At 40.8% G+C, this 57671-nt stretch carries 38 protein-coding genes (1 of these 38 running past the window's edge); 23 read left to right on the top strand and 15 right to left on the bottom strand.

All coding sequences use genetic code 11. The features are described 5' to 3' along the window. A protein-coding gene (locus tag DS2_RS19990) for an Ig-like domain-containing protein (RefSeq protein ID WP_051479890.1) crosses the window boundary here: on the bottom strand, positions 1–1229 show its beginning. 1927 nt of this gene lie to the left of the window's left edge; the window shows 1229 of its 3156 coding nt (coding positions 1–1229); it begins with the start codon at positions 1227–1229; the stop codon falls past the left edge of the window. Positions 1230–1376: 147 nt separating this feature from the next. Beyond that, on the bottom strand, positions 1377–3656 hold the full coding sequence (locus tag DS2_RS13945) for a DUF5060 domain-containing protein (protein ID WP_235188614.1): 2280 nt from the start codon (positions 3654–3656) through the stop codon (positions 1377–1379). Between the two features lie 207 nt (positions 3657–3863). On the opposite strand from DS2_RS13945, the gene DS2_RS13940 reads away from it, so the two are divergent. Beyond that, a complete protein-coding gene (locus DS2_RS13940) occupies positions 3864–6230 on the top strand; it encodes a right-handed parallel beta-helix repeat-containing protein (protein WP_152537611.1) in 2367 nt (788 codons plus the stop codon). Positions 6231–6292: 62 nt separating this feature from the next. Next, entirely contained in the window at positions 6293–7897 is a 1605-nt protein-coding gene (locus tag DS2_RS13935) for a right-handed parallel beta-helix repeat-containing protein (RefSeq protein ID WP_035015434.1), read from the top strand. A gap of 5 nt (positions 7898–7902) precedes the next feature. Here the strand turns inward: DS2_RS13935 and DS2_RS13930 are convergent, their stop codons facing one another. Beyond that, entirely contained in the window at positions 7903–9057 is a 1155-nt protein-coding gene (locus DS2_RS13930; RefSeq protein WP_035015433.1) for a helix-turn-helix domain-containing protein, read from the bottom strand. A 108-nt stretch (positions 9058–9165) separates the two neighbouring features. On the opposite strand from DS2_RS13930, the gene DS2_RS13925 reads away from it, so the two are divergent. The 4 genes from DS2_RS13925 to DS2_RS13910 all read left to right on the top strand — a co-directional run bounded on the left by DS2_RS13925 (position 9166) and on the right by DS2_RS13910 (position 14263). After that, complete coding sequence (locus DS2_RS13925; RefSeq protein ID WP_035015445.1) at positions 9166–10071, top strand: hypothetical protein; 906 nt, start codon at positions 9166–9168, stop codon at positions 10069–10071. Between the two features lie 283 nt (positions 10072–10354). Continuing rightward, positions 10355–10921, top strand: coding sequence for a malectin domain-containing carbohydrate-binding protein (locus DS2_RS13920; protein ID WP_035015432.1), 567 nt, complete (start codon positions 10355–10357; stop codon positions 10919–10921). 256 nt (positions 10922–11177) lie between these two features. Next, positions 11178–12044 (top strand): family 16 glycosylhydrolase, encoded by an 867-nt coding sequence (locus DS2_RS13915; RefSeq protein WP_235188613.1) that lies wholly within the window; start codon positions 11178–11180, stop codon positions 12042–12044. 155 nt (positions 12045–12199) lie between these two features. After that, positions 12200–14263: a methyl-accepting chemotaxis protein gene (locus tag DS2_RS13910; protein ID WP_035015431.1), complete on the top strand. Its 2064-nt coding sequence runs from the start codon at positions 12200–12202 to the stop codon at positions 14261–14263. A gap of 40 nt (positions 14264–14303) precedes the next feature. On the opposite strand, the gene DS2_RS13905 is transcribed toward DS2_RS13910, so the two are convergent. After that, positions 14304–15086, bottom strand: coding sequence for a helix-turn-helix transcriptional regulator (locus DS2_RS13905; protein ID WP_081754279.1), 783 nt, complete (start codon positions 15084–15086; stop codon positions 14304–14306). A gap of 253 nt (positions 15087–15339) precedes the next feature. On the opposite strand from DS2_RS13905, the gene DS2_RS13900 reads away from it, so the two are divergent. Then, a complete protein-coding gene (locus tag DS2_RS13900) occupies positions 15340–16245 on the top strand; it encodes a PEP-CTERM sorting domain-containing protein (RefSeq protein WP_035015429.1) in 906 nt (301 codons plus the stop codon). Positions 16246–16266: 21 nt separating this feature from the next. On the opposite strand, the gene DS2_RS13895 is transcribed toward DS2_RS13900, so the two are convergent. The 5 genes from DS2_RS13895 to DS2_RS13875 all read right to left on the bottom strand — a co-directional run bounded on the left by DS2_RS13895 (position 16267) and on the right by DS2_RS13875 (position 24565). Beyond that, complete coding sequence (locus DS2_RS13895; RefSeq protein ID WP_035015428.1) at positions 16267–17703, bottom strand: DUF1501 domain-containing protein; 1437 nt, start codon at positions 17701–17703, stop codon at positions 16267–16269. Between the two features lie 18 nt (positions 17704–17721). Next, positions 17722–21021, bottom strand: coding sequence for a DUF1553 domain-containing protein (locus DS2_RS13890; protein ID WP_235188612.1), 3300 nt, complete (start codon positions 21019–21021; stop codon positions 17722–17724). Beyond that, positions 20951–22117, bottom strand: coding sequence for a peptidylglycine monooxygenase (locus tag DS2_RS13885; protein WP_051479889.1), 1167 nt, complete (start codon positions 22115–22117; stop codon positions 20951–20953). Before DS2_RS13885 ends, DS2_RS13890 begins: the two co-directional genes overlap by 71 nt. Position 22118: 1 nt before the next feature. Beyond that, positions 22119–23531 (bottom strand): c-type cytochrome domain-containing protein, encoded by a 1413-nt coding sequence (locus DS2_RS13880; protein WP_035015426.1) that lies wholly within the window; start codon positions 23529–23531, stop codon positions 22119–22121. A 332-nt stretch (positions 23532–23863) separates the two neighbouring features. Further along, positions 23864–24565: a hypothetical protein gene (locus DS2_RS13875; protein ID WP_035015425.1), complete on the bottom strand. Its 702-nt coding sequence runs from the start codon at positions 24563–24565 to the stop codon at positions 23864–23866. An 86-nt stretch (positions 24566–24651) separates the two neighbouring features. Here DS2_RS13875 and DS2_RS13870 point away from each other — a divergent pair, with 86 nt between their 5' ends. The 6 genes from DS2_RS13870 (at position 24652) to DS2_RS13840 (ending at position 36142) form a co-directional block, all read left to right on the top strand. Next, a complete protein-coding gene (locus tag DS2_RS13870) occupies positions 24652–25500 on the top strand; it encodes a hypothetical protein (RefSeq protein WP_051479888.1) in 849 nt (282 codons plus the stop codon). A 155-nt stretch (positions 25501–25655) separates the two neighbouring features. Beyond that, complete coding sequence (locus DS2_RS13865; protein ID WP_035015424.1) at positions 25656–27761, top strand: BNR-4 repeat-containing protein; 2106 nt, start codon at positions 25656–25658, stop codon at positions 27759–27761. A 796-nt stretch (positions 27762–28557) separates the two neighbouring features. Next, complete coding sequence (ltrA, locus tag DS2_RS13855) at positions 28558–29826, top strand: group II intron reverse transcriptase/maturase (protein WP_035015423.1); 1269 nt, start codon at positions 28558–28560, stop codon at positions 29824–29826. A 314-nt stretch (positions 29827–30140) separates the two neighbouring features. Next, positions 30141–33200, top strand: a complete 3060-nt coding sequence (locus DS2_RS13850; RefSeq protein ID WP_035015422.1) for a BNR-4 repeat-containing protein — start codon at positions 30141–30143, stop codon at positions 33198–33200. A gap of 62 nt (positions 33201–33262) precedes the next feature. Next, a complete protein-coding gene (locus DS2_RS13845; RefSeq protein WP_035015421.1) occupies positions 33263–33796 on the top strand; it encodes a PEP-CTERM sorting domain-containing protein in 534 nt (177 codons plus the stop codon). Between the two features lie 129 nt (positions 33797–33925). After that, positions 33926–36142, top strand: a complete 2217-nt coding sequence (locus tag DS2_RS13840) for a BNR-4 repeat-containing protein (protein WP_035015420.1) — start codon at positions 33926–33928, stop codon at positions 36140–36142. 72 nt (positions 36143–36214) lie between these two features. On the opposite strand, the gene DS2_RS13835 is transcribed toward DS2_RS13840, so the two are convergent. Both DS2_RS13835 and kdgT read right to left on the bottom strand, forming a co-directional pair. Continuing rightward, positions 36215–37681: a sulfatase gene (locus DS2_RS13835; protein ID WP_235188611.1), complete on the bottom strand. Its 1467-nt coding sequence runs from the start codon at positions 37679–37681 to the stop codon at positions 36215–36217. A 224-nt stretch (positions 37682–37905) separates the two neighbouring features. Beyond that, a complete protein-coding gene (kdgT, locus tag DS2_RS13830) occupies positions 37906–38913 on the bottom strand; it encodes a 2-keto-3-deoxygluconate transporter (RefSeq protein WP_200870153.1) in 1008 nt (335 codons plus the stop codon). Between the two features lie 293 nt (positions 38914–39206). Here kdgT and DS2_RS20450 point away from each other — a divergent pair, with 293 nt between their 5' ends. The 4 genes from DS2_RS20450 (at position 39207) to DS2_RS13805 (ending at position 45279) form a co-directional block, all read left to right on the top strand. Continuing rightward, complete coding sequence (locus tag DS2_RS20450) at positions 39207–41378, top strand: hypothetical protein (RefSeq protein ID WP_152537610.1); 2172 nt, start codon at positions 39207–39209, stop codon at positions 41376–41378. A gap of 217 nt (positions 41379–41595) precedes the next feature. Further along, positions 41596–42744, top strand: a complete 1149-nt coding sequence (locus tag DS2_RS13815) for a Gfo/Idh/MocA family protein (RefSeq protein ID WP_035015418.1) — start codon at positions 41596–41598, stop codon at positions 42742–42744. Between the two features lie 46 nt (positions 42745–42790). After that, positions 42791–44182, top strand: coding sequence for a divalent metal cation transporter (locus tag DS2_RS13810; RefSeq protein WP_035015417.1), 1392 nt, complete (start codon positions 42791–42793; stop codon positions 44180–44182). Then, the gene (locus DS2_RS13805) at positions 44182–45279 is read left to right on the top strand and encodes a Gfo/Idh/MocA family protein (protein ID WP_081754278.1); all 1098 of its coding nucleotides are present in this window, start codon (positions 44182–44184) and stop codon (positions 45277–45279) included. Before DS2_RS13810 ends, DS2_RS13805 begins: the two co-directional genes overlap by 1 nt. Before the next feature lie 25 nt (positions 45280–45304). Here the strand turns inward: DS2_RS13805 and DS2_RS13800 are convergent, their stop codons facing one another. Together DS2_RS13800 and DS2_RS13795 are read right to left on the bottom strand one after the other, a co-directional pair. After that, on the bottom strand, positions 45305–46177 hold the full coding sequence (locus DS2_RS13800) for a sugar phosphate isomerase/epimerase family protein (protein WP_035015416.1): 873 nt from the start codon (positions 46175–46177) through the stop codon (positions 45305–45307). A 3-nt stretch (positions 46178–46180) separates the two neighbouring features. Then, entirely contained in the window at positions 46181–47044 is an 864-nt protein-coding gene (locus DS2_RS13795) for an ABC transporter substrate-binding protein (RefSeq protein ID WP_035015415.1), read from the bottom strand. Between the two features lie 575 nt (positions 47045–47619). Here DS2_RS13795 and DS2_RS13790 point away from each other — a divergent pair. Both DS2_RS13790 and DS2_RS13785 read left to right on the top strand, forming a co-directional pair. Beyond that, the gene (locus tag DS2_RS13790) at positions 47620–50733 is read left to right on the top strand and encodes a TonB-dependent receptor (RefSeq protein ID WP_051479887.1); all 3114 of its coding nucleotides are present in this window, start codon (positions 47620–47622) and stop codon (positions 50731–50733) included. A gap of 108 nt (positions 50734–50841) precedes the next feature. Beyond that, complete coding sequence (locus tag DS2_RS13785; RefSeq protein WP_051479886.1) at positions 50842–52197, top strand: alginate lyase family protein; 1356 nt, start codon at positions 50842–50844, stop codon at positions 52195–52197. Between the two features lie 38 nt (positions 52198–52235). On the opposite strand, the gene DS2_RS13780 is transcribed toward DS2_RS13785, so the two are convergent. Beyond that, entirely contained in the window at positions 52236–52805 is a 570-nt protein-coding gene (locus DS2_RS13780) for a TetR/AcrR family transcriptional regulator (protein WP_035015414.1), read from the bottom strand. Positions 52806–52969: 164 nt separating this feature from the next. On the opposite strand from DS2_RS13780, the gene DS2_RS13775 reads away from it, so the two are divergent. The 3 genes from DS2_RS13775 (at position 52970) to DS2_RS19985 (ending at position 55960) form a co-directional block, all read left to right on the top strand. Next, positions 52970–53623, top strand: a complete 654-nt coding sequence (locus tag DS2_RS13775) for a peroxiredoxin-like family protein (RefSeq protein ID WP_035015413.1) — start codon at positions 52970–52972, stop codon at positions 53621–53623. A 105-nt stretch (positions 53624–53728) separates the two neighbouring features. Continuing rightward, on the top strand, positions 53729–55060 hold the full coding sequence (gene argA / locus DS2_RS13770) for an amino-acid N-acetyltransferase (RefSeq protein WP_035015412.1): 1332 nt from the start codon (positions 53729–53731) through the stop codon (positions 55058–55060). Between the two features lie 111 nt (positions 55061–55171). Then, entirely contained in the window at positions 55172–55960 is a 789-nt protein-coding gene (locus DS2_RS19985; RefSeq protein ID WP_160168572.1) for an acyl-homoserine-lactone synthase, read from the top strand. Here the strand turns inward: DS2_RS19985 and coaD are convergent. Then, positions 55869–56354, bottom strand: a complete 486-nt coding sequence (coaD, locus tag DS2_RS20320; RefSeq protein WP_035015411.1) for a pantetheine-phosphate adenylyltransferase — start codon at positions 56352–56354, stop codon at positions 55869–55871. The two genes, DS2_RS19985 and coaD, sit on opposite strands and share 92 nt — an antisense overlap. A gap of 148 nt (positions 56355–56502) precedes the next feature. Here coaD and nagA point away from each other — a divergent pair, with 148 nt between their 5' ends. Further along, the gene (gene nagA / locus DS2_RS13755) at positions 56503–57630 is read left to right on the top strand and encodes an N-acetylglucosamine-6-phosphate deacetylase (RefSeq protein ID WP_035015410.1); all 1128 of its coding nucleotides are present in this window, start codon (positions 56503–56505) and stop codon (positions 57628–57630) included. Positions 57631–57671: the final 41 nt, after the last annotated feature.

The raw sequence follows: 57671 nt of genomic DNA, 5'->3' as shown, positions 1-57671 counted from the left end.
TCGCTTTGATTGTCTGGAACACTGTCATCAATAATGTTTATGCCATCATACAGATGCACTGCAAAGCCATCCATATAAGGACCTGCGTTGTCCATAAACATTTTTTGTCTGCTTTCCCAGTGAGCAAAATATTCACCTGTGTTAAATGGTAATTCTAGTGATGGCCAAGCAGATGAAAAACCGACAACATTTAAGTTTTTAAGAGCAGGGCGCTCGTCAACCGCTTTACCTATTTCTTTGAACCACTTGGTCATATGACGACGTGTGTCGTCATCACTATTGTTGTACTGGGCTTTGTATTCCCAAGCGTGGACAAAAGGTTCGTTCATTGGCTCATAAATTAGCGGCCTTGAAACATCATCATAATAATGTTCAAAGTAGTCGGCAGCCCAGCGAGCACCTTCAACAGGGTCATTGCCAACACTCATGCTATTTTTTGGGTGTGATGTCACCACAATTCGGTTAGAGCCACCAGCATATTTGCTATGTGGATGAGCATGATATTTACTGACTTCACTTGGGCCCTGTTGCTCGGCAACACTGGTAGCAGGATATTTACTTTCACCTTCAATCTGTTTTGCAACATCAATAGGTGACCAAAACTGACGACCTTGGCCTAAACGAAAATCTTCAGTATACATTTTGATGACATTTTCCGGATAACTAGAAGAAAAGGTGTCATGCATGTTGATAAATTTCTCTCGCGCTAATACACCTGAATCCTCGTAATATTGGTGGGTATTCAGTGACGTTGTTATTTTAACTACGCTAGGTGGGGGCGAGGGGGTTACGATGGGCGAAATACCAGTAATAGTAACTTGCAGGCTTCTTGCTACGGTTGTGTGACCATCACTGACGTTAAAAGTATATTTAATGCTTTGGCTATCGCCGTCATTTAAACCATCAATAAAAGCTTTTGGCGAAATGGTAATTTTGTTGCCAGATATCTGAATTCCAATGTTGGGATTATTATTGTCGGCGGTCAAATGAGTCACAGTTAAGGTGTCGCCATCGCTATCGCTTGTTCCTGCTAACAAATCAACGGTAAAGTCCGCATCCGTTTCGGCAAACGTATGGATTATGTTGCCATCATGTTTGGGTGTACTGTTGTTTTTGGCTTGGTCTGGTTGTGTCTCGGCAGTTGTGTTGCTACCGCCGCCACAAGCGATTAAATTTAAGCTTGCAGCGATAGCCAGAGCAATCGACGCAAAGGATTGTTTTTTTAACATTACTTATTATCTGATCTAAATATAAATCTTCGTGTTCGTATGTGATTTATAATTGCACGGATAATACGTAATGTAAAGTAGTTGTTAATAAAGTGAGGTTTAGGGGGCGAGGGGCTTAAAGCGCTTTAAACCCCTAGCGTTTGTCGCTTAAGAGCCTAACAATAAGCGGCTCCAACGTCCACGAGCATAGGCTGTTTCGTCATTCTCTGGAATTTTTCCATTGGTTACAGCCATCGAGCCTATGGTTAGCACATCGCCTGGTTTAAGCTCGATAGGACCTATATTGAAATATATTTCCTGATAGTCCACTAGGGTTTCAGGATTGGTAAATTGTCCAATATTTTCGCCATTCAATTGTACTTGGTAGTTTGATTCACCGTCTATTTCGGCCAGAGTGACCAGAGTTAAGTTATATATACCTGCATGCTCTGAGGTGACTGTGTAGTCTGCAAAGGCATATTTATTACGGTATTCAACATTGCCTGCATTAATTGCTAGTGCATTTCTTCCCTGATGTTGGTAGTAAGGCACAGTTTGATTCTGTCTATTGGTAAAATGTTGGATAGCCGATAATTTATGTTCAATCTTTTGTCGTGTTACTACAATCACCCAATCTTGATTAGCATTATTTGGTGCTGTGCCTAGGTTGTGTTTGTCCGTTTGAAAGTAGTAGTTCAGCGGTTTATTAACACGAATGGTTTTTACGCTGCCGGCTTGCAACTGTCCGCCATTTCTTGGATCAAACCATCGCACTGAATATTCAGCTTCGCCAAAAGGCAATTTTATCGACAACGGCTTAGACGCATCTTTGGCGTACAGAATATAATATTCTGCTCGTTTACCAAGTACCCAAGCATTTTCCCCTACCTCATCCATATTGCGTGCATTTTGGTAATCTAGTTCAAGCAAGTTAAAGAAATCGAGCGCGTGTTTTGCTTGTGTCCAGAATTTGTCGCGAGTACGCCAGTCTTCAGCGGTTAAATCAGAGTGTTCGCGCTTGTAGCCAAAGTACCATTCAGTCCCCCAAGCGCCAGCGGTTAAAGCTCCCCACAAACCGTTCATTCGTGCATCATTATGGTTTGGGTTGTGTTGGTCTGGTTGCAGTGCAAATTGAGCATCGCCTGGTTCATCTACTGCCACAGCTAAAGGACGACCGTTACTCACTGGCCATTCTCGGATCTTTTTGACCATATAGTGCACAGAGCTAAAATCTGGTCTGCTTGTTTGTAAACTTGTGCCCGTGTAGAAGCTATCTTGACCTGTTAAGTCGTCGAAAAAGTTGCCGTTGTGAATAACAATGTGGTGATTGTATGGGTCATTTTGATGGAAGTATTTGGCCATAGCTAATCGCTGAATTGTCGACTGTGGCATGGTTTCGTGTTTTGGATACCAATTGCCATTTTCTTCACCCATATTCCAATTTAACGCGAGATGATGACCAAACCTTGCAATTAATTCACGGTAGTAAATTTGTCTGTGTAGGCCTAAACCCCCATTGTCGAGTAGCCCCTGGTTTTCTGCTTCTTGGGTTTTAAAATGTAAAAAAAGACCGAGCTTTTGAGCGTGGCTAAAGACAATGTTCCATTGCTCAAGCTTTGAAACGTCAAAACGGTCAAATGTATTGTAGTCGATATACGGAAATACATTTTGATCATCACCTACTATATTTAAGGTCAAAAATGAAATGGAGTTCATGCCTTTTGCCGAAATATAGTTAAGTGCACCAATTAAGCCTTTACCTTTGCCGTTTTGCCAAGTTGGATCGCCATTTTGCCAATCTCGTTCGTGTGCTTGCCAGCTCTTTATCAATTGATCCTTGTAACCATCGTTGTGAAACGTGCCGTCAAACTCTTTGTAAGATAACAAGTTTTCAGGGGAATCTGGACCTGCCTTTATGAAATACCCACCCGTTTCGGCAAAACGCAGGTACGGTTTATTTACATATTGCAGTCGACCGCGTTGACGAAAGTCAGGGTAGCGTTTATCGCTTTTTTCAACGTTAAATTTACCGAAGGAATGGTCAATTGGCGCAACCGAAAAACCACTAAAATCCAACTCAGATACTGCCATATAAGGCGCTTTTCGGAATGAAACCTTATAAGTCCATTCGCCAACTTCGTCAGGCGTAAATATTACACGCCACTTATTTCCAGACGTAGCACTAGAGTTTGCAGCATCACCATCTGCCGCAAAAAAGCCTGGGATCTTATATTGCTTCTGCGTTTTAGTATGGGTAAAAACAGTGTCGAAGCGATAGTGGGTGAATGGGTTTTCTGTTGCTTGTTCACTTGTTTGTGGACCATCAAATGTAAAGGTAATGCTGTGCCACTTTTTTTGCTCACCTTCGATATTGGGTATGACCTGAGCTTGTAACTTAGTCGCAAACATGACTAGCACACATAATGTAGTTAAGGCAGTTTTTAGCATAGCTATTTTTCACTCGTTATTAGTTAAATGTTTACTATAATCTTTTTTTGGATCAAAACGTTAATATAAATTTTAAGTTTTATCTACAAAAAACATTGAATTTATTTTTGTGATGAACTATTTTGTTGTGCATATATAAAAATATATATTTGTATTTAACTTGTTTGGGCGTTGTTTTAATAACATCAAACTAAAATGGACACACATATGTACTACAAAGCAACTATAAAAAAATACCACAATACATTGTTGGCGATTGCTTTATCGGCTTTTGCTTGCGACTTGGTGGCAAAAGATATTTATGTCACTAAAACCGGCAACGATAGTAACAACGGTAGCCAATCTTCCCCTTATTTAACATTGAGTAAAGCAGCAAGTGAGGCTGTAGCTGGTGATACTGTGTATATCGGCGGTGGGGTTTATCAAGAAACTTTAACACCTAGTCATTCAGGCAGTGAAAATAACCCTATAACTTTTACCGCAATTGAAGGTGAAAAAGTGGTGATCAGTGCAATGCAAGCCCTGAACAACTGGCGGTTAGACTCTGGCGACATTTATGTCACGGATGTTGATTGGGACTTAGGTCAGCAAAACTTTGTAATGCAGGGTGAAACTGCGATGGACTTGGCTCGTTGGCCAAACAATATAGACGGCGATCCATTCACGCAGAATTCGCTGCGTAACACAGGTGGTAGTGCGCCTGAGCAAATTAACAATGCTTATCTAGACTACAGCGCAGGCATCCCACAGGTAAACTGGCAAGAGGGTGGCTCACTGTATTTTTATGGTGATAAACCAGGCTCAGGTTGGACAACTTGGCGAGCTTTTATTACCGATAGCACTGCTACCCGAGTGTATTTTGATTTAGATAAAAACCCTGCTTGGATCCGAACCTTTCATGCACCTGGTGACAAAGGTGACTTTTTTCTACAAGGGGTAAAAGGTGCGCTAGATTACCAAAACGAATGGTACTTTGACTCAAAAAATAAACAGCTGTTTGTGCAGTTGCCAGGCGGCGCAAAACCAACTGATGGCCAAGTAAGCATGCGCAAGCGCACTAAAGCTATTAACTTGGCCGGACGAAACTACATTCATATTAAAAATTTAGCTGTGTTTGGTGGTTCAATTGAGTTAACCGATAATGCTTCAAACAACCTTATTTATGGTGTTAAGAGCTTATACGGCAATTATACCTTGGGTGTTGTGCGTGGCTTTAATTCAGGCAACCAAAGCATTATGGTTAAGGGCGCAAACAACCGCATAGAAAAAAGCGAAATTGGTTTTGGCTCCGGTTCAGGTATTTATGATTCGGGCACCAATACCCAAATTGTGAATAACTATATTCACGACTTTAACTACTTAGGTGATTATGACGCGATAATCAACGCACGTGGTGGTGATGGTACTCAAGTTATCGGCAATACCATTACGCGAGCAGGGCGAGATGCCATTCAATCAGTCAATAATAATACGCAATATGCCTACAATGATGTTTCGTATAGTAATTTAATTGCTGACGACTGTGGCTTGTTTTATACCTTGGGTGGCCCGCGCAATAGTACAATTCATCATAACTGGTTTCACGATGCCTATTCTAGTGGCAGTAAAAAGAAAGCAACGGGCATTTATTTAGACAATGACACCTCTGGCGTTGATGTACACCACAATGTTATTTGGAATACTGAGTGGTCGAATATTCAAATTAACTGGAACGGCAAAGATATAAACATATTCAACAACACCTTGTTAAACGGTGAAACAGTGATGGGCGCATGGCATAAAGAAGGCACCCAGTTTAGCAATGTAAAAGTATGGAACAACTTATCAGACAACAATGCGTGGGAACCGCAATCAGATAAACAAAACAATCTAACTTTAACGGCCAATCAACAACCTTTTGTTGATGCGGACAATGGTGATTTTCGTTTAAAAACAGGTTCAGCACCAGTTGATGCAGGTCGCGAAATCAACCTATTCACTACAGACGTGACAGATGGCAAACCCGATATCGGCGCGTATGAGCTAGGCGGTCTACAAGCCAATTGGCGCGCAGGTATTGATTGGGAAATTAAATTGGGGCCAACGGGCTTAGGCTGTTATGGGTTACCGGGTGAGGATTGTGTTAACCCTTCTAGTCTAGTACCTGAGGTCAAAATGTCGGCGCCGCAATCGGCTAATGAAGGAGAGGTGTTGCAAATCAACTTTGAGTTGAGTGATTACGCTAGTAATTACCCGGTTACGATCCCTTTAACACTATCGGGCAGCGCGACTGGCTCTGACTACGATTGGTCACTTGCCGACATTGTAATTTCCAAAGGTAAAACAACCAGCATAGATTTTGAGCTTTTGTCTGATGAGTTGGTTGAAGGTGATGAAACCTTAGTTATTAACCTAGGAAATGCGCTAAACGCGACTGTGGTTAGTCCAACTAGCCTTACTATCACCATAAAAGATATGACAGAAAACCTAGTTGAAGAACCTTCGAGTGAGTCAGCCAGTGGTGGCGGTATCGCATTTGGCTGGCTTTTATTTACCACGATTTTTTTAGTTGGTCGAAATCGACCTGCTAATTAAATTTCTACGTAAGTTAAAACATAAAACACATATAGCACACAACAAAATAGGTTGATTTTAAAATGAAACAACACTTAAAAAATATTGCAGCGACTTTGGTCGCAGCATCATGTATCACTCTGACTGCCCATGCTCAACCCTTTACAGCCACAGGTAATTGGTTTTGGGATTTGGCAGATCGCCACGATACCAATGGTTCTAACACAGCTGAAGACGGTTGGGTTAGAACATTGCCCGCTCCAAATATAGGTAGCGAAAATAAACGCAATACAGTACGTAATAACTTCACTGCAGCTGGCGTTCCATGGAATGAAATCAATGCGACCGAATACTTCTTGGGTAACAACTCAACTTTCGGTTACCAAATTGCTGAAATGGAAGCTGTTAGCACAACGGCCGCAGCGTTAGCCAATAGACCTGCTACCGGTCCAAATGAATGGAATCGAAGTGTTAACCCAATCGTTGTGCTTTGGGGACCTGTTCAATTGGATAATGCACGGGCTGATTTAGAAGACGACGTAGAGCGAACCTTTGTATTTAGAGGCAATTGGAATATTGACCAGCCGATTTTTATTGGCAGCAACAAAACCATTTGGATTGATGGTGAACTGACCTATACAGGGAATGATACAGCCCATGTTGGCGGTGCAGCATTTACACCAAAGGGCTCAAAAATGCATGGGGTATTTACTGTTAGACGCAAAGCAAGTGCTTGGGTAAATGACCGAGGTCAATTAGATGAAGATGATTGGACATCACTGGGACAAAATTTTGCAGTTCCTGAAAATATAGTTGAATTAAACAAACCTTTAATGGACTCATTTAAGAACCAACCAAGTGTTAGCAATGTGAAATTTTTTGGTACTCAGCGTGGCAAAATTAACGTATTAATGAGCTCAGCACAATCAAACCCTCAAGGCAATTGGGCGCGGTACGATCCTAATTTAAAACCTAGGCATGCAGATGGTACTTTAGGTTCGGGCGGCCAAGTTATCCCTCGTACAAATGGTATTCATTTTGACCATGCGTTGGATATTGTCGTTGATGGGGTAACAATTGTTGGTGCTGTCAATGCTATTTATGTTTCAGGTACCTTCCGTGTAGACATAAAGAATAACTTTATTGATAACTCATATTTTAGAGGCGTTCACTTACATGGCAGCGGCCATACAGCTGACAATGTCGCCTTTGTTCGTAACAATCTAATTACTCGCAATAAGCTAGACGGAATAGACATAGATTCACACTCTGCACGTTATTTAGTTGAAAAAAATGTTGTGATTGGTGCGGATAATCGATTTTTAATCTGGACTGAAATAGAAGCACACCACAATACTATTCGTAACAATGTTGGCATTATTAACTTGAAACAACACTCACCTATAGGTGCGGGTGGTTTCCAAGAAAATGGCACTGAAACGAATATAGGTGCGCAAGGTACGCGTTGGAATGTATGGCAAGACAACAACATCTTTAATGCTAGAGAAGAAAAACAAGGTTTCTTAATGCGTGGATTGGAGTCTAACCGTGTTGTACAACATGAAAATACCACATGGCTAAATAACTATGTATGGCAATTGAACAGAAGTATGGGCACCAGTAATCCAAAACTGGATGGTATAGTAGACGACGTTATGTATTTGTGGGTGAACAACGACGGCGAATAGTTTACTTAATGACTGCTTAACTCAGACGCCGATATCAACTCGGCGTCTAAATCTGCTCCATTCATGCTGAGTACCTTAAATAATAATTGGTAGTTATCTGCATTGGTTAAACCATCCGGTAAGGTAAAAGTTTGTCCTTTTTGGGCGATTTCTAATTGGTTCTGGGTTAAAAACCAACTTAACCATAACAGCGCAGAGTCGGTAAAACCCGCGAGTACAACTAAATTATTGTTTCTTGGCCCCTTCATTTTGGTAAATAAGCCATAATCGACGTATTGTTGTTCGGTATTGATTGGCGCTGGGTATGGTTTGGCGGCATGCTGTGTAAGTAAGTTGTTGTTTGCTGCTTGGTACACTATGCCTTTGCCAGCCAAAAAGCCATTTAATAAGCCCAAGTTTTCAAAGTGGCCAATATAAATAATGTTTTGCTGTTTTAGCTCTTTAGTGGTTAATTCGCTGGCTAACTTGATTGGTGTGTATCTAAAATGATCCGCCAGCGACAGGATATTTTTTAGTGCCAATATTTGATTTTTACTCGCTTGGTTTGGCTGAATGCCAAGCACAATCAGGCTGCTGGTTTGCGCAAAAGTAAAATCTTGCCAAATCTTATTGGTTGCAGATGTGTTCGCGTTCATGTTGTTTGTTGGTGATAATCGAATAAATGCATGAATCAGTATCGACAGCATCAGAGCACCAATACATAACCAAGCCATGCCACTAGTGCCAAGTTTGTTGGTTAGCTGAGTTTTCTTGCTATTGACGTTCTCTCTGTTTAGCACATTAATACGGTATTCACCAACGGGGATAGATAACTGAACTGGTTCGTTTGCGCCTTGATTTCGATAATAGTCATCTAGCTTTTTTCTAAGCCGTGAAATTTGTACACGCACCGATGCATCTTCAGCAACGTTAAAATCAGCCGACTTACCAAATACCTCAATGGCGACTTCAATTTCTTTTGGTGGAGAAAGTTTATCTGACCCTTGTTCAATTTTGTTGATTTCATTATTTACTAAAAACGCTAATAGCTTTGACTGATTAGACGAACGGCCTAATACATTGCTTTTATTAATATTTTTTAGTTGATTGAGCAAAACTTCTTTTGATACAGGCAAGGTCATTAATTTATCCATATTGCTGATTAAATCTGGACGTTTCATAAATAAATTAACAGTATCATACCTGATAATTCGCTTGGTTACCTAGACAGTTTGTTACTTGAATGGATAAATTTCCGTTAGTTATTTGTTAATTTGAGTATTACTGATATGTCAGTTAAAAAGTTTGTTTTTGCCTTACTAAGTTTTATTTTTAGCATTCATTTGGTTCATGCCAGCAACTGGCAATATAACAATAATCGCATTGCCATTAGCGCTGACGGAAATAACCAACCTGATGTACAACATTATTGGACAACGGCAGATCCAGACGATTGGGGCGCGACACCTGCAGCATTGGCCATAATTGCTAAGTTAAATTTACAAGACCGTTTAGTGCACTTTTCTTACAACAACTTTATTGACTCGCCAGCACACACCAGCGCTATCAATCAAATGGAAGTTGGGGTTCAAGGCGCAATTAATTATTGGCAATTTGATCAAACACGCTTTTTTGATGTAACCGAGCAGTATCAACAAGCATTATCCAGCTTAGTAAAACAAATTGCTATTTCTACTGAAAACAACCCACTTTATTACATTCATATGGGACCAAGTGAGTTTTTCTACCGTGTGGTTAAACAAGTGCTATTGCAAGGCAAAGCTGAAAGTTTAAACCATGTATATGTGCTTTCTCATAGCGGTTATAACGATAACCATCTGCGCCGCGGTGATCCCAAATTCGACAAAAAACCAGTCCCGCAGCACAAGGTTCATCACACACTTAGCCAAGCTATCGAGTTAAGTGGCAATAGGCTCAAATACAAAAGAATTAAAGACCAAAACGGCGAATGGGATGCCAATTTATTGTGGAATTCTAAGCATGATTGGTCAGTGTGGGATTGGATGAAAAACCACTCAGATCCAAGTGTTGCATGGATTTATAAGCGTATGCGACAACACCCAAAAGGCGTGGCAGATTGTTCAGATGCTGGCATGGTTTTCTATCTGTTATTGGGTGATGAAAATGGCAGTCCAGAAAAGTTTAAACAATTTATAGGCAATGGAATTCAATAATAGGCATTGGCTAAAAGTTTAAAAATTGAATACACAACAAAACAACAAGGAAATTACAATGCAGCTTAGTAAAATAGAATGTTTAAAATTAGCTAGTATGGCCGCAGCCCTGCTGGCACTGTCAGCTTGTGGTTCAGGCTCGGAAACTAATAGTGATTTAGAAAAAGTTGGCTAACAAATTGAAACGCCAGCACCAGAGCCAACTCCTGAGCCAGAACCCACGCCGACACCTGAGCCAACCCCAGATCCAAATGCAAAAAAGGTTTTTCAAGAAGTAGATGGATTGGCCGTAATTGAATTTGAATCGCTTGAGCTACCAACAGGTTGGGAAAAAGTAACTGACAGTGGCGCATCCGGCAATAGTTATATTCAATCAGGCACTGAAGATGATGTTTTATACCAGAAACAACAAACTAATGCTGGTTGGCTCGGTTTACAAAACGACAACTTTATTGGCGAAATTGCGCTTAATCCGGGCTCAACCTATCAAATTGATTACTACTTTGCTGAAATTGAACACAAAGCAGTTGGTAAACGTGCAATTGATATTCACAACCAAGATGAAAAAATTGCTACTGCATTAGATGTTTATGCAATAGCAGGTGCCAATACGGCTTATAAATTCTCGATTGTTTATACCGCACAAGAAGATGTTTATAAAACAGGCATGCAAACCAATGCAATTGCCAGTTTTGATACCTATCTGGCGTTGGCAGCATTTTCTATCCGATATTTGGATCTAGATGCTTGGGGTGATGAAGATCAAGACGGCGTTGCCAATTTTGATGACAAATGTGCAGCGACAATTTCTGGTAGCACGGTTGATGACAAAGGTTGTGCATTACCTTAGGTTTATCTTTATTTGTTATTAATATTTTTTTTAATTTGGCAGGTATTCCCTGCCAAATTTTTATCCAGCAATTTCTACCCCAAGTGTTATCCATATTTTCGGTTCATCTGAATTTGTCGAAACAGTTCCTCGTTAAAAAAAAGTTAATTTTTTAAATTTAAACTTTACAATTCAAATAAAATGTCGCATATTAACTATGGGGTTTATATCTAAACTCAAAGCTGGAAAAATACACAAACCACACAAAGGAAAGAAAATGAGTCACACAAAACTATTTAACAAGTTGGCTAGCTTAGCCGCAGTTGGATATATGTCGCTATGTTCAATGCAAGCTAGTGCTAATCCAACACCTTGGTTAGACGGCACAGGTAACTGGATTAAAAATCAACACAACTGGCAATTTAACTCGGCAGTGAGTGACGAGTTTAATCAGCCAGGCAATTGGCAAACGCCTGATCCAAGTAAATGGAATAGATTTCACCCAACGGGTTGGTTGGGCAACAATAGCTTTACCTACAATGGTAATTTTGCCTACACACATAATGGCAACTTAGTATTGGAAGCACGCCCTGGCAATCAAGTAGGTGACAAACACTCAACCGGTATTGCCTCGTCAAAAGACCGCACTTTTAAATATGGCTATTTTGAAGTAAGAGCAAAAGCCGCGACTAACAATATTGCCAGTAGTTTTTGGTTTTTTAACCGTAATCCAGCCAATGGTGAGCAGTTTGAAATAGATGTATATGAGCATTTTCCATATCAACCATGGAATAGCCATAAAAAATTCAAAAGTAATATTCACCATTTTGTATGGACACCAGAAGACGGTAATCAAGACCAGATTAACTATTACGAATCGCCTGTTGATATGCCAAACAATGGGGTCGTAACTGATTGGCACACATATGGTGTTTTACGCGAGCCAGGTGGCATTCACTTTTATGTAGACGGCGTAAATGTTCGCACCATATGGAAAAGCTCTGTACCTGCGGCGAGTTATCCAGGTGACAAAGAAATGCCAGTTATTTTAGATATTTTAGTATACGACTGGCAAACGGGTGATAACGAGCCCGCACAACAACGCTCTTTCTATTATGTTGATTACTTCCGTGTATGGAATTAATTCACTGATTTAGCTTGAGTATAAGCGGGAATCAAAACGTATGGATAACTTGAATTTTCAGTTATCCATTTTTTTGTTGTTTTGCATTAAATAAAAACATGTATTTATATATAAACATCAAATCCCAGGGATGAGCACAACAAGGCAAACTAAAAATGAAGTGGCTAAACAATATTAAAATACAAACTCGCATTATCTTACTTGTACTAATTCCGTTAATTGTTGTGCTTACGCTTTGCATGGAGCGGCTAAATCAAGCAAAACAAGTACAAAGCAATATGCAAGATGTAGAATTTGCCCTCGACTTTGTTCAACTAGTGTCACCACTTATAAGTCATCTACAGCAAGAAAGAGAATTAACTCGCCTGTATTTAGGCCCTGGTACCCCTGATCATCCAGTTGGTCGCGAGTATAAACAAGACGCAGAACAAGCACGCAAGCGTGCAATTCAATCACAACAAAAGTTTATTAGCTTCCTCCAAGCAAATGACGCCAAGTTACAGCGTTTACCTCAACTCGCTCAGCAAGTTAAAGCGGCATTGTTTAATCTAGAACAGTTTACCTTGGTTAGAGAGGTGGCAAGTAAACGGCTTAAAAGTGAAAACGCTGAGCTTGCAAAAAAATTCAAACGACCAATTTGGGTTTTAGAAGAATATGGCAGAATGATCAAATCGCTGCTGTATTCGTTAGATACGTCGTTACAGATAAGTACTAGTGATAAAGAATTAGGTAAATTAGCTAATGCATTTAGCAGCTTAGTTTATTCAATTGAACTGTCTATTGCCATCAGTGGTGCTGTTGATACAGCAATTGGAAGCAACCTATTCGTACACTTATACGGTACTATTGCTAGCCTAGATGCACAGTTGGTGCGGGCTGAATATCAATTTGAAAAGTTTGCCGATAAAGAATTGAGAGATTTCTACAATTCTAAACTTAAAAACTCTAAAGAGAATAAATTGGCTTTTGCCAACTACCGCAAAATTAGAAATGCCGCTGACAAAATTGGTAAGCCTTGGCAAGTTAGTGCGGACGAATGGAAAACCAATACGGAAGGCTTAGCTGCATCTTACCAAGACGTTGCCGAGTTTATGCTAACCAAAATCGCCGAGTTAAAAGAAGTTCGAGTCGCTCAAGCTAACGATGCGGTTATGCATACATGGGTTTTAATTGTTGGTTTAATTATTGTTATATGTTTAGTTTCGTTTGCGATAATTTATAGTGTAGCCAAACCACTTAAAGCTATGGTGAGTGAGTTTTCAATTATCGCTAAAGACAAAGATATGCAAAGGCAAATTCAGTACACAGGTAAAGATGAATTAGCCGCGCTTGTTTTCGCCTTCAATAATTTGCTTGAAAATTTTAATAGCACACTTACTGGGGTGAAAAACCAAGCAACCAGCATTGATAGCACTAGCGGCCAAGTAGCCGAAGCCATGAATCAGTCACTCACTTTATCAGCCAGCCAGTTACAAGCAACCGACAGTGTGGCGGTTGCCGTAAATGAAATGACAGCTACCATAGAAGAGGTTTCATCTATGGCGCAGCAAACATCATCAGCTGTGGAAAATGCTCATCAAGTTTCAGTGCAAAGTGCTGAAAAAGCCGAACTGAGCCGCCAAATGATGGAAAGCTTAACCCATGAGCTAGGCACAACCAGTGAAGTGGTGAATGCATTAAATGAAGAAGCCAGCCATATCAGCAGCATACTCAATGTTATTCAAGGCATTGCTGAACAAATTAACTTATTAGCACTCAATGCGGCTATTGAAGCGGCACGAGCGGGCGAACAAGGTCGAGGGTTTTCTGTGGTGGCCGACGAAGTTAGATCATTGGCTGGGCGCACCCAAGAGTCGACCGAACAAATTCGTAATCAAATTGAATCTTTATTAGCAGGCGCAGAAGCAGCTTCTAGCAAAATGGTTACGTTGCAGCAAGAAGGACATAAAGCCGTTGAAGTGGTTATTGAAAGCTCGTCAGCCTTTGATGTTATGAAAGCAGAGCTCGACAATATTATGCAAATGGCAGTGCAAATAGCCACAGCATCAGAAGAACAAACCTGTGTGTCTAACGAAATTAATCAACGTATTTTAGCCATTCGTGACGACGCTGAAAAAGTAACAGCACATGCAAATACAACTGTAGAGTCAACCTCTAGTTTGGGCGACAGCTCAGTGCAATTACAAAGTTATATAAATGAGTTTCAGTTGGCGCGATAGTATATTGTGAATCTGCAATGGTAATTATTAGCTGTATTAGCTAACTTCTCTCAGGTCCTAGCGGCGACAATTTTAATTCAATTGATGCGTGGGCCATTAATTGTTTGGTATTGGCATAACCATTGCGATCTTTTGCTTTATTGACATGGTATCGCACGTTTGCATAACTCATACTGAGTATAGTAGCGGTTTCTTGCAAGGTTTTACCAGCGATCAGCCATTGCAGGCACTCGGTTTCTCTTTTGGTTAGTTCGATGTTTTTTATCTTGAGCTCGTTTTGTAAAAACGTTCCTTGTTTAAAATCAACAAGCCATTTGGTGATATAAGACAGAGATAAAGAAATCAGCTCTTGTTTTACGATTTCGTTTGGGTATTCGTGAAGTCCTATTATAAGAATCGCATTGGTTTCAGCATGACATGAGGGGATAAACAAAATATCTTTTAGAGGTTTAGCCTTTTCAACGCCTGTGTGCTCTAAAAAACGATTGCCAGTAAATGGTATAAATCGAAGTACCTGCCCAAAGCTAATTGGATTTTCGCGGCGAGAAATCCAATTAGATAGCCAGTTAGGCGTATGTTGGATAACCTTTTCGCAAACCTCAAAAGTTGAAACAGATACTAGCTCTCCAGACAAATCATTTGACCAAACCTCATCCAATGATATTAGTTTATACGGCGAACGTTGCATAAATAGAAACGTACATCCAGCTACAGCTCTCTTGGCTAGACAGTCAAACAGGATTTTTCTGCTGTCTATTTCACTTTTCGACTTTAATAGTTGTTCTAGGTCTTGGTGAAAATTGAGTGTTGATTGATGATTCATGAATTGGCCAAGGTCAATTTATTTAATCTTTTTCGTATAAATACAGCCAATATACCACAGTGCTCGCTGGTCTCAAATATTGTAAAACCGCCAAGCATCAGCAACGTTAGGCTTGTTTGTAAACGATAGACTAGCACTTCTGCTAGTTAAGGGATGTGGTCAAACTTGATACACTTTTGCGCATTAATTTTATTTTCCAATTTTTTATCAAGTTTAAATTAGTCCTTGGATAACTTGATGATGGAGCTTTAACATGAAGAGTTTACGCTGGACACTATTCCTTTTGATATTACCTGTGTACGCACAGGCTGCTATTATTACACTAACAGATACAAAAAATTTAAGCCCAGTTTATATTGACGGAGAGCATAACTACTATACTCATACCTTTGATCTGAAGAAAGCTTTGGGTAGTGATTTTAGTTCAAAGTATTCATTTAACTCTCTGACTTTGTCTTGGACGATTAGCGATGATGCTAATGATAGCGAAGAGTATGAGTTTATATCAGATGATAGTTATTCTGATGTTTCAGGATGGACAATAGAAGAAAAAAAGCGCTGTAACGGTATTTTCGGCTGTCACCGCTATTGGACTAGCTGGAATCGAACTATCACTGATGTGACAGATAAAACTTATGAGTCAATCGAGAAAGACCGCTTGAGCATCAGAGTAGGTGGTTACACTCACTACACTCAAACACAGTCGACAATTACCAATGATTATGTTGTTGAAGGAACTGAAACAACTGAACATCTAGGTGTGCAGAGAATTGGCGGACAATGTATTCGACCCAATGGCACTCGTTATTATTGCAATAAAACAGAAGACGTCTATGAAACAACCTATACTGAAGTAGTAGACCGTTATATAGATTATGGTGTTGCAACTACAGATAGTTTTACTTGGGACGCCTTTGATTTAGAAAATTACTATTCATCATTATGGGAAAACGGTCGCTTCTTTGTGGCGGGTGGAACCGGATATAGGTGGAACTACAACTCCGCTGAAGATGGTTATATTTCTAATGTAGCCTTGTCACTTGATATCACTGAATTGGCTCAAGCTCGACCCGTACCTGAGCCATCAACATTTGCTTTGCTGATAAGTGCTTTTGTGGGGATTCTTTTACACCGAAAGAGAAGGCGCTCAATTGTTTGAGTGCCTAATTTTACTGGATTTTTAAGCCAAGATATCCTTAACTATATGCCCATGAACATCGGTTAATCTAAAGCGGCGGCCTTGGTATTTGTAGGTGAGCTTTTCGTGGTCGACGCCCATTAAGTGCATTAAGGTTGCTTGGAAGTCGTGTACGTGCACTGGGTCTTTAACTATGTTGTAGCCAAACTCATCGGTTTCACCATATACGCCAGGTTTAACCCCGCCACCAGCCATCCACATGGTAAAACAGCCTGGGTGGTGGTCGCGGCCATAATTCCCTTGAGTTAATTTACCTTGCGAATAATTGGTACGGCCAAATTCGCCGCCCCAAACCACTAAAGTATCATCTAACAAACCACGTTGTTTTAAGTCCATGACCAATGCAGCAGATGCTTGGTCGGTTTTGGCGCAATTGCCTTTCATACCACCCGGGAGGTTGGCGTGGTGATCCCAACCTTGGTGATATAACTGAATAAATTTAACGTTGCGTTCAGCCAAACGCCGAGCCAATAAACAGTTAGCAGCATAGGTACCGGGTTTGCGTGCATCTGGCCCGTACATATCAAATACCCAGTCTGGCTCGTCAGATAAATCAGTGGCATCTGGCACTGAGGCTTGCATACGCTCAGCCATGTCGTATTGCGCCATGCGTGACTGAATTTCTTGGTCTTGCCATTGTTGGTATTGTAAATCTTGCAGCTTTTTAAAGTGATTAAATAATTCACGGCGACTGGCGCTAGAAACACCTTGTGGGTTATTTAGGTATAACACTGGCTCTGCGCCACCTCTAAATTGCACACCTTGGTGAATAGAAGGTAAAAAGCCATTCCCCCATAAACGCGCATATAAAGGTTGCCCACCTGAATTGCTCGAAACCATTACAATAAAAGGTGGTAAGTTAGGATTGTCTGAGCCCAGTGCGTAACTCATCCAAGCACCAATACTCGGTCGGCCTGCAATTGGGAATCCCGTTTGCAAAAAGGTGATTGCAGGGTCGTGGTTAATTGCATCTGTATGCATTGATTTTACAATACATAACTCATCAACAATTTTGGCGGTATGTGGCAATACGTCACTAACCCAAGCACCACTTTCGCCATGTTGCTTAAAGTCGAAAATACTGCCGACCATTGGAAATGAGCTTTGTTGTGCACTCATACCTGTTAATACTTGGTCGCCACGCACTTCTGCCGGTAATTCTTGACCAAAACGTTTAGTCAGCTCTGGTTTGTAGTCAAAGGTTTCAAGCTGAGAAGGCCCGCCAGACTGAAACAAATAAATTACACGTTTTGCTTTAGCCGGTTTATGTGGCTTGCCCAAAATGCCGTTTAACTCAGTGTTTTGCATTATGGGTGATAAGTCTTTGGCCATGGCAAGGTTTGGAATACCTGCCATGCTAGCCATTGCACCTGCGCCTGCACCCGTGGCGAGATTTTTTAAAAAATGTCTACGATCCATAGTGATACCTACCTATTCTTATCGTTTAATCACGGCTGCGTCGTGGTTCATTAAAATATTGCTAACCGAAGCTAACGCGGCTAACTGTGCGGTTTTGTTTTTGTCGGCTGTTGCGTAATCTCCCACGCTCAATAAATCTTTAACTGCTTGTGGGTTATTTTTATATTCAGCTAATGTGCTTTGGTACATTTGTTCAATCACGGCTAACTCAGCTTTTGGTACTGTACGGCCAGTTATTTTGCGATATACCAAAGGCAATATTTGTTCTGCGCTGTTTTTATTTGCATCGTTTTGGTCTGCGAGCAAGTTTTCAGCTAAAACGCGTGAAGCCTCTACCATTTGTGGGTCGTTTAATAGTGCCAGCGCTTGTAATGGTGTACTGGTTTCTTGCCTAACCCCAACGCTGTAACTTCTGCCCGGGGCATCAAATGCCATCATATTGGGTGGCGGCGCACTACGTTTGTATATGGTGTACATGCTGCGGCGATATAATTCTTCACCTTCACCACGTTTGTATTCCATATTGTTCATTTTCCAAATACCGTCTGGTTGGTAAGGTTTAACACTTTCGCCGCCAATTTTGTCTACCAATAAACCACTGACAGCCAGTGCGTTGTCGCGGATCATTTCAGCGGTTAGGCGTGAGCTTGGCCCAACAGCCCATAAAGTATTTTCTGGGTCTTTTTCTAGCTTATTCACATCGGCAATGGACGATTGTTGGTAAGTTGCCGACAGCGCCATAAGTTTGATCATGTGCTTAACGTTCCAACCTGACTGAATAAATTCAACGGCTAACCAGTCGAGCAGTGCTGGGTGGGTAGGTAATTTGCCTTGGTTACCAAAATCTTCAGGGGTACGCACTAAACCTTGGCCAAACATAAGTTGCCAATAACGGTTTATAACAACACGCGCTACTAATGGATTGTCTTCATGCATTAGCCATTTTGCTAAGCCTCTGCGGTCGGCTGGCCATTGTGGGTTCCAAGGTAAAACCGCCTCGGGTACGCCAGGTTGTACTGGTTCACCTAGGCTTGCGTAGCTGCCACGTTCTAAAATATAAGCTTGGCGAGGCTGTGGTAATTCTTTCATTACCATTACTTCTTGCACGCTTTCAACGAGTGAGTTTTGTTGGCTACGCAAATCAGTCAATTTGGCTAACTGGTTTTGATAGTCTTTATTCACTGTTTGGTTATATAGTGCTAACAATTCATCTTTTGAAGCTTGGTAGTTTGCGCCATGCAAGTTAGCAATTTCAATTGAAGTTAATTCACGGCTATACACACGCAAGTTATCCACTAAAGCATTGGGTAAACCACGGCTACGCCAGCGCGCACCTACTTTTAAACCAATTTCTTTAAGTACACCTTTACGTGTGTGTTCAATGTCTTTGTATAAATTATCGCGCTCAACCGTCATATCAACGGCTTGACCGTTTAAATAGAAAGTAACGCCAGCAGCTTTAGATGAACCATCGTAACTCATGGCAACATTGAGCCATTGTTCACGCTGTACCGGTTGTTTAGAACGCAACATGATAGCGTTATAAGGATAGGTATGGGCTAGGCGCACAATCCAATGATTGTTGTCTATGTCTACATCAAAACCTTTGAAGTTATATAAAATGCCAGCTTTGTTGTAGTGGAATAACACACCTTCTTCAATATCCGACGGTATTTTAGCTTCAATTGCCACGGTAAAACTTTTAGCACGATTAAAACCCTTAACTTCAGGGAAGTAGAGTGCATCGTCGCCATTTAGTTTTATCGCTTCATGCCCTTGATCAGACACATGCACCATGTTTGGGCCGTCTTTTTTATTCAGCTCAGAGCCGAACAGCACTTTGCCTTGATGCTTGTTATTATTGGCCGCTTGAATACTGGCGACACTGTCTTTTTTGCTAAAAGGATAATAGGCAAGCAGTGCATCTTGCCCCTTAGCTTTTTTCACCTGTTTGTTGGCTTGTTTGACCCAGCGATTAAAACCTTGTTGTTGGCTGTCGTATCGACCTAGTATTTGGTCAAGCTGTGCAATTTGTTTTGCCAATTCTGCTTGACGATTTTGTTGTTCGTCAGTTGGCAATAACATAGTAGGCACTGGCATATCGTTCGGGTCGTAGGATATTTGCCCTGAGTCATCTATGTTGTTAAAAAAGGCAAAAGTTGAGTAATAGTCTTTTGCGGATATTGGGTCGTATTTATGGTCGTGACACTGCGCACAATGCATGGTTAAACCCAATAAACCTGTGCCTAATGTTTGCACTCGGTCTTTTACGTATTCCACTCTAAATTCTTCATTAACCACACCACCTTCACCGTTTTGGGCATGAATACGGTTAAACGCTGTAGCGAGTTTTTGCTCTGTGGTGGCGTTGGGCAATAAATCACCCGCGATTTGCCAAGTGACAAATTCATCAAACGGACGATTTTGGTTAAAAGAATCAATTACCCAATCGCGATACGGCGACATATCACGGTAAAAGTCTGTGCTATAACCGTGAGTGTCGGCGTAGCGAGCAATGTCTAACCATTCAACCGCCATGCGCTCACCAAATTGAGGTGAGGCCAATAGCTTTTCTACTTGTTTGGCAAAGGCATCTTCACTGTTATCCGCGATAAACTCATCTATCGTATCTATGCTTGGCGGCAGGCCAGTTAAATCAAAACTGATACGACGTAACAATGTTTCTTTGTCGGCTGGGGTATTGGGCTTAAAACCTTGTGCTTCAATCTCAGCCAATATAAATTTGTCTATGCTGTTGTTTGGCCACTGCTTGTTTTGCACTTTTGGCTCTGCAGTTTTTTCAGGCTTAATTAACGCCCAATGTTTTTTGTATTCTGCACCTTGTTCAATCCACTTTTTGATAATGGCTTTTTCGCGATTAGACAAAGTTAAGTTAGATGATTTTGGTGGCATCATATAGCTTTCATCATCCGACAACATACGCAAAAAGGCTTCACTGGCGTGCGGATCACCTGGCTTGATTGCGGCTAAATTGTTGTCGGTTATATGCGTGGTTGCATCTTGGTAATTAGACAAAGACAAACCCGCTTTGGCATTCGGTTTGTCTGGCCCATGACACAAATAACAGGTGTCCGACAAAATAGGTTTTACATGAAAATTAAAATCAACTTTGTCTGGAATAGGCGCATCGCCTTTTGCAAGTGGCAGTTCTTCTTCGCCACAGGCACTCAACAGCGCCGCACCAATTAAAGTTAAACCGATATTTTTAATTGAATAAAAAGACATGTTAAACACGCTCCAACTTAATTGGGTAACATTGGTTTGCATTCCATTGACCAACGTAGAGATTTTCATCATCGTCCACAGCTACAGCATGGCAGTGGTTAAAAACATTAAAAGCTGAGCGCATGGGTTGCAGTTGACCATTGTGATAGTGCGGCGCTTCGCCACCTGGGTTAGAAACCACCTTGTTGTTTTTATCTAAAATGGTGATAAAGCCTGAATTGGGCGCCATTTTGTTATCTATATGACTCCAACATACAGGGGCATAAAAATGATCGCCTTTGAAAATAGGCCCACCAGCGTAAGCACCTGGTAATTCAATACTGCCGATGCGTTTACCGTCTAAGGTATATTTTTCGATTTTGCGCTTGCCGCGAGAGCTTACCAGTAAGTGGTGGTTATTCGGATCGCGCGTATCTACACCAATACCATGAGTGTTAGATAAATTGTGCGATTTATCTTGGTTGTGCCAACCACCCCAATGGCGAATGTACTTACCATTGCTGTCGTAATGAATAACGTAGTCAGAGCCATACCCGTCGGTTACATACAAATCGCCATTTGGTGCGATACAAATATCGGTTGGCTGAAATTTTTGCTCTGGTTTGTAAATACCGATAGTGACGGGGTGGCCTATGGTGTAAACCAATTTGCCATCTAAGGTTAATTTAGAAATAAAACCGCTTTGGCGATACCACTTGTTTTTCCATTGATTGTCGGGGCGGTTACGATCAAGCACCCAACCACAATCAACTATGTAGATAAAATCTTCACCGTTTTCGTTCGAAACTTTAACTGAGTGTGCACCTGGGTATTGCGTGCCCCAAGCATCAACACATTTGCCGTTTTTGTCGTAAATTACGAAGTTATTTACATCGCTGTCGGTCACCATAATTAACCGACCTTTTGAGTCGAACGCTAAACCATGGGTGTTTTCAACTGGTACTTTGGCTGGGTCTAAATTGCCCCAAAAATAATCAACCTTGTATTTAAAGTCGCCATGACCAACAATTTTTCCGTGGGCGTTGCGTCCCGCTTTTGGTACGGGTGGTTTTTCAGGATCGTGCGCAAAGGCTTCTTTACCCATGCTGGCCATTAATAAAGTAGCGCCTAAGGTTGCGGTACTTTTTTGTAAAAAATCGCGTTTGTTGTGGTTTACTGAGTTAGTCATATTATTTATTACCCTTATTTTTATTGTTATAGCTATTGTTGTGGCTATTGTTTGTGTTCGCGGCTAATACGTAGATATTGTGCGTATCAATAAATTGGCTCAATTCATTGGCTGTGATTTGAGTTTCACCCACATACAATTTAGCGAGCGATGGCATATTGCCGAAGTGCTCAAGTGATGCATTGCTTACTTGTGTGCCATATAAATTTAAGTACGAGAGTTTGCTTAGCTTTTGTAAGTGAGCGATGGCAGCATCACCAATTGGGTTTTTATCTAACCTGAGTTTTTTAAGGTTAGTAAAGTGGCTCAGTTGGCCTGCAAGCTCGTTGGTTAAACCACTACGACGCAAGTTTAAATATACAATTGAGCCACTAATTTGTTTAAGTAATTCAAACCTAGCTTGGTTGATAGGCTGTGTGGCGGATGAATAATCTATATCTAAATAATTCATACCTTGGGCAATTTGTTTTACCACAAACCCTGCGTTATTCAGCTCGTTATATTGGGCTTGGCTGATCATTTCAACTGGCGGTAAATCAAACTCGGAAGGGGCCAAACCTAAAACAGCTTGTAGCGCTTTTTTGTCATCTTTGTTATTTACATAGTCACCGACAAAACCTTGTGTTGGTAACCCAGCATTAATCCACCAAGCTATGCTTTTAACTTGCTCATCAGTTAATGGGGTTTTGCCTTCAGCAGGCATAAATTTTTTGTCACCATGCGCTAAGGTAATGCGTTTGTACAACTCACTTTGCGCTAAGTTATTGGCAGTGACAGCTGGGCCTGATTTACCACCTTTTAAAATTGCCTGTAAATTAGCAAGGTTGAGTTTACCTTTTTGTTTGGCATCGTTATGGCAACTTGCACAACGCTGTTTCATCATAGGTGCAATCACGTCTTCATAAATAAGTGCGTTGCTAAGTGATGTAACCGGCTCGCGCGGCTCTGGATGAGGCTCTAACCCAACTATAACCCTTACAACATCAGGTGCATGGTCAACCAAATAGGTTTCACCGTGTGTCATGTTTGCGCCGTAATGGCCAGTTGAAAATAACAACAATAATTGCACTGCTGCAAAGGTATTGATAATCCATTTACCAGCTGCTGTTGCGTTATTTAACTTACTGAATAATAACCAACAAATAATAGAAATGACCGCAACTGAAATACCAAAAGTACGGTGAATAAATACCGCATCGCTACTGTAACCGCCGCCTAAAGAAAGTAGGTAACCCAGTACACAAGCCACTATTGCCGACATGGCACCCCAAAACCAAACCCAGTTTAATAATGGGTTGCGTTGTTGTTTTTTGATGTTGGTATAAATTTCAAATAATGCCGCCAACATTAATATGCCAATAGGCAAATGCAGTACCAGCACGTGAAATCGACCAAAAAATTGACCTAGATCCATAAACCGCTCGTTTTTTGTTAAATGTAAGTTGCATGTTAACTAAAAGTTTGCAAAAGGCGGATTGATAGAATTGATGGGTGTTTGTATAAAATTGATTTTTCGAGATGGTGGGTAGATGATTTTTAGTAATTTTTAAATAAATTCCTTGTAAAATTGAATATTTATATATGATAATTGGTGGCTGTTGATAAATTTATAATTAAGAAAGGACTCGCAATGTTCAATAGGTTTTTGTATTTTAGTCATTTGCCTCTGGCGCGTTTGAAGAAACAATGGATGGCTCAATATTTACTCTAAAGAGTACTATTGAGGAGGGATTTGGAACAGTTTGGTTATTCTTCAGTTTCTTTTAAGTTACTTACTAGTTGTGGCAATAAATGCCGATGTTTGTTGTGAATAAAAGAATAGATAGGTATTTGGATAATTTTTTTAACTTCAACAATATGGCTTAGGTTTTCAGACGAATTAATTAAAACTTCACCTTCTGCGTCTGAAGTCATGACTAAATCTACTCTATTTAAAGCCAACATTTTGAAGCCTTGGAGGTCGTTTTCTACTTTGTGAATATTCCGTTCTGGCACATAGTTGCTAAGCATTGCCGTGAACAGTTTTCGCCCTCTAAAATAACTCACTTTGTAATCTGCTAAGTCTTCCAACTTCTCTATCTTTATATTAGGTTGTCCCGAAAACAGCGATAGCCATGTCGTGGCCATTTGATATTCAATTCTAATCAAATTATTGTATTTATGGTGAGTCACCTCATGAAAATTATGTGCTCTGGTAATTTCACCATCCACGCCCCCTGTATTTGACAATACTAATGAGCGTTCACCTGGCGCATTTATCGCCTGAAAGCGAATCCCCATTTTGGCGAATGCTGCTTTTAGTTTGGGCACTATCGTTTTAACTAGTGGGCTTTCTAGCGGTAAGTCTGATGAAAAAACAATCTGCTGCTTGTTTGTAATAGGTTGGTTTATTTCAGCAGCATTCAATTGGCAGACTATACTAAAGATTATTAGTAGAATTTTTTTCATTTAGCGCACTTATTAGTTTGTTGAACAAGGGTTGCCGACAATAATACTAAGTATAGTGGAATTTATAAAGTTAGGAGCGTTTAGTTTTGCGAAATACTGTTTTGTCTATAATACTCCTTTGGTATTGTTCCGCTCAGTCATTTGCGCAAAATGTAGTTTACGCAGCTGCCGAGCAAGATAGTTATTACACTGATTTACTCGCATTAGCGTTATCCTATTCTATAGACAAAAATTACACAGTATCGCGCTACAACAAAGACATTCCCAAGCCTAGATTGTTTGAACAAATGGCACAAGGCCGAGGTGTTGATGTGGTAAATGGCTCTGCTACTCATGCTAGGCTAGATAAATACCAAGCGATACACTTTCCCATATTACGTGGTCTTAAAAGTTGGCGTATAGCCCTTATTCATAAAAGCACACCTGATTTGTTTGCCAATATACATACTTTGGAACAATTCAAAGCACTTGACCCTGTGCAGTTTAATACTTGGGTTTCTACACGCATTTTTAGAGAGAATGGTATTAAGGTTGTAACTACTGCAAACTTTAAAGGGTTGTTTCAGATGTTGAATAGCCAAAGATCAGACTATTTCCCGCGCTCTATTTTAGATATCCGGCGAGAGCTTAAGCAATTTTCCCACCTAAACATTATGATCGATCCATATTTATTGATTCAATATCCCTCAGCGTTTTATTTTTACGTGAAAAAAGACAACAACGAATTGGCAAGCGACATTAATAATGGCCTCGAAAAAGCTTTAGTCGACGGCCGTTTTGGCAAGTTGTTTTATCAGGCTTTTGGTCAAGAACTACGAGCGCTCAAGCTTCAAGACAGGCGCGTTATTCGGCTAGACAACCACTCGCTTCCTTCTTCGGTACCGCTAAATCGACCAGAATTATGGGTTGATCATAGCTACACTGTTTCTCTGTAGCCATTTATACCAAATGTGAAATTTAATGGGTTTTTGTGATTGTTTACGATTGAAAATGTTGGTTTTGTGTGGTTTTTTGTTGTTTTATAAGTGCTGCTGTTGCCCAGCAGCACACAAGCACTTACATCACATTACACAAACAATGAGTAAAACTTATGAAAATCGTTAAACTAAAAACTCTAGCTTTGCTTGGGGCAATGCTGGGTTTGTCTATATCACCAGCATCAGCTCAAGTTACCCTCGAAACTCAAGTTAAAATAACCAACAAAGGCTTGCACTTTGATGGTGATGATCTTAACTATGGTAACGTAGGCAACCCAGATACGGGTTCAAAATACGACTACTTTTTTGGCCGCAGTATTTCAGCTCATGGTGATGCGGTAAAAGTTTATAAACACTATGTATTTATGACTTGGTACCGCGGAGGCAAGTACGACCGACACGTTATGTTGTCACGCTACAATACTAAAACTGGTAGCATTGCAACTATTGAATTTCCTCACCAACACACTGGGTTTAGAGGTAATCCATTAGTGGGCGAATCGCATAATACTATCGGCTTAGCCATTAGCCCAATCAACGGCACCATCCATATGGTTTACGACATGCATGCGTATGATAATAGTAACCATGGTGGCAAGTTTAAAGATGACTATTTCCGCTACTCGTATTCTGTGCCTGGCGCAGCTGATGTGAGTGATTCAAACTTCAAGTTAAACAAATTTGTAAAAGACACAAGTTCTATAAGCCAAGGTAGTAACGACTACAAACATTTAACCATGACTGGCAATTTGGCTGATAAAGGCAACTTTGCACGTTTAACTTATCCAAAATTTTTCAAAACAACCGATGGCACTTTGTTGTTGTACATGCGTTTAGGTGGCAATAATAACGGTGGTTACGTTTTTAACCGTTACGATGCGGCAACGCAAAAGTGGTCTAAATTTACCGCATTCAACGTTGTTTCAGCTAAAAACCACGGTAATGCCTACAATTGGGGTTTGTACGGCAACATGAAATACGTTAACGGTAAACTTAGAGTTGGTTTCCAACAACGCAGCAGCATCGCTACCGACAAATATAAATATCAAAATGGTGTGTATTACGCCTACTCAAATCATCCAGAAGGTTTTGGCCAGTGGAAAAATCACAAAGGTCAGCCAATGACATGGCCACTAGTGAACTCGGATGAAATTAAAGTATTCGAGCCAGGTGATTATATTTCGCATACTGAAGCAAACTCTATTTACATAGTAGGTGGTTTTGATTGGACGGTAACGGCCAAAGGCGATATTCATATGATCAGTAAAGTACGTTCTACTGATAGAAATCGCCCTGACTACGAAGAAGTTATGTTGCATTCATACAAACCTGCTGGTGCTAGCAAATTTACTGTCACAACTGAATTTTCTGGTGCAGAGGCAATATATACCGCGGGCGATAATATTTACATTATTGGCTTAAATGGTGGCAAACCTTATGTTGAAAAAGCAAAAGGTGGCACTAATAATTTTGTGCGTGTGTATGAAGCGGACAATAGTATTTTGTTTGACCATGGCACTATTGAAATAGAAAACGGCAAAGTTTATTACTATTTAATGGAGCGCGGCTCAGGCAGCTCTTTACCATTACATTTGCAAATTATCGATTTAGGATTGGCTGACCAAACTGCTCCAGATGTTGCCTTCCCACTATCTTCTATGCAAGTTGAAGAAGGTTACGAGCAATTATCTTTTAAAGTAACTGCACAAAGCCCAGTGTCGGGTCGCTCAATTGATAGAGTCGATTTATACGTTGATGGTAATTTTATTCGCACTGACTCTGCTGACCCATTTGTTTGGGGGCATAAAAACAAACCAAACGAATTATTAGGTTTATCAGCAGGCAATCACACCTTTACTGCAATTGCGACAGACTCTGCTGGTATTGAGGGTCAAGCAACAATGGATTTAGTGGTTACAGCTCCAGCGAATGGTTGTAGCTCGACAACTACGATCCCTTGGGATGCCCGTACCGAAGTGACATTATCTGGCGCCAGCCCATGCATTGAGTTTAACCGCAATTTATCAGGTGAAACCGTACAATTTTGGGACAGTGACGCCAATAGCAGCTGTGACTTTAGAGGTACAATTAGCTCTGTTGATGGCAGTGGTAGTTTAAATATTAACGCTAATTATAAACAAGAGTCTGATTTTACAGGTACATTGTTAAAATTGACGTCTACTAACTCTTGTCAATTTATTAAAGTAAGAGCGTATTGATTTAGCTCTATATTTCATTCCTGTTTCATTCCATTGCGGCTCAGCCTTGCTTGAGCCGCATTTTTGTTTGCCCAGCGAAGCTGGCAAACCCGTCAGATTGAAAGAAATCTGAATCACCCTGATTGAGGGGAAGATAATCCGAATCGCAAGGGCGTAGTTGGCCAACGACTGGGTCTGAAGGAAGCGATAGGAAGTTAACGGTACACAACGTAAGTGAACCTGACTCGGCGGTTTAGGTGGGTAAGCGTGCAAAATAGCGCAAAGCCCAATACTCAATCAAACCTAAGGCGTGTTTGAGGGTGGCATTGTTAACAGGGCGTCAGTGCAGTAACTGGGGAAGCCTGGCATTAGCTCCAGTTTTTTTTACTGGACATCATTATACAAGAGGTGACTCAAGGTAATGATGAATGTGAGGTGGCAGATGAACCCGTAGTAGTGAATAAACCTAGGCCGATGAAAGCCAGTAATGGTGTGGAGGATAAAACCAAGGTGACCATCAACAAGTTTGATGGCATTTATTGCCACCAAAAGTGCAATAAATGGCGAAGGGGGGAAGTATTCTTTAAGTGCATCAACAAGCACGATTTTTTTTACAGTGGTTCACAAGTGCCTTGACGAAGGCAGACACCACAAACTGGTGAATTAGGAATAATGTAACTGGTTTACTGGGTTGAACGAGGAGTATTGGAAACCGCTCAGGCAGATTGCCAAAAAGGCTAGCACACCTGAAGTAACCAAGAAGCGTCAGCACTGTCGAAAACAAAGTGATTGAAGATGCCACAAGCAAAGGCAAAAGATGAAAGTGTACTACAGCTTATATGGTCGGCTACTGGATATAAAAGTGCTCCATAAAGCATTCAAACAAGTGAAAAGAAACAAAGGCGCGGCCGGAATAGATGGGCAGAGCCTGAGTGACTATGCACAAAATTTGGAAGAAAACTTACATCAATTGCTAAGTGAATTGCAAAATAAAACCTACCAACCACAACCAGTCAGACGGGTGGAAATCCCAAAAGACGATGGCGGAACACGGTTATTAGGCATACCTGCAGTTCGAGACCGAATTGTCCAACAAGCAATAAAGGAAATGCTAGAGCCGATATTTGAGCCAGAATTTCATCCATCCAGTTATGGATATAGGCCAAATAGAAGCAGCCATGATGCAATCAACAAAGCAACGTTATTCATAAGAGAATATCGAAGACAATGGGTTGTAGACATGGACTTGTCAAAATGCTTTGACCGACTTGACCATGAGTTAATCATAACAAGCGTCAAGCGCAGAGTAACAGACAGCAGTATATTGCAGCTAATAAAGCAATTTCTAACAAGTGGCATAATGGAAAATTGCAACTGGCAGCCAAGTGAACTAGGCAGTCCGCAAGGTGGCGTCATCAGCCCTCTGCTTGCGAACATCTACCTAGACGCATTTGACCAAGAAATGAAAAAGCGCAATCACAGAATCGTGAGATACGCAGATGATATCTTGATATTGTGCAACAGCAAGACAGGTGCAGAAAACGCATTAACCAAAGCCACAGACATTCTAGAAAACGCACTGAAACTAACGGTTAACAGAAACAAAACGCATATAGCTCATAGCAGTGAAGGCATCAAGTTTCTGGGAGTAGAAATCGGTAGCCAATTTACACGGATACAAGAAAAGAAACTCCAAGGATTTAAAACCAAGGTGAAAAAGTTGACCAGACGCAATCAAGGTCAAAACTTAACGGCGGTGATAAAACAATTGAATCCGGTCGTTAGAGGATTTGCGAATTATTTTAGAATAGCGAATTGCAGCAGGGAGTTTAAGAGGTTAGCAGGTTGGATAAGACGACGATTAAGAGCAATTCAACTTAAACAATGGAAGAAGCCAGCTAAACTACACAGAAAACTCAAACAAAGCGGGTATAAACCACCGTTCAAATTTATCAAAATGAACTCGTGGCGCAACTCATTGAGTCCACTGTCAAATTTAGCGATGCCAAACCAATGGTTTAAAGAAATGGGATTGTTCGAATTATCCGAAGTTAATACGGGCAAGCTTGTACCGAAAGGTATGTGAAGAATACATGAGCCGTATACGAGATCCGTACGTACGGTTCTGTGAGAGGGATGAGGCGTAAGCCTCACCCTACTTGATATTTCCTGTCTTAAAAACGCCAAATCAAAGCGCTAGATATCAGCATTTATGTTCACATGTTAACTAAATGATAAAATGTGAATAAAATTGGTGGTTATTTGTTGTTTTATTGATTGTTGTTAATTTATTATTTATTTTTGTGAGTAAATTTGATTGTGATTGGGTTTTTGTGATCCGGTTTAATCTCTGCTTTAGATCATTCCCTTTATGTTTGGTTAATTTAGGAACCATATAAAATGGCACATTACACAAAATATAAAAATTTTGGATGCAAGTGTTTAATTACCCTAGCCTCCATTGCTGGGTTGGCATTGAATCCAGCTTCGGCAGCCGTCACGTTAGTTGATCAAGCAAAAATCACTGATAGTGGTTTGCACTTTGACGGCAAAAAATTAACCTATGGTACACTCGGTTCAGCCGATACAGGTAGTAAGTTTGACTACTTTTTTGGTCGTAATATTTCAGCTCATGGCGATGCGGTAAAAGTTTACAAACACTACGTTTTTATGACTTGGTATCGCGGTGGTAAAGATGATCGCCATGTGATGTTGTCTCGTTACAACACCCAAACAGGCCAAGTCGCAACAATTGAGTTTCCACATCGTCATACAGGTTTTAGGGGCGACCCAAATATTGGTGAGTCACACAATACCATTGGCCTAGCAATTAGCCCAGTTAATGGCACCATCCACATGGTTTACGACATGCACGCGTACGACAACAACAACCATGGTGGCAAATTCAAAGACGATTATTTTCGCTATTCATACTCGGTTGCAGGTGCAGCAGAAGTTGCAGATAGCGATTTTACGCTAGATCAATTTGTAAAAGACACTAGCGCAGTTAGCCAAGGACCTGATGACTACAAACATTTAACCATGACCGGCAATTTGGCCGACAAAGCTAATTTTGCACGTTTAACTTACCCTAAATTTTTTACCACAACGGATGGCACATTATTGTTGTACATGCGCTTGGGCGGGAATAATAACGGTGGTTACGTATTTAATCGTTACGACGCCGCAACACAAAAGTGGTCAAAATTTACTGCGTTTAATGTGGTTAGTGCAAAAAATCATGGCAATGCGTACAACTGGGGCCTATACGGCAACATGAAGTATGTGAATGGTAAATTGCGTGTTGCTTTCCAACAACGTTCTAGCAATAACAACGACAGATATAAATACCAAAATGGTGTGTATTACGCGTATTCAGATCACCCTGAAGGATTTGGCGCTTGGAAAAACCACCGCGGCGAAGATATGACTTGGCCATTGGTGAATTCAGACGAAATTAAAGTATTTGAGCCAGGTGATTATATTACAGGCCATCAAGATGCTAACTCAGTTTATATTGTTGGTGGATTTGATTGGACTGTAACAGCAAAAGGTGACATTCATATCATTAGCCAAGTGCGCTCAACTGATAGAAATCGTGCCGATTACCAGAATGTGAAATTGCACTCGTACAAACCTGCAGGTGCTGACGATTTTATTATCTCAACCGAATTTTCAGGCGCTTCAGAAATTTATACAGCAGGTGACAATGTATATATTATCGGTTTAAACAATGGCCGACCTTTTGTTGAACGCGCCAAAGGTGGAACAAACGATTTTGTTCGAATTTATGAAGACACTGACGGCATGCAATTTGACCACGGTGTGCTTGAAGTTCACGATGGCAAAGTTTATTACTACCTAATGGAAAAAGGTACAGGTACAGCAATGCCATTGCATTTGCAAATTATCGATTTAGATTTAGCCAGTGAGGCAAATGCACCTCAAGTATCCTTCCCATCTTCTTATATGACGGTAGAGCAAGGTTACGAAAAGCTTTCACTGACAGTTTCTGCAACTAGCCCTGTTGAAGACCGCACCATAGAGTCGGTTACCTTATATATTAATGATGAGTTGGTTCGTACAGACGATTCTGTTCCTTATTTGTTTGGCCATGGTTCAAAGCCACACGAAACGGGTGCTATGGGATGGTTAGACACACACTCACCAAACCCGAACCCATTGCCTGCTGGCCAACATGTTTTTAAAGCTGTAGCTGTGGATAGTGAAGGAGACACATCAACCGCCACTATATTACTAACGGTTACATCTACAGCGCCTGAAGTATCGTTTCCTAATACAGAGCTGACGGTAGATGAAGGTTACGAGCAACTAGGTTTTACTATTAGTGCGTCAAGCCCTGTAGCAGACAGAACAATTGACTCAGTAACTTTATATTTGAATGGTGAATTGGTTCGTCAGGATACTTCAGTTCCATTTAACTTTGGGCATAAATTCAAAGCGCATGAAACAGGCGCTATGGGTTGGATTAGCTGTGAGCAAGATCCTGTTCCAAGCCCATGCCATCAGCCCAATCTAAACCCTTTAACTGAAGGCGTTCATACCTTTACCGCTGTTGCTGTTGATAGTGAAGGCGAGATGAGCGAAGCCACTATGACCTTAACAGTGAAAGGTCCACCAAAACCACCTGTGGTTACATGGCCAAATGAAGTGGTCACTGTTTACGAAGGTTACGAAAAATTAGCTATCACTGTACAAGCTGAATCACCAGTTGAAGGTCGTACAATTGAGTCAGTTACCTTATATCGAAATGGCGAGTTAGTGCGAGTAGACACTCGACCAATCTGGAATTTCGGTCATTCGTATGCACCATATGAATTTGGTGCCATGGGTTGGTTAGACAGACATGAGCCAAATCCAAATCCATTAGGTGCTGGCGAACACACATTTACTGTTGTTGCCAGAGACAATGAAGGTTTAGAAAGCTCAGCAGATATGACTTTGGTTGTTTTAGAGTTGCCTGCTCCAACAGTTAATTTTGTTGAGTCAGATATCGAGCTACTAACCAGCTACTCTGAGCTATCAGTTTCTGCACAAGTTGAAACCGCCAGCAACGACATTAGTGTCGTGAGCGTTATTTTATACATTAACGATGAGTTAGTTCGCGAAGTATTTGAAGCGCCGTTTGTATGGGGTGGTCAAGGCTATGAAAGTGAATTATTAGACTTACCTGCAGGCACGCATGAATTTAAAGCAGTTGCGACCGACAGCAATAACAAAATGAGTGAAGCAACGGTTGTTGTGGATATTGCGCTATTTGGAGATTTAGACCAAGACGGTGATGTTGACAGACTCGATATGCGCCAATTTAACGCAGCGTTACGTGCTGGTGAAATTACTGATTTACGTTACGACTTTAACAATGACGGTCAGTTAAACATGCGTGATATGAATGGCATGGCTCGTTTATGTTCACGTGCTCGTTGTTCAGCACAATAAATATTTAAACTAATAGTGTGCGTTGTAAATGCAGCGCACATAACTACTTAGGAATTTAAGTTATGAAATTTTTAGCAATGATATTTTCGCTGGCGCTAGCGTTTAACGCATCAGCTGGTTTAATTACCACCCAAGCGGATCAGACAGATTACAACTCAGGAGATTTTATTACGGTCGAGTTTTTTGTTGAAGATGCCAACCCAACCATTGATTGGTTGCAGTTCGAATTTGCTTTCGACGACAGCCAATTCGCATTTGTTGACTTTAGTTGGCTAGATTCATTTGAAGTTGCGGGATATGGTGCGTTTGGTGATGCTTATTTAGTAGATACAGATGTATTGTTTATGAATGTTGGTTTTCTTGACGGATTTGCTGATGTGTTAGGTACTTCATTTAAATTAGGTGAAGTTCAATTTGAGGCACTTGCTAATACACTCAGCCCAACTTTTTCAGTAGTTGACTCTTATGTTACAGACATCAACTTTATGGAAATTTCTCCTGCTCAATATCAGGTTTCAGTACCTGAGCCAGCAACATTTGCTTTGCTGCCATTAATTGCAGGCTTGTTATTTATGCGTAAACGCCAACAAGCTTAATTGGTGCAAGTTACTCACTGAACTCAAGGCCGTGCAACTTAGGTTTCACGGCCTTTATTTTATCAATCTATTAAAAGAATAGGGCTGTATCGTTTTAATAGGAATATCAAAAACAAGGAAACTAAGGATATGAATCGTTATCTCAAACCCTCCGCTTTAACCCTCTCAACAGCACTTGCCGCTTTAGCTTTCTCAAATCAGTCACTTGCAGCAGTCAGCTTGATAGAAGAGGCTCAAATTACTGACCAAGGCTTGTATTTTTGGTATCCAAATGGCAATAAAGCATATCATTATGCGGCCAATATTAGCCCTCGTGGTGATTGTTTAACCGTAGTTAATGGTTTTGCATACTTTGGCTGGTTCAAAGGTGGCATGAATAACCGAAAACTCATGTTGTCGCGCAAACGAATAGGCAGTGGCGAATGGGTCAGCGTAGAATTTCCACACAAAAACACGTTTATTGAAAATACAAATTGGGGTGATTCACACAGAACAATAGCGGTGAGCGTTAGTGAAAAAGATGGCACTATTCACATGCTTTTCGATCATCATAACGACCCGCTCAACTATATAGTTTCGAAAAAGAACCTTGCTTTTGCTTCTGATGAACTATTTTCACAAGTAACAAACTATCATAACAAAAGAGAATATTTAGCCGAAGGACAAAACGTACGCATAACTTACCCGACTCTAGTGGAAAACGCAGACGGTGACATAGTTGTACATTATCGTAAAGGCTCAGCTGTGGGTGGTAACGAGATGGTTCATGTGTATAACGGTGAAAACTGGACACGTGCTAAACAAGTAACTCGAGGATCGGGTTTACCCTATGTTGAGGTTAAAGATAGAAATTACGCATACGGTAAAGCTGCTTTTGGCAATGGCGATGTATATTACACTTGGTCTGTTCGCTGGGCTGCTAAAAAGCCTGATGGCATATTAAACGAAGGTGTCTATCTGGCTAAAACCGGTCCAACTATGACAGACGAATGGGAGGACCTAAATGGGGTAAAACACCCTCTACCTATACAAGATTATTCTCCTTTCTTAGTTGATCTTCCTGCCACGCCCGGTGGCACAGGTTCTTCTTCTGGACCTGGAATTTCGGTCAGTGACGACGGCGGTATTCATCTAACCTACAGGGGGAGAACCCCCAACACGGATTATCACTACACATACTCTCGTAAAGCGGGAGAGCAATCTTTCACTAAGCATGTAGGTAAAACACTGGCGGGTTTGCCCTACGAGGATAAGCTTTATCGAGCGACAGCTTCTTCATCTGGTTTAATCACTATTAGCAGTACAGTTGTCGGTTCTATTGACGATAAAGCAGAATTCACCCTGCAAACACCTTATAAATTTGGCAATTCTATTGCACGAATTGATAATGGCAGACTGGTATTGATTGCCGAAGATCGCACTGTGCAAACCGATTCACAAAATTTATTTAGTTACATTTTTGATTTAACTGATGGAGAACCTTTGCCATCTATTGGTCCTATAGGTCCAGTTGATCCAACGCCAATTGAGCCACCAGAGCAGCCAAATCAAGATCCTGTTGTTACCTTCCCACAAGAAAGTATGGATCTAGTTGTAGGTTACCAGAACTTGTATTTAGATATTGCGGCCAGTGCTACGGGGGCAGGTGCAAAAGTTACTCAAGTTGAGCTGTATATAAATGACAACTTTATTCGCAAGGAAGGTGTTGCGCCTTACGAGTGGGGACATGGAGGGCGAACCGAGTTACTAGGCTTAACAAAAGGCAGCCACATTTTTAAGGCAATTACCACTGATTCTGATGGACGCACTGCTGAAGCCACTATGACCGTAAATGTACATGACCAAGCCGATTTAAAACCGCTAGTTAGCTTTCCATCTTCAGCTATCACTGTCACTGAAGGGTATCCTGAGCTAGTGCTTGATATTAACGCATCCAGCCCATTTAATTATTCGTCAATTGCCAATGTGAAGCTTTTCATCAATGGTGCTTTGGTTCGTCAAGAGTCTGTTGCACCGTATGTATGGGGACACGCAAAATCGCCAAATCCACAAGAATCCACAGGATTACCAGTTGGGCAACACACTTTTAGCGCAGTTGCGACTGACAAAGCAGGCGAGCAGACAACTGCTAGCATGTTATTAACAGTAACAGCAAAACCTTTATTGGGTGATTTGGATAAGGATGGTGATGTAGACAGAAATGACGTTCGAGCTTTCAGTCTAGCTGTTAGAAATGCCAGTATCACAGATCTAGCCTACGACTTTAACAACGATGGTGTCGTGAATAATTATGACGTGCTTGGTGTGGCTTTATTGTGCACACGCTCAGCTTGTGCTGTGGAATAAAGTCTTATAGAAAAAGGTTTACAGAAAAACTAAAAAGGATGAGGTGAGCGCCTCATCCTTTAAATAATATATTTACAAAGTTTTACCAACGGCTTTTTCTGTTATTGCTCTAAAGTAATCATTACTTCTAAACTGAGAAACAGGTGACCAAGGTGCATTTTCTTTCGGTAAATGTTTACGCAAGTCTTGTTTAATAGTTTGATACTGCGAAAGATTAGCGAGGTTTTTCCACTCGTTTGGATCCGTTTTATGATCGTAAAGCTCTTCGCTGCCATCTTCATATCGAATGTAACGGTATCTGTCGGTTTTAACCGCATGGTTATTTGGGCCAAAAGTTGTTACCGCTGCGTGTTGCCATTGTGTATCTGCTTTAGCCACAAGTGGAGTGATGTCTCTGCCTTCAAGCTGCGGATTTGCAGGCAAACCACACATGCTAATTAAAGTTGGATACAAATCTAACAAGCTGACTGGTTGCGCACTTACTTGTTTGCCTTGTGATTTTGGTGGCTTGATGATCAGTGGCGTACGGGTAGAGGTTTCCCATAATGCCATTTTTGCAAAACGGTTTTTCTCGCCGATGTCGTAACCATGATCGCCCCATAATACCACTGCAGTATTATTGGCATATTCACTGTTTTCTAATGCATCTAAAACCATACCAACACATGAATCAACAAAAGACACACTGGCTAAATAAGCTTGCACTATGTTCTTCCATTCGTTGTTTTCAATCGCCCACTCAGTGGTTGGCATCATCTTAAATTCAGTGATGCGTTTGGCGATTTCAGGTATGTCATCCATATCATTTTTTAGATAAGGTGGTAATTGAATGTCTTCAATTGGATGCATATCAAACCATTTTTGTGGCACAGTCCAAGGGACATGCGGGCGCAAAAAACCGCCAGCCATAAAAAACGGTTTGTCGTGTTTCATTTTTAACTGCTCAACGAGCCATTGTGCTGAATCATAATCAGGCATTTGCTCGTCTTTTTCTGGGTAGGCACCCCAGTCGGTACTTGTGCCTTTTTTGTCCCATTTAAGTGGGGTTGGTGAATAAGGACCAAATAAATGCACCCGACCGCCAAAAGCGTCAAAGCTGCCATCTGCAACCGCTTGGTGAAATACTTTGCCTACCGCAGCTGTGTAATAACCATGTTGTTTAAAATATTCACTGAGGAAGATAGATTGGGCGGCCTTGTCATTGGCTGACTTTATATCATTGTCATGCACATGGCCGTAAATGCCAGTAGTTGAGGGGGCTAACCCTGTCATAATGCTAGCACGTGATGGGCCACATAACGGCGCAGGTGCATGAGCATTGGTAAAAGTTGTGCCTTGAGCGGCTAGCCTATCTATATTGGGGGTTTTTGCATTTGGGTGTCCGCCTAACGCGCCAACCCAGTTGTTTAGGTCATCCAAAACCAGCATCAATACATTCGGGTATTCTTTTTTTAACTCGGTTAACCAATCGAATTTGGTTGCACAAGCTGCCGTCATTAGACCAGCACCGCCAATAATAAAGTTTCTTCTATTGAGCATAATGTATTCCTATTTGCTTAATTCGTATGCAACTTTTCTTTTAATTTGTTGAGAATCGATAATATAAGGTAAAGATACAGCATAATTTATGTTATAAAAAGAATGAATGTGATTAATTATGAGTGGTTTGGTGTCGATATAGTTATATATAAACGAAAATCTTAGTTAGGCGCTGGTATGAGCTGTATGGAACACGCCTTATGAGCACCATACAGCAAAAGCGGTTAGCTAGCGGAGGATTGTTGAATAGCTAGTTCAGTTTCTGATTGCGCTTCAATTGTAGTGTTGGCGTAGCGTTTATGGTACATAGCAGTGATAATAGGAACAAGAATAGACGTAACTATCACACTGGTTGCAATCAGTGCGGTGGCACTTTGCGCTGCCACTGCAAACTTAGGCTCTATTGCCGCAATTGCGGCTGGATTAGCGATTGCCGCACCCGCAGTTGAAGAAGCAGCGACACCAGCTGTGCCATTTCCTTTGCCAATCCACTTATCTGCATAAATAAGTGGGATACCAGTAATTACAATTACCGCTAAGCCCAACAATATACCAAGTAAGCCCGTTTCAAAAATTACGGTCAAATTAATGGTATTGCCCAAAGCAAAGCCGACAAATGGGATCATAACGGAACTGGCTTTGCTAAAGAATTCTCGCAGACTGATGTCTAAGTTACCAAGGATAAAACCAACTAAAAAGGGCAAAACTGCACCAACAAAGTGATGGATTTCAAAGCTTGCCGCACCCACAGAACCTAAAATTAACATTGTCATCAGAGGACCAGATTCAAGCGACATTAGGATAAATGCGCCAGATTCTTCTTTGCTACCATATTGGTCCATCAAACTTGCGTATAAACCCCCATTAGTCATATCCATAGCAGAAACAATTGCTAGCGTTGATAAGCCAGCAAATACGCCAGCTTGAATACCATGCTCAGGCAAAAGTGATGCTGCAACCAACGCAACAACCCAGGCTGTACCAATTTTTGTAACAACCAAAGTACCTGATTTGCGAATAACAGTGCCGGTTGAGCGTAAGTCTATACTTGCGCCAATGCAGAAAAACCAAACAGCCAAAATGGGTAAAATTCCAGTCATAATACCTTTAGTAAAACCGCCAAAATAATTAGCAGAGTCAGGTGCTAACGTGTTGATCACCGCACCAATAAAAAGCGGAACTAGCATCATGCCGCCCGGCACTCGTTCAATCGCTTGTTTAATATTCATCATTGTTCACCTTATAAGTTTATGCTGTGTTAATGGCAAAATTGGCGGCTAGTATAAAAGCATCAACCTTTAATTTAGTTTCAAATGTAAACTTTTGGTTAACTATTCGACAGGTGTATGCTACAAATGTGGTTGGGCATGTTTAAAAATGGTTGTTAATGCTATTTTTGGTGGGGTTTTGTTGTATACTCTTTCATATTCAGTCAAATTTTGACGAGCATTGTGTTGAGTCGAACTACCTGTAGTTCAAACCATATTTAAGTAAATTGGTCAAAGTATAAATAAGCAGTGAGTATATGAGAAAAATCTTATTACCCTTATTAGTTTCTACCCTAGCATTGAGCTGCGCACAGCAAGATCATAAGCAAAAAAAGACAGAAAATACTTCGGCGCAAGTTGCGTCAACTATTACGTTACGAGCGATTGAAGATTTTTCGATACTAGACCAAGGAGATGTGCCTTATTACAAAGACACGGATAGGAATGCACTCGCGATTGATGCGCGAATCGTTGAGAATCGTAATTTGTTTGCCCAAGCGAGCAAACAGTTTGAAGGTGACTCAGGTTTATATGACGTCACTATTACTATCATGACAGAAGAAGACGGTGAGCCTATCTATCGTTTATTAGTCAATGATAAAAATGTTGCTGTGTTTAAAGCACCTTATATTGGCCCTGGTTCAAATAAAGATCTTAAACCTATGCAGCATACCTGGCCAAAAATCTCGTTAAAAACTGGTGATAAAATTGCAATCGAATCAGTCACTAGTACCAACGGCGAAATCCCGGAGCATGGTGGCACTGCATGGGCTAGAGGGCGCTGGCAGCAAATAGAATTTGCTCCGCATGATCACCAGCGCTTTGGTCGCCCAAGTTTTGATTTTGCTCATGATTTATTAATTGCTCAATTTGATTTGCAGCCTGACGCGGATGATGTTCATGCGGTGGCTGCTTTGGGGTCAATGTTAGCGGACGACGATTTTGCTCAGTTAAACTATTTTGCAGTTGCTGGTAGCACGGGTATTCAAGGCGGTAAATATATTGAAGCTAACGCTTTGTTTAAGCAGGCTTTTGGTCGAGAGAACGTTCGATGGACGGATGCTAAGTCTAATTGGCAAGCTTCGGTCGAGCGGGTCGCAAAACGTGCAAAAGCAATTTTATCTAAAGGTGGGCAAGTATGGGTTCAGGAGGCTGGCCAATCTGATTTTACAGCCGACTGGGTCAAACAACTTATCGAAGATGGCATGGAAAAATCGACTATTAAACAGCGAGTTATTGTTGTTCAACATAGCCAATGGAATGAAGATAAAACAACTTTGCAAGACCTTATTTATGTTAAAGCAAATACTAATTATCAAGCGATTGCCGATGGCAACAAACCTAAGCGTAAATTTATCCGCAAGGGCCGCAGAGGTGATGTAACACCTCAATACGTCGATATTCAAAGCAAGTGGTTGGCAGCAGCGACTAGCCAAGACAACCCGAAAAAACACGCTCGAAAGTTGTGGCAGCAAGCCGTCGAAATCATTGAAAAAAGTGGTTTTAATGCTTATCACTCTTCGATTCCTAAAGGGGGAGTTGATTTTTCAGATGTAGTCGAGAGTTGGTGGATTTTTCAGTTAAATAATAAGGCTAATTCAGTTCATGCTTTTTGGGATAGGTATGTAACTGACGTAGAGTTAGATACTGTTAATCCTCCGCCAGGCCGCCTAGCTATCGTTATTGATGGTAATTCTCCAGATCCTGATGATATTGGTGCAACCCCTGTGATGTTTGGTTTGCTGCAACACACTGGATTGTCAGAACGCTTGGTACATCTATCCCATTCGTGTGACTTAGACCCTTTTAAGAATAAGGGACTGCAACAAATTAATGCTAAAAACGAAGCGGTTAGGCAAAAGGTTCTACATAATTTAACTGCTGAAGGTATCAAATTATTTGGACCGTTTAACAACTTGCGCAATTATTATAATTGCCGAGCCGATCAACAAGGTGCGACACAAGATTTAGTCGACGCGATTAATGCTTCAAGTGCGCAAGACCCACTGTGGATAATTGAAGCTGGGGAACCAGACTTGATTGGATACGCATTGCAGGCTGCCAAACCTAATGCTATTCAACATGTACATGTTGTGTCTCATCACCCAGCTAATGACGATAGTGGTGACTATTTTACTTGGCAACAGATTTTAGATTTCGGTGTTACTGAACATCAAATAGGCGATCAAAACGTTGGTTTACAAACTCCGATCGAATATTGGGATTGGGCAAAAGTGCACAAGCACCCAGGTATTAGATACATTTGGGATATGCTTGCTTATGCAGAGCAAGACGGCATCGTCGATTTTCAAACCAATAAATTTGATTGCTCAGATGCTGGTATGGTGTACTGGTGGATTACAGGTGCGAACAATGGTGGTAACAACCACGCAACCCCAATAGACATTCGAAATTTCTTGCCACAGTAAAACGTTGTGGTAGCTAATGCTCAGCGCAAGTTGAGCATTGGCTTGTCAAGTATTCAATGCATCTAACCAATTTATCCTACCGTGACACTTTTCCCAGCCTAAAAACTTGAATGCTGAACAACAGATAGCTCAGATTAACTATAATTAATTGTTTAATTTTACTAGTAAATTTGCTACTTTTAGTAAGATGGTCAGGCCAAATTGTAGCGGAGAGAAGATGAGTGAGTTGATCAGGTTAGGAGTTGTTGGGTTAGGTAATATAGCCCAACAACATATTGCAAATATCAGAAACGGTGAGGTTTCTGGGTTTAAAATTACGGCATTGTGTTCAAGAAATAAAACTGACCTTGCCGATGAAATAGGTGCACAGCACTTTAGCGACTATAAAAAATTAATTGATGCCAACGTAATTGATGCCATTTTAATTGCCACACCCACTATGTCCCATTTTGAGATCGCTCAATATGCGTTGAATAAAAATATTCATGTAATGTTAGAAAAGCCTGTTGGTCTGTCTTCATTCGAGGGAGAACAATTATTGGCGACTCAGCAACCAGGCTGTCAATTTGCGCTGATGTTGAATCAAAGAACAGACCCCACCTATGCCAAAATGAAGCATATTGTAGAGAGTGGTGTGTTGGGTAAATTACAAAGAACACAATGGACTATGACCAACTGGTTTAGGCCGGAAATTTATTTCCAAGTAAGTGATTGGCGTGCAACCTGGAAAGGCGAGGGGGGCGGTTTGTTGGTTAATCAATGCATCCACAACTTAGATATTTTCCAGTGGATCTGTGGTGTACCAAGCCAAATTAGTGCATTTAGCGAATTTGGCAAGTATCACAATATTGAAGTTGAAGATGAAGTAACAGCCTATTTACGCTACCCAAATAAAGCGACTGGTGTGTTTGTTGGTTCGACTGGTGAAGCGCCTGGCGTTAATCGTTTTGACATTATAGGTGACAAGGGCAGTTTGCACTTTGATTCAGGTAAACTTGTGCAAAAATTAAATGATCAAAGTGTCGCAGAGTTTTGTGCAACTACTGACGATATGTTCGGTATGCCTTCAGTCGATGAAACGGCCATCGAAATCAACGAAGTGGTTAATCAACATGCAATTATCATGAATAACTTTGCCGCCGCAATAACCCAAGGTGAAGCGCTAATTGCACCTGCAGAGCAAGGGCTTGCGTCCTTAGATATCGCTAACGCGATGTTAATGTCGACGTGGAAAAATCAACCAGTGTCATTGCCACTTGACCGTAAAGCTTATCAGCATGCGTTAGACGATAAGATTGCATCGTCACAACTTCGAAAAAAGTCGAATAAACAGGCAAAAGTCGATATGAGCAAGTCGTATCGTTAAATAACAATAAACACAATTAAAGAATTTTATTTTGGGGGCTGATGTCATGTCAGATTCATCATATCAAAAGCAGCAAGCCGAGTTAGCTGCTTTGCAAGCGTTGGCACAAAAGCCAGCGTTATCACGTATACCTGCGTATGTAAAATTAAGTGGCCCAGGTTGGTTGCAAGGTGCAATGACACTGGGTGGGGGCAGTGCGGTTACTTCGCTGACCATTGGAGCCTTATTTGGATACGAACTGTTATGGGTACAGCCCATTTCTATGCTGATTGGTTGTATTATGTTGTTCGTTTTGTCGCACCAAACATTACATACACAAAAGAAGCCATTTGATTCAATGAAAAAACACGTGAACAGGCCCATTGCTTGGGGCTGGGCGATTGCGGCATTTGCATCGAGTATTATTTGGGGTTTTGCCCATTACCCCTTAAGTGCTGGGATGATGGAAGAAATTATTACAGTGACCACTGGTTTTACCATAGACCCGCAAGAAACGCTTAAGCGTGACCTCTACTTGCTGCTATTGGCAATTATTGCGTGGGCTGGTGTGGCTTTTACCGCGTGGAAATATGGCGACCACGAAACAGGCAAATCGAATGCAGTCACGTTTTTTGAAACAGGCATTAAAATACTCAGTGGTTTAATTGTATTAGCTTTTGCTTGGGTTGTAATTGTGGCGTCTATTAACGGCAAGATTGATTGGGCAGCCGTTGCTACGGGTTATATACCAAAATCGTTGCCAGATACTGAACAGGGGGTAACCGTTGTTATGGCTGCACTGGGTAGCGCTGTAGGTATTAATATGACCTTTATTTATGGCTATACACTTTTACATAAAAAATGGACTGCTGACCATGCAGAATTATCTCGCTACGATATCGGATTAGGTTTGGTTGTACCCTATATATTGGTGACCAGCTTAATCTCAATTGCTGCAGCTGGCGCTTTTTATGGGTCTGATATGGGAATTACAGGTAAGTTGTCTCCTACACAAGCTGGTACCATGTTTATGTCCGCTGGGCTAGATGAATTTACCAGCCGATTGATTTTCGCTGTTGGTATTTTAGGCATGGCAGTGGGTTCGTTAGTGATGCATATGTTGTGCTGTGGTTCTGCCGCCGCAGCCATGTTTAACTGGCCTGAAAACAGTTTGAAATACAAGCTCGCATTGCTTGCTCCAACACCAGCGGTACTCGGTGTATTTGTCTGGTCAACTATGGGGCCATATGTCATTTTACCCACCTCAGCAATATGCGGATTTTTATTACCAATTGCTTATATCGGCTGGGCGTTGTTAAACAACAGTAAAGCGTATTTGGGCGATGCGATGCCTCAAGGTAATAGCAGAATCGTCATCAATATATTAATGGCCATCTGTATTATCACTGTATTGGCCAGTGTTACATATTCAACTATGGTAAAAATGGGTTATATCTAATGTCAGAAAAACCACAAACAGATAAAGCAAATATGCAAGACGGCGCGAATTACGCGCCTGTGGGTCAGTCGGTCAAAGTTGTTGAGCCAAACCAATTTTTCTTTTCGGTTGCGTATTTAGATCACGGTCATATCAATGGTCAAACCAATGGCTTATTGCAAGCTGGCGCGACTTTAAAATATGTCTATGATACAGATGCAAAAAGGCTCGCTGCATTTTGCCAACGCTATCCTCAAGCTATTGTGGCAGAAAGCTTTGAACAAATTTTGCAAGATACTGATACGCAATTGGTTGCCAGTGCCGCAGTACCCAATTTACGCGCAGATATTGGCATTCAAGTCATGCAAGCGGGTAAAGATTATTTCACCGATAAGTCACCGTTTACTACACTGGAGCAACTTGACAAAGTAAAGCAGGTTGTTGCCGAAACAAAACGAATATATGCAGTGTACTATGCAGAGCGTTTACACAATGAAGCTGCTTGGCAAGCTGGCGAATTAATTAAACAGGGCGTTATTGGTCGGGTACTGCAAGTTATTAATTTAGCTCCGCATCGTTTGGCAAAAAGTACTCGGCCCGATTGGTTTTTTGATAAAAATAGTTATGGTGGCATTTTAACCGACATCGGCTCTCATCAAGTTGAGCAGTTTCTAACTTACGCAGGCGCGACCGACGCATGTATCAATTTTGCTCGCGCAACTAATTTAAATAACGCTGATAAACCAGGCTTAGAAGATTTTGGCGAAGTTTCAATGACGGGAAATAATGGTGCATCATTTTACAGTCGAGTAGATTGGTTTACCCCTGATGGTCAAGCCACTTGGGGAGACGGCCGTACTTTTATTATTGGTACAGAAGGGAATATTGAATGCCGTAAATATAATGATGTAGCGCGGCAAGCGCCCGCGTCTAAAATATTTGTTACGACAGGCGAAAAAGAAAGAGAAATCGACTGTTTTGGTCAGTCGTCTTTTCCATATTTCGGCCAGTTGATTTTGGATGTGATTAACCGCACAGAAAATGCGATGAGCCAAGCGCATACTTTTAAAGCCGCTGAGCTTAGCATGCTAGCTCAGCAGAAAGCGGATGCGCTTTAACGTTATTATTCTGAGTCCGAGTTGATTAGTTAAGCAAGCGTTTTAGCCCATGGTACGAAGCTTCTACCGCTTGCATGCGGGTTTGGCCTACATGGGTTTCTTCTTGCTCCACAACCAACCACTGAGTTCCGCCATAGTCCTTCATTGTTTTAACTAAAGCTGGCCAGTTGAATTTATCTTGGCCGATAACAATAGCAGAGCTACGGTCAATTTTATCCATTAACGCTTTGTCTTTTACGGTGCGAATTTTAATGTGGGTTGTGAGTGTGCGGTTTGGATATTTTTTGATGTATTCATGTGGATTTTCACCTGCGTAGTTTGCCCAACCAATGTCTAATTGTAAGAAGAAATTTTTCGGTGTATTTTGCGCTAAATAGTCCCAATATGTCGAATTTTTAAAGGTTTTAAACTCTTTAGAATGGTTGTGATAACCCAGATGCATCCCCATCTCATTTACCTTTTCTGACAGTGTGGTTAGCTCTTGCATCAGCTCGTCGATTTTGGCTGGATTATCTATTCTTGGATCATGAGGAATAATTAACAGTTTAGCGCCTAATGCCTTTAAAAATGCGAGGTTTTCATCACCTTTCTGACCTCGTAGTTGTGGTACACCAATGTGTGCCCCACTGACTTTTAACCCGAGAGTGTTTAAAAATTGTTTTAATCCCTTTGGATCGTTCTGATACGGCCCGTAACGGCCTGCAAATTCAACACCTTCAAAGCCGATATCGGCGATTTTGCGCAAAGTTCCTTCAAAGTCGGCAATTACATCGTCTTTGACTGAATGCAATTGTACGCTAATTGGTAATTGTGAATATTGAATATCTTGCGCGTGACTGATCCACGACAGAGATAACAATATGAGTGTGGAAAAAAGTTTATGCGTTAATTTTATCATGGGTTAGTTCTCTTGTTTGTTGTACCACTGATGTGGTGTTTGTAGCTTCTGGCTTTGATCAATAAAGGGGTTGCCCACGTTAATGATCGTGCGGTTATTTATGTCAGCTTGATGAATAAAATCACCATAATATTGGTCTAAAAGTTGGTCGACAAAGCCGTTTTCAAGCAATATTTTTATACCGTGATCTAGTCTAACGGCTAAACTAGGAGTAAGCGGCGAAACGTAAAAATACTCAGGTAATGGCATATATATAGCTAGTTTGGGTTCTATGGTTAAATTCTTGAACTGCTTAGATTGAGCTGCAAGCTCGGGGTAAATTTCGTGAACACCACGGGGAATGTAATCAAAACGATTTTTATTGAGCATCGCAAATAAAGAATCATAATTATGTGAGCTTGCGACATTAAAGCCCAAGTGTTGCATGATTTTATGTGTTTTCCACCCTCGGCGTAATCCCACACTCAATGTCTTCAATGTCTCAATAGACGATATATGTTTGAACTTGCTTAAATTGTTTTTATTGATTAGCAGCAGACGATAATTGAAGATCCCACGTCGAATGGGGGTTTTTACTCTTATTGCGTTGCGGTCCCAATTGTCATTTGCCAGCATGCCTGCGACATTGAGTACTACGCCTTGTTTTAGCGCGTTGAGTCGTCTAGGGTTTGGAATTGCACCTTTCAATACGCTTAGTTGGTATAGGCCAAATGAGCTTGAGGTGACTTCTAGTGCTTTTATTAACAACTCTTTATTGTAAAGGTAGCGAATATCCGTGTGAGAATGACCCGTAGCTATTTTTACGGTATCGATTGCATAAGAGTGAAATGAAAAGAGTAACAAAAATAGCTTTACCCAATGAGCCATGTTAAAACCGCAACGTTAATGTAATTTTCTACTAACAAAATAAATTGAGTGAAATAAATGTCAATGATAATTTACTCATAATTGATCATTTATGGTCTATTGTGATTTATTTGGTGCATGTATTAAAAATCTCAGTTAAATATAACCATCCCGCCATCCTATTTGCCTGTCAATATTTTCATACGGTTTGAGTTAAGCTGTCATAACAACAACTGGCGATATTCTATTAATCGATCATACTTAGCTATTGGTTCACTTATGAACTAGTCTGGTTGACTGCATTTGACTGAAAACCAACCAGGATATGAGTGTTTTAATCTTTTTTAAAATATACGCTGAATCGTAGTGTTTTGGTTTGTGCTATTAAATCAATAGTTTATGTCGTAGTGTGGTTTTATGTGTACATGTTGATATATTAAATTTACAAAAAATTTACTTTAAAGAGTAAAAGTGATTGAATGTGATTGAAAAGTGGTTATAATTAATCATGTTTAATTTATGTTAATGATTTAAGTTAGCTAGGCTCAATCATATACAAAAATAACATCACTAATTAAATCAAGGGTTACACCGATATGACACATTCAACAAAAAAAGTTCCAATTCGTCTTAGCCAAATTGCATTAGCACTTGGTACCGCAGGCTTAATGTTTTCTGCCAGTAATACTGCGTTTGCTGCTGAAGACGAGCGATTAACGGCTAAAGAAAAAGCCCAAGCACAAGAAGAAACAGAAATTATTGAAGTTACAGGTGTACGTAGTGCATTGGAAAACGCGTTAAACACAAAGCGAGACGCTGTATCAATTGTTGATGCAATTTCTGCAAATGACATCGATGCATTACCGGCGTTAGATTTAGGTGAAGCACTACAAGCAATTCCTGGTATTCAGTTAGAGCGTTCTGGTGAAGGCCGTCAATCAGAAATCAGTTTACGTGGTTTAGGTGGTGGTTTTGTAAAGATTACTGCATTTGGTCAAGGTTTTGCTACCCCTAGTCGTAGTTTTAATCCTCAAGGCAACTCCAATCCATTTTCAGCGTTCGAAGCAGGTGTGTTTGATGGTGTAACAGTAATTAAAACACCAACTGCTGATAAACAAGCCGGTGGCATTTCTGGTATTGTTGATAAACAACTTCAACGGGCATTAGCTAAACAAGACGGTAAATTCACCGTGAGTGTTGGTGGTAGCTACGAAGAATTAACCCAAAACTGGGACCCAACAATTAAATTATCTGGTGTTAAACATTTAATTGAAGATAAGCTAGCGGTTGCTTTTAAAGCTTCAGCTTCTGGTCAAACTTTCCGTCGTGATACCGCAAACTTTACGAACTACGAGTCACTTGGTGTTGAGCATGCAAGAGGTGGTGATCGTGGTCCAAACTCAGATATGGCAATCATCGAGCAATATCGTGAAAAATGGGATATACCGGCTGATGCCGAGCTTCGTGGTGTCGCATTAGCTCGTAACGTTACTGAATATAGTGAAGGTGACCGTGTATCTTTTACTGGTAATATTGAATATAAGCCAACTGACAAACTAAAGTTGGGTGCTCATTTATTGTATACCAAACGTAATTTGGATCGTGGTACTAAGCAAGATTCATCTTTCCAATCAGGCATGAATGTGCGTAATGCTAAAAATTCTGACATGTTCCACAGAATTAACCCTGACATGGACACAGCGCCTTTCCTTTATGATATCAATGAAGATGGCAATCCTGTCTATGGTGTAACTAAAACGCACATCAGTGATGCTCAGTATACTTTTACCAACCGTGAAACAACCTTTTTAGAAACCTCTAAAGGTGTATTTTTATACGCTGATTATTTTGGTGATGATTGGAAGTTAGATGGTGTTGTAACTCATTCCGAAGCTGAAAATAGATTTATGAATATTGGCTTGGAATTCAGAATGTCTGGACACCATAGCCCGGCAAAAGGTGGATCAGAATTTATTCCAACAGGCATTGATGTAACCATCGACGCAGCATACGGCGATATAAACAACGCTTCAGTCGTTGCTAATGGTTATCAAGACATTGATTTTAATTTGCCTTGGGTCGTCACAGATAATCCAGACCATAGCAGTTTGCAAATTCGAGACCCGGCCAACGATATGCGCAATTTGGGTGTGTATTTGTCAGGTCGTGTCGATAACCCTGTGCGTAAACAATCAAGTGCAGAATTTAATGCTGCTCGTTTTACTGATTTCGGCTTAGGTGATGTAATTGTTTTTGAGCAATTTAAATTTGGTGGTCGATTAAGCAGAGAAGAGCTTCTCAACGACGACAAACAGATTGGTATCGTAGGTGCGAATTTAACCAACATTGACCAGACTGATGTTACAGATCAGCCATTAGTTTCTGACGGTCAATCAGAATTTTTTAACGGTGAATATCCGGGTGCTTTTGGTGCTGATACGGGTTGGAGAACTGTTGATAACCAGCAATTTAGAGCAGACTTGTTAAATGGCATTACACGCTACGACACAGTTGATGAAGTTGTGCCAAGTGGGTTTAACGAACGTTGGAACAAAGGCCAACCTTTACGTTGGGCGACTAATTTTGACGCCGTTGAAGATGTGACGGCATTATATGCAATGACCGATTTTTCAGGCGAACTAGGTAGTGTTTCATACACAGGTAACATTGGTGCACGTTATGTGCAAACTGATATAACTATTGACGGTAGAAAGCGTGACACAACAGACGGTGATGTGTTAATACCAACTCAAGTTACTAATGACTACGATTACGTTTTACCATCAATGAATTTAAACTTTGACCTGACCGACGATGTAGTGTTAAGAGCTGCGTATTATGAAGGTTTTGTAAGACCAAATTTACGTATTTTAACACCAACAGTTGAGTTCAAAGCAAATGAATCAGACGAGTCGGCGACAGCGAATATAACGCTACCCGGCTCTGGCATAGATCCATATGAAGCTAAAAATTATGATTTGTCGCTAGAGTGGTATAACCGAGATGGTAGTGCAATTTCAGTTGGCGTGTTCCAAAAAGAAGTGGCAGGTTTCTTCCAGAAATTGAAAAACCAGTGCCCAGGCAATGACCCTACGATAATCGCAGAGTTAGGCAGTGATGTAACACGTGACGACAACGACGTTTGTATCCAAGTAGATCCATTTATTAATGAAGAAGGCGAATCTGTAGAGCGTACTGTCAATATTACACAGACTATAAATGGACCAGGCAGCATCACGTTAAATGGTGTTGAATTAGCTGTGCAGCAGAAATTAGACTTCTTACCTTACCCTTGGAATGGTTTAGGTGGTGTATTCAACTATACCTACATCGACCAAGAAACAAGTGATGATTTAGATCCGAATGATCCTAATGCTAAGTTATATAAAGTAGCACCAGAGTCATTCAACGTGATTGGTTATTATGAAAATGATGGCTTCTCATTCCGTTTAGCATATAACTGGAAAGATGATTCGTTACTTAAAGCAACAAATACTTTCTTAGGTTTATTGCCTCGTAACCAAAAAGCATCTGGCCGTTTAGATTTCTCTACGTCATATCAGTTAGCGAAAGGTTTAAAAGTATTCTTACGTGGCTACAATTTAACCGATGAAAAGCGAGTTGAATCATGGGGCTTCGATCACCGCGCGGTTAATCGTGTTGATTATACGGGCCGTGTGTTCCAAGTTAGCATGAACTACAACTTCTAAGTTCACCTAATTGGTAAACAGACAAAATCCCAACAAGATTTTCTTGTTGGGATTTTTGCGTATTTAAACTAACCTTAATCCAATAAATAAAATAACAGCGTGGTGTGTATGGTTTTAAAAAATTTTGCTAAAACAATGATGGTTGGGGCGATGACAGCAGGGATTCTCGCTTGCTCAACTAGCCAGCAAATATCTGAAAATTCAGTTAGTCAGAAAGATGGAAGCTTCGATACCCCACATAGGTTTGTTGCAATAAACCCAGATTGGTTGCAACAAAGCTATACGAGTTATCAAGCTGGTGATCCGCTAATTAAACGTGTTGTATCTAGTGTGGTTGACGCCGCGGATGACGCTCTGACTAAACCAAACGTATCAGTGTTAGATAAAACCTTGGTCGCGCCTAGCGGCGATAAACAAGACTATATAAGTGTTGGGCCTTATTGGTGGCCTGATCCATCTAAACCTGATGGTTTACCTTGGATTAAGCGTGACGGCAAAGTAAACCCTGCAAGTAAAACCACAGGATCAGATAAGCCAGCGATGAATGATATGCTTATGTATATTAGTAGCTTGTCAATGGCGTATTATTATACCAAAGATGAAAAATATGCAGAAAAAGCCGCGTCTTTTATTAATACTTGGTTTCTATCCCCCAATACGCGAATGAACCCTTCGTTAGATTTTGGTCAAGCCGTACCAGGAGCTGAAGATGGTCGTCCATACGGGGTTATTGAAACGCGTTGGTTTATTCGCTTAATTGATGATGTTGGGTTAATTTCAAACTCTAAGCACTTCAATAAAATTAAACAGCAACAGTTTAAAAATTGGTTGTCGCAATATACCAATTGGTTGCAAACGAGTGAGTTGGGCAAACAAGCGTGTGACGCACACAATAATCATGGCACCTATTGTGAGGCGCAAATAGCAGCCTACGCGTTATATACCGGGCAAAAGTCGACTGCAAAACAATATGTTGAGCGAGTATTTAAACATAGGCTTGCCGAGCAAGTTGAACCAAATGGTGCTCAACCTGATGAGCTTGCACGAACCCGACCTTTGCATTATTCAGTATTTAATTTAGAAGGATACTTTTTTGCGGCGCGTGTGGCTGATCAGTTAGGTTTGGATATGTGGCAATTTACCGCTGAAAATGGCGCGAGCATCAAAAAGATGGTCGATTTCATATTGCCTGCTATTAAAAAACAGGGCTATTGGCAAAATGTTGCTGACAAAAAAATGCGACGTGGGCGTTTATTTTACTTTTTACAGTACGCTTATATTAAGTTTGGTGATGAAAAATACCGCCAAGCCATTGAGGATTTATTTAGCTTAGTTGCAAATGAAGATAGAGCCGAATTAGCTCAGTGTCTACTGGTAATGCCGACACCGACTAATTTAACCCTAGCGGATTTAAAGCAAATGGACCCGACAGGTGCCAAGTCTAAATACCGTTGTTACTACTAGCTACGAGCTCAACTTATGGGAACACATAAGTTGAGCTGTTATTGGTTGTCCCAAGGCAGCCAAGGCAAACCTTGACGCAAGCCTGCTTTAACTTTGTCGAGCTGCTGGGTCTGATAGCCATATACTCTTAAACCGAAAATATGCAACATTAAACTGGTGGCTTTTTCAGCAGCTTGGTGTTCGTCATACTCATAACGCAAGTAGCTATTAAATAGTGCTTCAACTTGTTGTAGTTTATTGGATGCAAACTGGTATAAATCACCCTTGGCCGATGCGAACTCCAATTGGGTTTTAATTAAAAAACAACTGCAATAATGCGTTTGCTCAGCTTGTTCAATCATGTTTTCCAACAGGTTACATATGCCTTCTCCAACAGACTGTGCGCTGTCTATCGTTTGTCTGATCTGGGCGAGATTAGTTTGGGCATAGTGTTCAAGGGCTGCTTTGAATAGGGCTTCTTTACTGCCAAATGCTAAATAGATGCTGCCAGGTTTTAATGAGGTTTCGGTGACCACATTTTGCATCGATGTAGCGTAAAAACCTTGTTTCCAAAATAACTTCAAAGTCTTATCTACCACTTGCTCTTTGTCAAATTGCGCTTTTGCCATTAGATATTAACAAGCCTTTATCTTCGGTGGAGTATTTCAACTACACATTATCGCCAAATTGCTTAAAAGTCTACTTTTTGAATGATTATTCAAAAATAATTTGAATGTTCATTCAAGTTGATCTAGTCTGTTTGAGTGATCGTTCAAAATAAAAGAGAGTGAATATGACATTAGCAACGCAATTAATTGATTTACAAAATAACCTCAAACAAAAGATTCCAGCAGAAAAATTTGCCATTATGTTGGAAGAAACAGAAAAACTTATAGATACAGGTATTACCGAACAAGTACCCAAAGTAGGTAGCCAAGTCGCTAATTTTGAGCTGAAAAATCAAAATGGTCAGGCGAGAACGCTAGATGAGTTATTACAGCAACATAATAAATTAGTGGTTACTTTTTATCGTGGTGGTTGGTGTCCGTATTGCAATTTGGAGTTGCGCGCATATCAGCAAAGCCTATCTGCAATTAACGAAGCTGGTGCTGGTTTAGTGGCCATTACGCCAGAGCTACCAGATAATTCATTGGATACGGCAGAAAAAAATCAACTAGAATTTGAAGTTTTAACTGACCAAAATGCCAGTTATGCCAAAGAACTTGGTATTGTGTTTTCTTTGCCCGAGTCTTTACGACCTATCTACAGTGACCTTGGAATTGATATCGAAAAGCACAATGGTCAGGGGCAATTTGACTTACCCTTAGCGGCAACCTTTATCATTGGCCAAAATCGCCAAGTGTTAGCTACTTATGTTGATGCTGATTACACTAAACGTAAAGAACCAAGTGAAGTGATCAATGATTTGAAGACGCTTAGTGAGTAAATTTAAGCTCTTATTTGAGATATTTATGCACTTGAAATGAATAGTGTATATTTTTATGTCTGTTTTAGGTATAACAGAGACAAGATTTTTAATACCTAGAGACAAATGGAAAAACACGTACGTACTACCGAGCTGGTTGACGGTTTTCGTCAATCAGCACCTTATGTAAATGCTCACCGCGGCAAAGTTTTTGTGGTTATGTTAAGTGGTGAAGCAATTGGTCATCCCGGTTTTAAAGACATTATCAATGATATCGCTTTGCTCAATAGTTTGGGTATTAAAGTGGTATTAGTTTATGGTGCACGACCGCAAAATAACCATGCGGTTGAGCAAGCGGGTTTAACCAGCCAATACCATAAGCGAGTACGTATAACCGACGATTCGGTACTGCATATTATCAAACAAGTTGCGGGTGAGTTGATGTTGGACATCACCGCTCGATTGTCTATGAGTTTGAGTAACACTCCTATGCAAGGTGCACAAATTAACGTGATAAGTGGCAATTTTGTAATTGCTCAGCCCTTGGGTGTAGATGAGGGAGTGGATTATCATCATAGTGGAAAAGTTCGTCGGATTGATGTGCAGGGTATTAAACGCCAGTTAGATAGCAACGGTATTGTGTTGCTTGGGCCTATTGCGGCTTCTGTAACTGGTGAAAGTTTTAACTTAACCGCTGAAGAAATCGCTACTCAAGTGGCGATTAAACTTAAAGCTGACAAAATGATTGGCTTTACTGAAAGCAATGGTATTGAAGACGCAAATGGTGAGATTATTGCCGAACTGTTGCCAAATGATGCGCAAAATATTATGCAGCAACTTAGCGAGGATGATGAGTCCTGTTCGGGTAAAATTGCTTTCTTGAATGCGGCAATTACCGCTGCACGTGCAGGCGTCCCGCGATGTCACTTGGTGAGCTATCAAATAAATGGTTCGTTGTTGCAAGAGCTATTTTCGCGCGATGGTATTGGTACTCAAATTGTAACTGAGCCTGCAGAGCGATTGCGTAGTGCGACAATTGGCGATATTGGCGGTATTTTAGATTTAATTAGACCGTTAGAAGAGCAAGGGTTGTTAGTTCGTCGTTCACGCGAACAATTGGAAATGGAAGTCGAACACTTTATACTCATCGAGCGTGATGGATTAGTGATAGGATGTGCGGCTTTATATCCATTTGAAGATGATAAGGTGGGAGAATTTGCGTGTTTGGCGGTGCATCCAGAATATCGAGATGCCGACCGTGGACAAACCATGCTCCGGCATATTATTTTAAAAGCACGCCAGCGTAGCTATAAGCAGATATTTGCTTTAACAACTCGTAGTATTCACTGGTTTATGGAACTTGGTTTTCGTATTGGCACTGTGGATGATTTACCAAGTAAAAAACTCGAAATTTACAACTATCAGCGTAAGTCGAAGATATTGGTATTTGACTTGTAGTCTTGATAGCGGTACAACATAGGTATGTTTGAATTTAGTTAAGCTTAATGGCGATAATTGTAAAAAATAACAAATTTAATGGATTAAATGGCAATTGATGGAATTAGCTGCATGTTGAAATCAGATCATACTGAAATAATTAACGCTCCGCATATCGCACCAGGCGAGATTTTCTTTCGCTATTTTAAAATTCGTTTCGCAACAGCCGACGATATGTTCGCAATGTTCAAACTTAGATACCAAGTTTATTGCGAAGAAATGGGCTATTTTCCAAATCTGGCGAAAAAGCAATCCGAAATGGATGAGTTTGATGCGAGTGCGCTTCATTGTGTAATTGAGCATAAACACAGTGGTAAAATAGTGGGTTGCATGCGTGCAGTGCCGAGCAACCAACGCAGATTGCCATTGTCTACCTATTTACCGCATGTAAAAGTCGGGCCGCATGAAATGGAAGTTTCTAGAGTGGTGGTAAACCCCGAGTTTAGGCACGAGGTTGATGGCTACAAAATTCCAGGTTTGTTATTCAATGCACTGTTTTTAGCTGCAAGCCATGTTGTAGATGAGCATGCAAATGGAAAGGCTTATTTGTTTATCGAGCAAGTTATGGCCAGAGCACTAAAAAGAGCTGGTTTTGATTTAAGCCAAACGCCGCACATGGCATCGGTGTCTTTTGGTAATGGTAAAATCTCTAAAAAATATTTGTATCGAGTGGATACTTTTACCAGCCGGCAAACAAGGCCGCTGCGCAAATCACAATTTGCTAGCCAAATTGGGGTGTATCTCTACCCAGAAAAATATGAACGCAGAGTTAACTCTGATTCAGTTTGTCCTGCAATTGTTCGCCAACCCAGTCGTCAACAAAATGCGCTACACTACCGCCGTGACGGGCAACTTCTTTAACAATAGTTGAAGATATATAACTATTTTTTTCGCTAGGAGCTAGAAAAATTGTTTCGAGTGCCGGATGTAGGCTTCTATTGACATTAGCGAGCTGAAATTCATATTCAAAGTCACCAACTGTGCGCACGCCACGAACCAATACACTGGCATTTTGCGCTTTAGCAAGATCAACCAACAATCCACTAAAGCCAATTACTTCTACATTATTCAAGTGGTTAGTTACATGTTTAGTTAGCGACACTCGTTCGTTTAAATCAAATAGAGGTTGTTTACTTGGGCTATTCGCCACACCGATAATAATTTGGTCGAACATGCGACTCGCACGTTCAATTAAATCTAAATGGCCATTGGTAATTGGGTCGAATGTGCCAGGGTAAATTGCGGTAATAGGCATGGTTTTGGCTTAACTCTTTCTAGTGGTAAAGGCAGATCTTGGCTAAGCTACCAGCAAAGGTCAATATTGCTTAGGAAAAATAATTGTTCTTTGTCTACTAGCCATGCTTGGATACAATCTTGTAAATAACATACTCGGACACAATTAAATGAAACAGCATTATCGGCCCGACCGTTTATTTGATGGCAAAAAATTTATTGAGCAACCTATAGTCACAGTTGAAAACGGGTTGATTGCTAAAATCAGCTTTGACCAACCTGAAGCTGAAATCGTTGAGCTAGCAGGTTTGTTGGCACCAGGTTATATCGACGTGCAAGTTAACGGTGGTGGTGGCGTTTTGTTCAATAATGCCCCCACGTTGGCGACGCTAAAAACCATGGTTGCCGCCCATGCGAAGTTTGGTACAACTGCGATGTTACCGACCTTGATCACCGATGATATAAAGGTAATGCAGCAAGGTGCCGATGCTATAGCAACCGCAATTTCTCAACAAATGCCAGGTATTTTAGGGGTGCATTTTGAAGGCCCACATTTGTCCGTTGCCAAAAGAGGTGTACACCCAAAAGATCAGGTGCGCGGCATTAGTCAAGCTGAATGGGCAGTTTTTGCGAGGCAAGATTTAGGTATTAAAAAGGTCACGATTGCACCAGAAACCGTCTCGCCAGATGAAATCTCACGTTTAACCGAATTGGGTTGTATTGTTAGCATTGGCCATAGCAATGGTTCGTATCAACAAGCTATCGATGCTATTTCTGCAGGGGTGAGTGGTTTTACTCATTTGTACAATGCGATGTCACCACTTAGCAGCCGAGAGCCTGGCATAGTCGGCGCAGCATTAACTGCGCAACAAAGTTATTGCGGTATAATTGTTGACCTGCATCACGTGCATCCTGAGGTAGCTAGATTAGCGTTTAAATGTAAAGGCGTAGACAAACTTGCATTGGTCACTGATGCCATGGCTTTAATTGGTAGCGAAAAAACAAAATTTGAATTATTTGGTGAAGAAATTGAGTTGAAAGGCGACAAGTTACAAATTGCCACAGGCCAATTGGCCGGTTCACATTTATCGATGCAACAAGCAGTGCAAAATTGCGTTAATCACTTGGATTTGTTGCTTGCCGACAGCTTAAATATGGCGAGTTTAACGCCAGCAAATTGGTTGGGTATTGCAGAAAATTATGGCTCGTTAACCGTTGGTAAAAGAGCTGATTGGGTTGTATTGGATAAGCACTTAAATGTGATGCAAAGTTGCATTGCAGGGCACCTACATGGCTAAATATTTTGTAAAGCTAAAACTAAAATGGCCAGCGAAGCTGG

The organism is Catenovulum agarivorans DS-2 (assembly GCF_000568405.1).
GTDB classification, from domain to species: Bacteria; Pseudomonadota; Gammaproteobacteria; order Enterobacterales; family Alteromonadaceae; genus Catenovulum; species Catenovulum agarivorans_A.
Note: the sequence above shows the minus strand (reverse complement) of the source record. Positions and strands in the feature narration are given on the sequence as shown.

Coding starts and splice junctions, on each gene's coding strand:
- DS2_RS13945 (WP_235188614.1), bottom strand. CDS start 3,656: ATGCTAAAAACTGCCTTAACTACATTATGTGTGCTAGTCATGTTTGCG.
- DS2_RS13940 (WP_152537611.1), top strand. CDS start 3,864: ATGTACTACAAAGCAACTATAAAAAAATACCACAATACATTGTTGGCG.
- DS2_RS13935 (WP_035015434.1), top strand. CDS start 6,293: ATGAAACAACACTTAAAAAATATTGCAGCGACTTTGGTCGCAGCATCA.
- DS2_RS13930 (WP_035015433.1), bottom strand. CDS start 9,057: ATGAAACGTCCAGATTTAATCAGCAATATGGATAAATTAATGACCTTG.
- DS2_RS13925 (WP_035015445.1), top strand. CDS start 9,166: ATGTCAGTTAAAAAGTTTGTTTTTGCCTTACTAAGTTTTATTTTTAGC.
- DS2_RS13915 (WP_235188613.1), top strand. CDS start 11,178: ATGAGTCACACAAAACTATTTAACAAGTTGGCTAGCTTAGCCGCAGTT.
- DS2_RS13910 (WP_035015431.1), top strand. CDS start 12,200: ATGAAGTGGCTAAACAATATTAAAATACAAACTCGCATTATCTTACTT.
- DS2_RS13905 (WP_081754279.1), bottom strand. CDS start 15,086: ATGAATCATCAATCAACACTCAATTTTCACCAAGACCTAGAACAACTA.
- DS2_RS13900 (WP_035015429.1), top strand. CDS start 15,340: ATGAAGAGTTTACGCTGGACACTATTCCTTTTGATATTACCTGTGTAC.
- DS2_RS13895 (WP_035015428.1), bottom strand. CDS start 17,703: ATGGATCGTAGACATTTTTTAAAAAATCTCGCCACGGGTGCAGGCGCA.
- DS2_RS13890 (WP_235188612.1), bottom strand. CDS start 21,021: ATGATGAAAATCTCTACGTTGGTCAATGGAATGCAAACCAATGTTACC.
- DS2_RS13885 (WP_051479889.1), bottom strand. CDS start 22,117: ATGACTAACTCAGTAAACCACAACAAACGCGATTTTTTACAAAAAAGT.
- DS2_RS13880 (WP_035015426.1), bottom strand. CDS start 23,531: ATGGATCTAGGTCAATTTTTTGGTCGATTTCACGTGCTGGTACTGCAT.
- DS2_RS13875 (WP_035015425.1), bottom strand. CDS start 24,565: ATGAAAAAAATTCTACTAATAATCTTTAGTATAGTCTGCCAATTGAAT.
- DS2_RS13865 (WP_035015424.1), top strand. CDS start 25,656: ATGAAAATCGTTAAACTAAAAACTCTAGCTTTGCTTGGGGCAATGCTG.
- ltrA (WP_035015423.1), top strand. CDS start 28,558: ATGAAAGTGTACTACAGCTTATATGGTCGGCTACTGGATATAAAAGTG.
- DS2_RS13850 (WP_035015422.1), top strand. CDS start 30,141: ATGGCACATTACACAAAATATAAAAATTTTGGATGCAAGTGTTTAATT.
- DS2_RS13845 (WP_035015421.1), top strand. CDS start 33,263: ATGAAATTTTTAGCAATGATATTTTCGCTGGCGCTAGCGTTTAACGCA.
- DS2_RS13840 (WP_035015420.1), top strand. CDS start 33,926: ATGAATCGTTATCTCAAACCCTCCGCTTTAACCCTCTCAACAGCACTT.
- DS2_RS13835 (WP_235188611.1), bottom strand. CDS start 37,681: ATGCTCAATAGAAGAAACTTTATTATTGGCGGTGCTGGTCTAATGACG.
- kdgT (WP_200870153.1), bottom strand. CDS start 38,913: ATGATGAATATTAAACAAGCGATTGAACGAGTGCCGGGCGGCATGATG.
- DS2_RS20450 (WP_152537610.1), top strand. CDS start 39,207: ATGAGAAAAATCTTATTACCCTTATTAGTTTCTACCCTAGCATTGAGC.
- DS2_RS13815 (WP_035015418.1), top strand. CDS start 41,596: ATGAGTGAGTTGATCAGGTTAGGAGTTGTTGGGTTAGGTAATATAGCC.
- DS2_RS13810 (WP_035015417.1), top strand. CDS start 42,791: ATGTCAGATTCATCATATCAAAAGCAGCAAGCCGAGTTAGCTGCTTTG.
- DS2_RS13805 (WP_081754278.1), top strand. CDS start 44,182: ATGTCAGAAAAACCACAAACAGATAAAGCAAATATGCAAGACGGCGCG.
- DS2_RS13800 (WP_035015416.1), bottom strand. CDS start 46,177: ATGATAAAATTAACGCATAAACTTTTTTCCACACTCATATTGTTATCT.
- DS2_RS13795 (WP_035015415.1), bottom strand. CDS start 47,044: ATGGCTCATTGGGTAAAGCTATTTTTGTTACTCTTTTCATTTCACTCT.
- DS2_RS13790 (WP_051479887.1), top strand. CDS start 47,620: ATGACACATTCAACAAAAAAAGTTCCAATTCGTCTTAGCCAAATTGCA.
- DS2_RS13785 (WP_051479886.1), top strand. CDS start 50,842: ATGGTTTTAAAAAATTTTGCTAAAACAATGATGGTTGGGGCGATGACA.
- DS2_RS13780 (WP_035015414.1), bottom strand. CDS start 52,805: ATGGCAAAAGCGCAATTTGACAAAGAGCAAGTGGTAGATAAGACTTTG.
- DS2_RS13775 (WP_035015413.1), top strand. CDS start 52,970: ATGACATTAGCAACGCAATTAATTGATTTACAAAATAACCTCAAACAA.
- argA (WP_035015412.1), top strand. CDS start 53,729: ATGGAAAAACACGTACGTACTACCGAGCTGGTTGACGGTTTTCGTCAA.
- DS2_RS19985 (WP_160168572.1), top strand. CDS start 55,172: ATGTTGAAATCAGATCATACTGAAATAATTAACGCTCCGCATATCGCA.
- coaD (WP_035015411.1), bottom strand. CDS start 56,354: ATGCCTATTACCGCAATTTACCCTGGCACATTCGACCCAATTACCAAT.
- nagA (WP_035015410.1), top strand. CDS start 56,503: ATGAAACAGCATTATCGGCCCGACCGTTTATTTGATGGCAAAAAATTT.